The sequence below is a fragment of the Mucilaginibacter sp. genome (genome assembly GCF_035492695.1).
Classification (GTDB): Bacteria; Bacteroidota; Bacteroidia; order Sphingobacteriales; family Sphingobacteriaceae; genus Mucilaginibacter.
On the sequence record NZ_DATJJC010000015.1, the window covers coordinates 115344 to 173014 of the forward strand.

At 43.2% G+C, this 57671-nt stretch carries 46 protein-coding genes and 1 tRNA gene (2 of these 47 cut by a window edge); 28 read left to right on the forward strand and 19 right to left on the reverse strand.

The window, feature by feature from the left end:
• From VL525_RS10360 to lpdA, 4 genes are all read right to left on the reverse strand, one after another.
• A protein-coding gene (locus VL525_RS10360) for a gliding motility-associated C-terminal domain-containing protein (RefSeq protein WP_325386128.1) crosses the window boundary here: on the reverse strand, positions 1-1322 show its 5' portion. Its footprint begins 658 nt before the window's first position; only the first 1322 of its 1980 coding nucleotides appear in the window; it begins with the start codon at positions 1320-1322; its stop codon lies beyond the left edge, outside the window.
• Between the two features lie 118 nt (positions 1323-1440).
• Entirely contained in the window at positions 1441-2301 is an 861-nt protein-coding gene (locus VL525_RS10365; RefSeq protein WP_094570678.1) for a sigma-70 family RNA polymerase sigma factor, read from the reverse strand.
• Positions 2302-2445: 144 nt separating this feature from the next.
• Positions 2446-3285 carry an MBL fold metallo-hydrolase gene (locus VL525_RS10370; protein ID WP_325386323.1) on the reverse strand — a complete coding sequence of 280 codons (840 nt, stop codon included), beginning with the start codon at positions 3283-3285 and terminating at the stop codon, positions 2446-2448.
• A gap of 73 nt (positions 3286-3358) precedes the next feature.
• Entirely contained in the window at positions 3359-4747 is a 1389-nt protein-coding gene (lpdA, locus tag VL525_RS10375) for a dihydrolipoyl dehydrogenase (protein WP_325386134.1), read from the reverse strand.
• 322 nt (positions 4748-5069) lie between these two features.
• Between lpdA and VL525_RS10380 the strand changes: the two genes are divergently transcribed.
• A complete protein-coding gene (locus VL525_RS10380; protein ID WP_325386136.1) occupies positions 5070-8393 on the forward strand; it encodes a TonB-dependent receptor in 3324 nt (1107 codons plus the stop codon).
• Positions 8394-8447: 54 nt separating this feature from the next.
• Here the strand turns inward: VL525_RS10380 and VL525_RS10385 are convergent, their stop codons facing one another.
• From VL525_RS10385 to VL525_RS10400, 4 genes are all read right to left on the reverse strand, one after another.
• A complete protein-coding gene (locus tag VL525_RS10385) occupies positions 8448-8738 on the reverse strand; it encodes a hypothetical protein (protein WP_325386138.1) in 291 nt (96 codons plus the stop codon).
• Between the two features lie 50 nt (positions 8739-8788).
• Positions 8789-11221: a penicillin acylase family protein gene (locus tag VL525_RS10390; RefSeq protein WP_325386140.1), complete on the reverse strand. Its 2433-nt coding sequence runs from the start codon at positions 11219-11221 to the stop codon at positions 8789-8791.
• Between the two features lie 77 nt (positions 11222-11298).
• On the reverse strand, positions 11299-11907 hold the full coding sequence (locus tag VL525_RS10395; RefSeq protein ID WP_325386142.1) for a hypothetical protein: 609 nt from the start codon (positions 11905-11907) through the stop codon (positions 11299-11301).
• Positions 11908-12083: 176 nt separating this feature from the next.
• On the reverse strand, positions 12084-12947 hold the full coding sequence (locus VL525_RS10400) for an AraC family transcriptional regulator (RefSeq protein WP_325386144.1): 864 nt from the start codon (positions 12945-12947) through the stop codon (positions 12084-12086).
• A 125-nt stretch (positions 12948-13072) separates the two neighbouring features.
• Between VL525_RS10400 and VL525_RS10405 the strand changes: the two genes are divergently transcribed.
• Positions 13073-14050, forward strand: a complete 978-nt coding sequence (locus VL525_RS10405) for a phytanoyl-CoA dioxygenase family protein (protein WP_325386146.1) — start codon at positions 13073-13075, stop codon at positions 14048-14050.
• Positions 14051-14159: 109 nt separating this feature from the next.
• Here the strand turns inward: VL525_RS10405 and VL525_RS10410 are convergent, their stop codons facing one another.
• The gene (locus tag VL525_RS10410) at positions 14160-14516 is read right to left on the reverse strand and encodes a VOC family protein (RefSeq protein WP_325386148.1); all 357 of its coding nucleotides are present in this window, start codon (positions 14514-14516) and stop codon (positions 14160-14162) included.
• A gap of 210 nt (positions 14517-14726) precedes the next feature.
• Between VL525_RS10410 and VL525_RS10415 the strand changes: the two genes are divergently transcribed.
• The 11 genes from VL525_RS10415 (at position 14727) to VL525_RS10465 (ending at position 32539) form a co-directional block, all read left to right on the forward strand.
• Positions 14727-16589: a glycoside hydrolase family 13 protein gene (locus VL525_RS10415; RefSeq protein ID WP_325386150.1), complete on the forward strand. Its 1863-nt coding sequence runs from the start codon at positions 14727-14729 to the stop codon at positions 16587-16589.
• A 52-nt stretch (positions 16590-16641) separates the two neighbouring features.
• Complete coding sequence (gene pgmB / locus VL525_RS10420; protein ID WP_325386152.1) at positions 16642-17292, forward strand: beta-phosphoglucomutase; 651 nt, start codon at positions 16642-16644, stop codon at positions 17290-17292.
• Positions 17293-17369: 77 nt separating this feature from the next.
• Positions 17370-19679, forward strand: coding sequence for a glycoside hydrolase family 65 protein (locus tag VL525_RS10425; protein ID WP_325386154.1), 2310 nt, complete (start codon positions 17370-17372; stop codon positions 19677-19679).
• A gap of 14 nt (positions 19680-19693) precedes the next feature.
• Positions 19694-21406: an alpha-amylase family protein gene (locus VL525_RS10430; RefSeq protein WP_325386156.1), complete on the forward strand. Its 1713-nt coding sequence runs from the start codon at positions 19694-19696 to the stop codon at positions 21404-21406.
• A gap of 36 nt (positions 21407-21442) precedes the next feature.
• Positions 21443-22810: an MFS transporter gene (locus tag VL525_RS10435; protein ID WP_325386158.1), complete on the forward strand. Its 1368-nt coding sequence runs from the start codon at positions 21443-21445 to the stop codon at positions 22808-22810.
• Positions 22811-22965: 155 nt separating this feature from the next.
• Positions 22966-25425: a glycoside hydrolase family 31 protein gene (locus VL525_RS10440; RefSeq protein WP_325386160.1), complete on the forward strand. Its 2460-nt coding sequence runs from the start codon at positions 22966-22968 to the stop codon at positions 25423-25425.
• A 94-nt stretch (positions 25426-25519) separates the two neighbouring features.
• Complete coding sequence (locus VL525_RS10445; RefSeq protein WP_325386162.1) at positions 25520-27463, forward strand: alpha-1,4-glucan--maltose-1-phosphate maltosyltransferase; 1944 nt, start codon at positions 25520-25522, stop codon at positions 27461-27463.
• A 3-nt stretch (positions 27464-27466) separates the two neighbouring features.
• Complete coding sequence (locus VL525_RS10450; protein ID WP_325386164.1) at positions 27467-29068, forward strand: putative maltokinase; 1602 nt, start codon at positions 27467-27469, stop codon at positions 29066-29068.
• Between the two features lie 215 nt (positions 29069-29283).
• The gene (gene glgB, locus VL525_RS10455) at positions 29284-31212 is read left to right on the forward strand and encodes a 1,4-alpha-glucan branching protein GlgB (RefSeq protein ID WP_325386325.1); all 1929 of its coding nucleotides are present in this window, start codon (positions 29284-29286) and stop codon (positions 31210-31212) included.
• 49 nt (positions 31213-31261) lie between these two features.
• Positions 31262-31453 carry a hypothetical protein gene (locus VL525_RS10460; protein ID WP_325386166.1) on the forward strand — a complete coding sequence of 64 codons (192 nt, stop codon included), beginning with the start codon at positions 31262-31264 and terminating at the stop codon, positions 31451-31453.
• A 69-nt stretch (positions 31454-31522) separates the two neighbouring features.
• Entirely contained in the window at positions 31523-32539 is a 1017-nt protein-coding gene (locus tag VL525_RS10465) for a proline iminopeptidase-family hydrolase (RefSeq protein ID WP_325386168.1), read from the forward strand.
• Between the two features lie 27 nt (positions 32540-32566).
• On the opposite strand, the gene VL525_RS10470 is transcribed toward VL525_RS10465, so the two are convergent.
• The 4 genes from VL525_RS10470 to pfkA all read right to left on the reverse strand — a co-directional run bounded on the left by VL525_RS10470 (position 32567) and on the right by pfkA (position 35981).
• The gene (locus VL525_RS10470; RefSeq protein ID WP_325386170.1) at positions 32567-32914 is read right to left on the reverse strand and encodes a nuclear transport factor 2 family protein; all 348 of its coding nucleotides are present in this window, start codon (positions 32912-32914) and stop codon (positions 32567-32569) included.
• A 225-nt stretch (positions 32915-33139) separates the two neighbouring features.
• On the reverse strand, positions 33140-34135 hold the full coding sequence (gene gap, locus VL525_RS10475) for a type I glyceraldehyde-3-phosphate dehydrogenase (protein WP_325386172.1): 996 nt from the start codon (positions 34133-34135) through the stop codon (positions 33140-33142).
• A gap of 6 nt (positions 34136-34141) precedes the next feature.
• Positions 34142-34990 (reverse strand): BadF/BadG/BcrA/BcrD ATPase family protein, encoded by an 849-nt coding sequence (locus VL525_RS10480; protein ID WP_325386174.1) that lies wholly within the window; start codon positions 34988-34990, stop codon positions 34142-34144.
• Positions 34991-34994: 4 nt separating this feature from the next.
• Positions 34995-35981 carry a 6-phosphofructokinase gene (gene pfkA / locus VL525_RS10485; RefSeq protein WP_325386176.1) on the reverse strand — a complete coding sequence of 329 codons (987 nt, stop codon included), beginning with the start codon at positions 35979-35981 and terminating at the stop codon, positions 34995-34997.
• A gap of 127 nt (positions 35982-36108) precedes the next feature.
• On the opposite strand from pfkA, the gene VL525_RS10490 reads away from it, so the two are divergent.
• The gene (locus VL525_RS10490; RefSeq protein WP_325386178.1) at positions 36109-36819 is read left to right on the forward strand and encodes an NUDIX hydrolase; all 711 of its coding nucleotides are present in this window, start codon (positions 36109-36111) and stop codon (positions 36817-36819) included.
• Between the two features lie 85 nt (positions 36820-36904).
• Here VL525_RS10490 and VL525_RS10495 read toward each other — a convergent pair whose 3' ends face one another.
• A complete protein-coding gene (locus tag VL525_RS10495) occupies positions 36905-37765 on the reverse strand; it encodes an N-acetylglucosamine kinase (RefSeq protein WP_325386180.1) in 861 nt (286 codons plus the stop codon).
• Between the two features lie 255 nt (positions 37766-38020).
• Between VL525_RS10495 and VL525_RS10500 the strand changes: the two genes are divergently transcribed.
• Both VL525_RS10500 and VL525_RS10505 read left to right on the forward strand, forming a co-directional pair.
• Positions 38021-38094, forward strand: a tRNA-Arg gene (locus tag VL525_RS10500).
• Positions 38095-38963: 869 nt separating this feature from the next.
• Complete coding sequence (locus VL525_RS10505; protein WP_325386182.1) at positions 38964-40583, forward strand: glycosyl hydrolase family 28-related protein; 1620 nt, start codon at positions 38964-38966, stop codon at positions 40581-40583.
• A gap of 70 nt (positions 40584-40653) precedes the next feature.
• Here the strand turns inward: VL525_RS10505 and VL525_RS10510 are convergent, their stop codons facing one another.
• The gene (locus tag VL525_RS10510) at positions 40654-41490 is read right to left on the reverse strand and encodes a hypothetical protein (protein ID WP_325386184.1); all 837 of its coding nucleotides are present in this window, start codon (positions 41488-41490) and stop codon (positions 40654-40656) included.
• Positions 41491-42381: 891 nt separating this feature from the next.
• Between VL525_RS10510 and VL525_RS10515 the strand changes: the two genes are divergently transcribed.
• The 4 genes from VL525_RS10515 to VL525_RS10530 all read left to right on the forward strand — a co-directional run bounded on the left by VL525_RS10515 (position 42382) and on the right by VL525_RS10530 (position 47121).
• A complete protein-coding gene (locus VL525_RS10515; RefSeq protein ID WP_325386186.1) occupies positions 42382-43710 on the forward strand; it encodes a right-handed parallel beta-helix repeat-containing protein in 1329 nt (442 codons plus the stop codon).
• Between the two features lie 151 nt (positions 43711-43861).
• Positions 43862-44710, forward strand: coding sequence for a fumarylacetoacetate hydrolase family protein (locus VL525_RS10520; RefSeq protein ID WP_325386188.1), 849 nt, complete (start codon positions 43862-43864; stop codon positions 44708-44710).
• Positions 44711-44726: 16 nt separating this feature from the next.
• Entirely contained in the window at positions 44727-45890 is a 1164-nt protein-coding gene (locus VL525_RS10525; RefSeq protein WP_325386189.1) for a glycoside hydrolase family 172 protein, read from the forward strand.
• A gap of 7 nt (positions 45891-45897) precedes the next feature.
• On the forward strand, positions 45898-47121 hold the full coding sequence (locus VL525_RS10530; RefSeq protein WP_325386191.1) for an SH3-like domain-containing protein: 1224 nt from the start codon (positions 45898-45900) through the stop codon (positions 47119-47121).
• Positions 47122-47189: 68 nt separating this feature from the next.
• Here VL525_RS10530 and VL525_RS10535 read toward each other — a convergent pair whose 3' ends face one another.
• Complete coding sequence (locus VL525_RS10535) at positions 47190-47585, reverse strand: response regulator (RefSeq protein ID WP_325386193.1); 396 nt, start codon at positions 47583-47585, stop codon at positions 47190-47192.
• Between the two features lie 143 nt (positions 47586-47728).
• Between VL525_RS10535 and VL525_RS10540 the strand changes: the two genes are divergently transcribed.
• Positions 47729-48049, forward strand: coding sequence for a hypothetical protein (locus tag VL525_RS10540; protein WP_325386195.1), 321 nt, complete (start codon positions 47729-47731; stop codon positions 48047-48049).
• Here the strand turns inward: VL525_RS10540 and VL525_RS10545 are convergent, their stop codons facing one another.
• Positions 48050-48346 (reverse strand): hypothetical protein, encoded by a 297-nt coding sequence (locus tag VL525_RS10545; RefSeq protein WP_325386197.1) that lies wholly within the window; start codon positions 48344-48346, stop codon positions 48050-48052.
• A gap of 637 nt (positions 48347-48983) precedes the next feature.
• Between VL525_RS10545 and VL525_RS10550 the strand changes: the two genes are divergently transcribed.
• From VL525_RS10550 to VL525_RS10565, 4 genes are all read left to right on the forward strand, one after another.
• Positions 48984-49262: a hypothetical protein gene (locus VL525_RS10550; RefSeq protein WP_325386199.1), complete on the forward strand. Its 279-nt coding sequence runs from the start codon at positions 48984-48986 to the stop codon at positions 49260-49262.
• Between the two features lie 122 nt (positions 49263-49384).
• A complete protein-coding gene (locus tag VL525_RS10555) occupies positions 49385-50509 on the forward strand; it encodes an acyltransferase family protein (protein ID WP_325386201.1) in 1125 nt (374 codons plus the stop codon).
• Positions 50510-50696: 187 nt separating this feature from the next.
• Entirely contained in the window at positions 50697-51752 is a 1056-nt protein-coding gene (locus VL525_RS10560; RefSeq protein ID WP_325386203.1) for a type III polyketide synthase, read from the forward strand.
• 116 nt (positions 51753-51868) lie between these two features.
• Positions 51869-52363 (forward strand): isoprenylcysteine carboxyl methyltransferase family protein, encoded by a 495-nt coding sequence (locus VL525_RS10565; RefSeq protein WP_325386205.1) that lies wholly within the window; start codon positions 51869-51871, stop codon positions 52361-52363.
• Here VL525_RS10565 and VL525_RS10570 read toward each other — a convergent pair.
• Both VL525_RS10570 and VL525_RS10575 read right to left on the reverse strand, forming a co-directional pair.
• The gene (locus tag VL525_RS10570; RefSeq protein WP_325386207.1) at positions 52356-53099 is read right to left on the reverse strand and encodes a LytTR family DNA-binding domain-containing protein; all 744 of its coding nucleotides are present in this window, start codon (positions 53097-53099) and stop codon (positions 52356-52358) included. The genes VL525_RS10565 and VL525_RS10570 overlap by 8 nt on opposite strands.
• Before the next feature lie 2 nt (positions 53100-53101).
• A complete protein-coding gene (locus tag VL525_RS10575; protein ID WP_325386209.1) occupies positions 53102-54235 on the reverse strand; it encodes a sensor histidine kinase in 1134 nt (377 codons plus the stop codon).
• Positions 54236-54463: 228 nt separating this feature from the next.
• Between VL525_RS10575 and VL525_RS10580 the strand changes: the two genes are divergently transcribed.
• The 3 genes from VL525_RS10580 to VL525_RS10590 form a co-directional block, all read left to right on the forward strand.
• Positions 54464-56917: a TonB-dependent receptor domain-containing protein gene (locus tag VL525_RS10580; RefSeq protein ID WP_325386211.1), complete on the forward strand. Its 2454-nt coding sequence runs from the start codon at positions 54464-54466 to the stop codon at positions 56915-56917.
• Positions 56918-57206: 289 nt separating this feature from the next.
• Positions 57207-57455: a type B 50S ribosomal protein L31 gene (locus tag VL525_RS10585; RefSeq protein ID WP_325386213.1), complete on the forward strand. Its 249-nt coding sequence runs from the start codon at positions 57207-57209 to the stop codon at positions 57453-57455.
• A 68-nt stretch (positions 57456-57523) separates the two neighbouring features.
• Positions 57524-57671 carry the 5' end (the start) of a GlmU family protein gene (locus VL525_RS10590; RefSeq protein WP_325386215.1) on the forward strand. It continues 1037 nt past the right edge of the window, so only the first 148 of its 1185 coding nucleotides appear in the window; the start codon lies at positions 57524-57526; its stop codon lies beyond the right edge, outside the window.

The following is a 57671-nucleotide window of genomic DNA, read 5'->3' on the forward strand; positions in this document are numbered from 1 at the left end:
AATTTGGTTGCATTAGTGCTCACCACGTTGAATTGTACAGAACCGCCCTCACATATTGCAACGTCATTTAGCGGCTCAGCCGTTACGGCATCAAATACTCTTACCGTAGTGGTCGCGAAAAGCGGGCAGCCATTTTTGATTATTCTGAGTATATAGTCGCCTTCGTAACTATGGTCGGCATTGACGGTGACAGTTGGACTGTTTTCAATCGATGTGAAGTTATTGGGGCCTGTCCACAAATAACTGTCTCCACCTTCAGCCCTTAAAATGAGCGGGCTGCCTATGCAGGTGGTAGTAGTTGAAGAAAGTGGGTAAGTTGGCAACGGATATACGTTAATATTAAGCGGATCGGAATATATCCGGCACTTTTCCGACCCGGCATTTGCACTGCTCAACACACCGATACGGTATTGATAAAGCCCTACCCGGGCATTCGGAATAACAACATTATAAGTTGTAGTGGTGGCGCCAGAAACATCGGTCCACACGGTGTCACCCAGTATTTTTCTTTGCCACTGATAAGCCGGGTCGAGGTACCCTTGCTGTTGCGCTACCAGGGTGTAATTCAGGTCATCGTTAATGCAGTTGTTTTTATCGCCCGTGTTCCCAATAACGGCAAACCCGGTTTGTATGAGCGGGCCACATGGACTGAATGTTATATCGTCGAGAGCAAGGTCATTACCTAAGCCGCCCCTGCTATTGTTGGTCATTTTTACGATGACATCCGACCCGTCATTGGGAGAGGTGAAAAATGTCCCATATTGTTTCCACGATGGAATTGAAAGGTCATCTGCTTTGATATTACCGGTGTTAAAACTTTTCAACACTGTGCCGTCCGGTTTTTCTATGCTAAAAGTAATATTAGGTTCGGAATAGCCCTTTGTTTGCGGAAGATCGCGCAAAATATTCAATACCCAGGCTGCAAATTGGTAATTGGTGTTTGCGCATAACAGTTCTCCTTTTACACGATAAGTAAAAAACTCGCTGGGCTCATCGGTGGCATTAATGATCATCATATACCCGTTTTTATCCCCTGTGTTATCGTGGCCAATGTATTTCCAGGTACCCCCTTTGCAAGATGTACCCATAGATGATAGAAGGCTATATTCCCCATCCTCACCCCCGCACGAAGTGGCGTTATATTTCAAATTTGTTATTCCCGGCGCAAGCGGAGCGCCTATCTCGCCAAAAGTTTTGCCGGAACCGAAAGTTTCATTCACTACCGGCGCCCCCAAACTGCCATTGCACACCTGCGCGTTTGTCGATACAGGAATGGAAATAAAGGCCGCAAATAATAATGGAACAAAAAATAGCAGGCGCATCAGGTTATAAAAGCAATAGTTACAACCTATAAATTTAGTTTATTTATTGAAAAAAACCAGAGCGGATAATGTTAGCCGTAAATTAAAAAGCCTTCGCTTTTGACGAAGGCTTTGAACATTATCCTAAGTAGGACTTGAGTATCTTACTTCTCGACGTATGCCTTAAGCGTTGAAGGGCTTTGTCTTTTATCTGCCTTACGCGTTCGCGGGTAAGGTTGAATTTCTCACCTATTTCCTCCAATGAAAGAGGATGATTAGTGCCCAAACCAAAGAATAATACAATGATCTCGCGCTCGCGTTCCGTTAAGGTTGAAAGCGAACGCTTGATCTCTTCCGATAATGATTCATTGATCAGTATCGAGTCGGTATTGGGCTCCTGGTTTTCGAGTACGTCCAGCAACGTGTTTTCTTCGCCCTGTACAAAAGGTGCGTCCATCGATACATGACGGCCCGAATTGCTCAGTGTGTCAGAAATTTTATCTACAGTAGTTTCCAGCATGTCAGCAAGTTCTTCGGGTGAAGGCTCGCGCTCATATTCCTGTTCCAGTTTTGAAAATGCTTTGCTGATCTTGCTTAGTGAACCTACCTGGTTCAAAGGCAAACGTACAATACGCGACTGTTCGGCAATCGCCTGCAGAATAGACTGGCGGATCCACCATACGGCGTATGAAATGAATTTAAAACCTTTGGTTTCGTCAAATCGCTTTGCAGCTTTGATCAGGCCAAGGTTACCTTCATTTATCAGGTCGCCTAAGGTAAGTCCTTGATTTTGATATTGTTTTGCCACCGAAACGACAAAACGAAGATTTGTTTTTGTTAACCTCTCCAGTGCTGCCTGATCTCCCTCGCGTATTTTTTGGGCTAATATTACTTCTTCTTCGGCTGTTATCAGATCAACCTTACCGATTTCGTGAAGATATTTGTCAAGTGATTGGGACTCACGATTGGTAATGGATTGGGTTATTTTGAGTTGTCTCATCTATTTTTATTACCTCGATTCTATACTTTAGAATGGAACGTGCAAAGGTACAAAATTGTTATGAAAAAAACATAAGCAATTATATCTTTACATTTAGATTATTTATATTGCTTTTTAGTAAAATTAGAGACTTTTTAACTCTAATTACAATTCTTCAAGCTTAAAAGTTGCCTCAACACGGATGCCTTTTTCCGTTTGCTGCAATGTGCAGCATTCGTTTACAGGGTCGTGTTCAAAAAACAACACATAATTATTGGCGAGAGCTTCACCAAGCAATGCCTTTTTTTCATTCAGCGTAGTCAGGGGGAACATATCATAAGCCATCACATAGGGGATAGGCAAGTGCCCAACAGAAGGTGTCAGATCTGCCATGTACAATATTTCCCTGTTTTTGTAACGAATAAGTGGCAGCATCATGGATTCGGTATGACCGGAAACAAAACGCAGGCCGAAATCTTTTGTAAACCCGGTTCCAGCTTCTGCGTCAATAAACTTAAGCTGACCGCTTTCCTGAATTGGTAATATGTTTTCTTTCAGGAATGATGCCTTTTCGCGGTCGTTGGGATTTACCGCCCAATCCCAATGTTTCGGGTTACTCCAATAGGTCGCATTCTTGAAGGCAGGAGTCAATTTATCGCCTTTGCGTATTACCGCTCCGCCTACATGATCGAAATGCATGTGTGTGAGGAAAACATCGGTAATATCGTCTTTATTAAAACCATGCTTTGCCAGGGAAGAATCAAGGCTGGCATCGCCGTGCAGGTAATAATGGCTAAAGAATTTGGCGTCCTGTTTGTTGCCAATGCCTGTATCTATCAAAATAAGCCTGTTGCCATCCTCTACCAGCAAACAACGCATCGCCCAGGTACACAGGTTATTTTCATCGGCTGGATTAGTTTTGTTCCAGATAGATTTGGGGACCACGCCAAACATAGCGCCGCCGTCTAATTTAAAAAAACCCGTATCGATGGTGTAAAGGTTCATAGATGTTGGTTCATGGTAAAGATCCATAGTTCATGATCAAAGCCATCATGAACTATGAGCCGCAACTATAAGCTTATAAATGTATGCACTCTCCGTAAGCCTCGGCTGCTGCTTCCATAACAGCTTCGCTCATGGTTGGGTGAGGGTGAACGGATTTAATGATCTCGTGCCCTGTAGTTTCCAGTTTGCGGGCGGTAACTACTTCGGCTATCAGTTCGGTTACATTAAAACCGATCATGTGTGCGCCCAGGAACTCGCCATACTTGGCGTCGAATATCACTTTTACAAAGCCGTCTTTAGCACCTGCAGCAGATGCTTTACCCGAAGCAGAGTAGGGGAATTTGCCCACTTTGATCTCGTATCCTGCTTCTTTAGCAGCTTTTTCAGTGTAGCCAACAGACGCTATCTCGGGGCTGCAATAAGTACAGCCAGGTATGTTATTGTAATTTAATGGCTCAGGGTTTTGACCGGCAATTTTTTCAACGCAAATAATGCCTTCGGCAGATGCCACATGAGCCAATGCCTGCCCTTTTACAATATCGCCGATGGCATAAACGCCTTCGACATTGGTGCGATAAAAGTCATCAACAACTACTTTACCTTTGTCTGTTTTAACGCCGTTTTCTTCCAGGCCAATGCCTTCAAGGTTAGTGCTGATACCCACTGCTGACAGAACGATCTCAGCTTCAAGGTCGACTACACCAGTTGCTGTTTTCACTTTTACCTTGCAGATTTCGCCAGTGCTATCGACCGATTCGACATTTGAGCTGGTCATGATCTCTATGCCCTGTTTTTTAAGGATGCGGTTCAGTGCTTTTGATACCTCTTCATCCTCGAGAGGCACCACATTATCCATAAATTCGACCACAGTGACCTTAGTGCCAAGCGCGTTGTAGAAATAGGCGAATTCGATACCAATTGCGCCTGATCCGACAACGATCATCGATTTAGGTTGTTTTGGTAAATTCATCGCCTGGCGATAGCCTATCACTTTTACGCCGTCCTGCTTGATGTTGGGTAACTCGCGTGAACGGCCGCCGGTAGCCAGTATAATATGTTTAGCAGTATAATCTTTTGTTGCGCCATCGGCACCTGTAACCTGCACAGTACCTTTTGATTTAAGTTTACCAGCTCCCATCAACACTTCGATCTTGTTTTTCTTCATCAGGAACTGGACACCTTTGCTCATCCCGTCAGCCACGCCACGGCTCCTTTTGATCACCGATTCAAAATCCACTTCACCACCTGTCACCTTTAGTCCATAATCGGCAGCATGATTTATATATTCAAATACCTGCGCGCTTTTTAACAACGCTTTGGTAGGGATGCAACCCCAGTTAAGGCATATACCGCCCAATGATTCTTTCTCAACTATCGCGGTTTTTAAGCCAAGCTGCGAAGCGCGTATTGCTGCTACATATCCGCCCGGGCCAGACCCAATAACAATTAAATCGTAGTCCATATTTCTTATGTGATTTTTGAATTTGAGGCAAAGCTAAGTAAAAAGGGGGGAATTGAAAAAAACCCCATTTATAGTACCGGATTTTTACCAAACATATACAAATCCGGTGTGAGGGATATATTAACTAACGGTTTATAAATCAGATAATTATATGAATATGGCAATAATAAGAACATAGTGTTAAATAATTGTATTCTCAATGTGTTAACTGTTGAAAAATACACAATAAATATTAACACAAATTTAACTCAGGTAACGGGACTGTTACATATCTTTGCGCCACATCAGTTCATTCAAATTATTCATTTAAACAAAGACAAATATGAGGAAGTATTTACTTTTATTACTACTGGGGGGCATTTCATTTCTCGCAGGCGAGAATGCTTTTGCCCAGGGTGTAACAACTGCGTCAATTAACGGTATCGTTACCGATAGTAAAGGAACGATACCCGGCGCGACAATTACAATGACCCACACGCCAACCGGTACGGTATACTCTACCGCCAGCCGTGCAGATGGACGTTTTAACATTCCCAACCTAAGGGTAGGCGGGCCATACACATTCAAGGTGACTTTTGTAGGTTACAAAGAATTTGTGCAAGAAGGAATCACCTTATCAATTGGCCAGGACCAACGTATCGACGCAAGGGTAGAGGAGAACAGCACCACCTTAGCGGAAGTTAAAGTTACCGGCACACAGGGAAAAGTGTTTAACACATCGAGGACCGGCGCACGTGAAACGATCAGCCGCGCACAGATCGAGGCGTTGCCAACCATCAACAGGTCGCTCCAGGATTTTACTAAGCTGACCCCTTCGGCCAATGGTTTGAGCTTTGGCGGCCGTAGCAGTGGTTACAACAACATTACTGTTGATGGTGCATTATTCAACAACTCATTTGGTTTGTCAGGTACACTTGGCGGTCAGACAAACTCCCAACCGATCTCCCTGGACGCTATTGACCAGATACAAGTTGATATCGCCCCTTACGACGTTCGCCAGGGTAACTTTACCGGCGCCGGTGTTAATACTGTAGTGAAGTCGGGTACTAATGAGTTTAAGGGGACGGTCTACGATTATGTTCGCAGCACTACACTTACCGGCTATCATGCCGGCCCTACGGATATTACCAAAACACCATTTACTTATCGCCAAACAGGCTTAAGCGTTGGCGGTCCGATAATTAAGAATAAATTATTCTTCTTTTTGTCAGGTGAACAGGAGAGAATAAGCGCTCCTGCTACGTCTTACGTTGCTTCAAGCGGTGGTTCAACGGGCGCTAACGTATCCCAGGCCGACGCAGCTACTTTGAATTCGATATCACAATACCTGCAAACCAATTATGGCTATAATCCGGGCCCTTACCAGGGTTATAGCTACCAGACCCACAGCGATAAGATGACTGTGAAGCTGGACTGGAACATTGATAAAAACAATGTTTTAAGTGCTAAATATTTTTACCTGAAATCTTATAAAGATCAGCCGGCAAGTAACTCCGGTATCGTTGGTATCAGTAATACTACCCGTGCACCGGGCGTTACCACGTTGCCATTTTATGGTTCGGGTTATCGTATCAATAATAACTTCAACATTGGCATCATCGAGTTGGATACACGTATCAGCAGCAGTATGTCAAACAGGTTAACAGTAGGTTATTCAGCGTTGCGCGATTATCGTGCGTCGTTGGGCGGTACTGCTATTCCATTGGTTGACATTGGTAATGGCGTTGCAAGTGCTGATCCTGTTACGGGCATTGTTACAGAAACAACGGCATCTGCGGTCCAAACCAGTTTTGGTTACGAGTTGTATACTGCAAACAACTTATTGAGCACTAATATCGCCCAGTTCTCTGATGACTTTACCATTTTTGCCGGTAAGCACGAGATCGTGATTGGTACAAGCGACCAGATACAAAGCTATACCAATGGTTTCGCTCCTAATTACAACGGTTTGTACACTTATAACTCAGCCTATGATTTCCTGAACGGACTTCCGGCTCTTGCTTATTCGACACGTTTTTCGGCGTTGCCTGATGGATCTTTTCCTTATGCAAAGATCAAAGCCGGTATATACAGCTTATACGCTCAGGATAAGTTTCACGTGACAGACAATATCCGTTTAACTTACGGTATCCGAGCTGACTATGATGCATTCCCTACCACATTGCAACAAAATCCGAACGTACCAGGGTTAGCATTCCAGCAAGGTATTCACGTCGACCCTTCTGTATTGCCTAAAAACAGGGTGCAAATATCTCCCCGTATAGGCTTTAACTGGGATGTAAACGGCGATCAGTCGACACAGATACGTGGCGGGACCGGCTTCTTTACAGGTACAGTACCTTTTGTTTGGATATCAAACCAGGCATCAAACAATGGCGTATTGTTTGGATCATACACTATAAACAAAGGAGCTGCAACCAATACCCAGGCGCAAAATGACCAATTGATCTTCAACCCGAATGTCAATGCAAACAGGCCGACCAATGCAGCTGCAAATACTTCTTATGAGCTCGACGTAGCTGATCCGAACCTGAAATATCCAAAGATTTGGAGAAGTAACCTGGCTGTTGACCAAAAATTACCCGGCGGTATTATCGCTACCATCGAGGGTTCATACACTAAAGATATTAATGCGATCTACCATCAGAACCTGGTGCTTTCTGACGGATTTACAACTTTGCCGGGTGTTGAAGGCCAGATTCGTTACGATTCTAAAAACATCACCCCGGCTGCCGCTGCCGCAACAGCTGCCAATCCGTCTATAACAGGATTATACTATATGACCAATACCAATAAAGGTTATTCATGGTTCGTTACCGGTCAGTTGCAAAAAAGCTTCTCAAACGGTTTATACGCCAACGTCGCTTATACGCATACCGTAACTAAGGATGTAAACGACGGTGGCTCTACAGCTTCAACCATCTGGAGCACGCGATACGTTGCAGGTAACCCCAATGCGGATAACTTGTCGAATAGTTCATTTGTGCAGCCAAACAGGATCATTGCTTCTTTCGCTTACAAGAAAGACTACATAAAACACGCTACTACAACTATCGGTTTGGTATTTGAAAGAGCTAATAGCGGCGCTGTTTCTTACATTACATCCGGCGACCCTAATAATGACAACGCAACCAACGACCTGATGTATATTCCTAAAAACAAAGGAGATATTATCCTGGTAGCAAATGACGCGAAAGATTTGCGTACACCTGACCAACTGTGGGTTCAATTGAATAATTTTATTGGCCAGGATAAATACCTGAGTTCACACAGGGGCCAATTTGCTCAGCGTAATGGTGCCATATTGCCTTATTTCCAAAGGGCTGACTTGCATCTTGCACAGGATTTCTATATCCAGGCAGGCAAAGTAAAAAACACGTTAGAATTCACGTTTGACATCATCAACCTGGGTAACTTCCTTAACAGGGACTGGGGGTTGTATCAGACCGCATTTAACGGATTTAGCAGCGGCTCGGTGACAGTGTTGAAATACCAGGGTATTGATGCATCAACCGGCAAGGCTAAATATTCCTTCCCTTACCTGGACGCTAACAACCTGGTTCCTGTAACCAGCTCATATAAAACTGACATCAGCCAGCTTTCAAGGTGGCAGGCACAATTCGGTATCCGTTATATTTTTAATTGATCCGATTTTATTTGAAATGGAAAGCCCTCCGGTTAACTCAGGAGGGCTTTCTTATTACCGCTTTGTGAATGCTTTTTTCAGTAATGCTGCGGACAGAGCCGACATGCCGCCAACCAGCCCGCCTATAAAACCAGTAACAATAAGTAATAGCCACCAATTAGGCAACTGGAAAAGATGAGCAACCCGAGTTGCTAATATATTGTCATTAGGAATGCTTTTTAAAAGAGTAAGTACCGTCCATGCGATAAACACTCCGCAAAACCCAGCAAAGAACGACGTGCCGGGCTTTTTGCCCAAAAACCACGCGGCTGCAAAGGCAATAACTGCAGCAAACCACCACGGCAAAAAATAGCTGCAGATAACGGTTAGGATGAATATAGCTAAGAATAACATTTTTACTTACTGCTTAAGATAAGGGTTGATTTAATTCTTGCCGATTTTTCACCGGCATTTTTGAGGAATAACAATTCATTTAGTTTGCCCTCTTTCCAGGTATTGAACATGTCATCATAATAAAAACTACCCGGGTTGCCCGATTCGCCACCGGGGAAAACGCCGTAGCCTTTTACTTCGGGCCCCAGTTGTACTACCATTCGCCACGACGGGCCGTTGCCTCCTTTAAGTGCGTTTATCACGGAGCCATTCCCCCCAACCGGAAAATGCCCCGTTCCGAAACCCGGAAGATTAGCCAAATGATTGATATGAGTGTCTTTCACATCACCCCATTGCCAGTTTTTTCCAGGCTCGCCATGTTCCTTGATCAGTTGGTTAACCGATTCTATAAATGATCGGTTTATTATATCGGCTACTGTCTCCTTCGCGGGAGTACTAATTACATCAAACCATTTCGAGTGGGGTTCGGTTAGCAGTAGTTTTTCGGTGCGGTCAAACGAGGGGTAATTTAACAGCATATCTTTGCGGTCAAACTCATCCCAAACCATGTCGTAAAAGCTCAACCACCAGGCGTTGAAAATGCTTGCCCCTTCAGAATCTGCTGAGAAATGCCTATCCCAATCCCTTATAAGTTCAAGTGCCCATTTCTGGTCTTTGTTAAGCTTCGGGGCATCGATATATTTAAGCATCTGAGGCAATACGTCATGAGCCCGCATGCTGTAATCATCCATTTGCATCAGGCGGATGCTATCTGTATTGGCATTTTTTATAGCCGAAAGCAAATCGTTTATCCGTTTCGCCCTATCATATAATTCAAAGTCCCAATTGATATAATAAGGATAAGTTTGGTCAGTTAGCGATTGATTTGCTGAACTTACAAAACCACGGGCGGGATTCTTAACTGTTGGATTCTGATCATAAGGTATCCAACCTTGCCAGTTGTTTGCCGGGTCGCTCCCGTCCAAAATATATTTACCCTGTTCACGGAACTTTAACGGGAACTTTCCATTAGGTGTAATAGCAATATCTTTTTCCTTATCAGCAAAAATGAAATTTTGTGCAGGGGCAATATAATAGGTAAGCGCTTTTCGGTAGTCATCGTAATTTTTGCCGCGGTTTAGCAGGTAAAAGGTCATAAAATCGTCTGACTCATCATGTGCTATCCAGCGTAGCGCATCGCCAACCGGTACGTTTTCATGATCGTCTTTAGGTTTTTGCGACGTATTGTCGTAAACCACCGGGCCGTGGTGAGTATAAATCACAGTGTCGCAAAGCGGCTTCCCGCCACGAATATTAATAACCTCGACACGCTTGCTTGTTTTATTCCACTTGTTATTATACCAATATTCGTTTTTGGTTTTATCCCTGAATTTGACCTGGTACCAGTCGAGCACATCGGCACCGACGTTGGTTACACCCCAGCTGATGTTTTGATTATAACCAATAACAACACACGGTGCGCCCGGCAGCGAAACTCCATAAACATTTACCGTAGGGGACGATAATTGCACCTGGTACCATATTGAAGGGAAAGTGAGATTGAGATGAGGATCATTGGCCAAAATAGGGTAACCGTTTGCTGATTTGTTTCCGGCAATGGCCCAATTGTTACTGCCAATGCCGGGAATACGTTCTTTCGGCTTTATTCCCGCGGTCATTTGAGCTATAAAATCTGCCGAAGGTTTTGGGAGCGGCAGGGCCTTAAAATCCCATTTCGTCCCGGTTGGAATTATCGGGTCCTCATGAAAAGGATAGTCGGGGAACAGGTCGTTCACATCTTGAGCGCCAAACACTTTAAGATCATTCGTCATGGCAAAATCGTCTGAGCCGCCAGCCAGCGTTTCGGACATCAGTTTTAACAGGTATGCGCAATTGATGGGTTTCCATTCTTCCGGAGCATAATCCAGTAATTTAAATTCCAGCGGGTAATCTTTTTTGCTGAGATGGTGAATGTAACTATTGACGCCGGCGGAATAAGCTTCAATCATCATTTTAGAAACAGGGTTCTTCATCATGCCGCGCAGTGTATTTTCTGCGCCGTAGGTCATTCCTATACGGCGATGGTAGCGATCAACTTCGAGCGCTTTTGCCCCAATGATTTCCGAAAGCCGCCCCGACGCGTTGCGAGTTTGTATGTCCATTTCCCACAGGCGGTCATGCGCTGTTATATAACCCTGGGCGTAATACAGATCGTGGTCGTTCTCCGCAAAGATGTGCGGTACCCGGTGTTCGTCGTAATGGATGATAACTTTACCCTGCAGGCCATCAACCTTTAGCTGTTGGTCTGGAACAGCGTTTTTGCTTTCCGCATTTTGCCAAAAACCGGTGCATGGGTTAAGAATGTTACCAATAGGAGGTATATCGCCGATTTTGATCTGCAGTGCATACAGCAATGCCAGCGTAATAGCGAATACAGCAACGGCTAAGTATTTCATCGGTCAGGATTGGTACCGACCAATATAACTAAATGCATGTAACCTTGAGAGTAAAAAGGTGAAAATGGAATCCTGATTTAATTCACCTTATAACGGAATGTGAGTTTAAACCTGTTTCTCCCTGATGAAGCGGTATCCGCTTTGTAAATATTAAAGGAATAACTTGGGTTTTGGCGCATATCCACGGAGTCTTTCTTATACCCGTCCATCAGCCATACTTCGTAGCCAGAAGGGACGGAGGTGATCGATTCCATTGCCAGTTTATAAACGCCTTCCGTTGTGGAGGAGACACTAAGATTGATGGACCGCCCCTTGCCTGACAATGGCAATGAGTTTATAGCAAGGGGGATGTTATCACTTGATACACTTGATAATGTCACAACACCATAGCCCTGCAAGGCAGGTGCATCTTCGCCTATCACATATATCGGTTTAGCAGTGGGCTTAAAATTGATGAGAATCCCATCTGTATTGATAGAGTCTTTGCTCATTTTGAGTCTCACCAGGCCCGTCACACTTGGTCCGTCGGCATTGCTGCCTGTGGTTGTTTGCCCTGTTGTCGATGTAGAAGTTGCAGGGGTTGTTATGGTAATGCCATCGGTATCTGGTTGAACTGCCGTTTTTTTGCAGGAATAAAACATCAAGCCTGAAAGTAATAACAGTGCGGTAATTTCTCTTTTCATCATCCGGTCGTATAAAATTGCCCGTTCGGCAACAAAATGTTCTGTTAAACACCACTTTATACGGGGGTAAATAGAATAGGTTCAACAATAGTTATTAACAATTTTTGGTACCATAAAAGGTAAAAATTATATATAAACAATTGATATTTAACTTATTGTAAATTGCTACTTAAAGCTGATCAGTGTAGTTGAGCATTGCTATCAGGCCATGACCTTTTGAATTCGGACGGATTCTTTCCGACGATCTTATTGAATAATTTATTAAAATAGGATAGGCTTTCGAACCCAACTGCATAACAGGTTTCAGTGATATTTTTGTCCTGCATCAGCAAGTTTTTTGCCATATCGATACGATATTGATTAACAAAATCTGTAAATGTCATATTGGTTTGCCTTTTGAAATAACGGCAAAATGCGGGTGTAGTAAGGTGTACCTTGTCGGCCACAATGTTCACATCGGGCTTACGGTTGTAATTGGCATCGATGTATTCGTATATCGCACCCATGCGTATCTTATCTTTCAAAAAAAACCGAAGGCTCAGATCATCGCCGTTAAGCACCTGGTATTCCGTCGAATTTGCCAGGAATTGGAAGATGTCTATTAACTCCATTAATTGACCGAAGGACGACAAGTTTTGTAATTGCTTAAGCCTCTGTGCGGCGATAGCTTTTGTATTTCCATTAAAAGCTATGCCTGAGGCGGACCTTTTAAATAGCTGGTTAATGACAGAAAATTCAGGCGACATGCTTATGGCGCCGCCCATAAAATCTTCGCGCAGTTGGATGACTACCTGGTGATAATCGCTTCGCAAGCGATAATCGAAATTAAGATGTGGAAGATTGCCACCAATAAAAACAAGGTCACTTTGGGTGTAACCCGAAATGTGCGAGCCAACATGGCGTATCCCTGCGTCAGCCTCAACATAAACTAATTCATATTCCGGGTGGTAATGCCATAAAAAAGTATTACGCAGGCGGGGAGAAAATAGCTTAAACGACTTGCCGGGCTCAAAAACAACTTGTTCTAATTGTATTTCATTCATCTTGATTGCCTTAATAATTCATTTAAAATTATGTAATATGTTAATACAGAGCAAATATTGGTCATTGCAAAGTACAATTGCCGCATATATCAGTACTACTTTTGATATGTAAATCAACAGCAGATATGAAAACTGAAAATCAAACCATGGGCGCTATGACCATGACCCCAGAGAATGCACATAAGGAAATACCTGGCAATCCATCGACGGCGAAATCGAGCCAGCTAAGGTTAAATGACCGTAGTAACGGCGAACCATTGCGGGTTTTGAGCGAGGCCGACTGGAAATTTTGGATAGAGAATGGCTATGTGGTTGTTAAGAATGCGGTGCCGAAAGAGCAGGCAAAGAAACTTGCGGACTATCTGTGGGAATATGAAGATAAGGATCAGAATGATATTGAAAGCTGGTACAAAAGACCCAACGCACAAATGCAGATGACGGAGTTAAACAATACCGGCATGGTGGAAATATATAACCAGCAATACATGTGGGATAACAGGCAATATCCAAAAGTCCACCAGGCATTTGCGGATGTTTGGGGAACCGAAAAGCTGTGGGTAACTATTGACCGTGCAAATTTGAATTTTCCGTTAAGGCCCGGCTTTGAATACAAAGGATTTATCCACTGGGATTACGATCCGGAAACCAAGCCGCAAAACGTACAGGGCGTGTTAGCTCTGGCCGACCAGACGGATGAAAATATGGGCGGGTTCCAGTGTGTGCCTGAGCTTTATCGCACCTATGACGCCTGGAAGCTGATGCAACCCGCCGATCGGGATCATTATAAACCAGATACTACTGGTTTTGAAATAGTAAAGGTTAAGCTGGAAGCAGGAGACCTGCTGATATTCAATAGCCTGGAGCCACATGGCATACGCCCCAACAGGAGCGGCGATAAAGTACGTATTGCTCAATATATTGCGATGATGCCCGCCCAGGAAGATAATGAAGAGTTGCGTCAATGGCGTATTAACAGCTGGCAAAGCCGCGAAGCCATGCAGGGCTATGCCTTTCCGGGCGACCCGATGGAACGCGAGAAAAAGAACCCGGTTGCAGAACTAAGCCCATTGGGAAGAAAATTATTAGGGATCGACAAATGGTGAAGTATCTCAATACTTCTCTGCAAAAAAAATTATCTGTGTACTCTGCGGTTGGACTTTTACCGCAGAGTACACAGAAAGAATAAATATGGAGAAACCATAAAGGAAAGCGTTATGCTTGATGCAGGCTTAGCCGATTTCCATCCGGGTCTGTTACCGCCGCAAATCTGCCCCATGGTGTGTGATCGACCTTTCCAACTGTTATACCCTTTGCAGTTAGCTCATTAATATCGTTGTCCAGGTTGTCGGTGTTTATAACAAACCCGTTGATACATCCCGCCGGCATATTATCAAACCAGGTAACCAACGTAATGGATACAGCTTCCTGGCCGGGGAATGCTAGTTGAACCCACTTCTGGCCCTTATCAAACGGTGCTTCTACCAATAGATTAAAACCCAATTTTAAATAAAACTGCTTGGATGCTTCTTGGTCGGTCACCGGGATGGAAATGATGGAAATTGATTTCATTGTGTCGATATATTTAAATTGTCTCATTATAGAGTTGCATACAAAGTGTTAAGCAATCATGCAAAGCTAATCACTAAAACACGTCTGAAATTTCTATTCCTCAATCATTTTCACTTTTTCTCACAGGAAATCATTTTTATATTAAATTTGAAACGCCGTGACTGTTGAGATCGAAATCGACCTCCGGCTATTTTTCCTGATAAACCTGGTATGAGAAAATTACTTTTTTTGACATTCGGCTGCCTCGTGGTGGCATTGGGCGTTTCAGCTCAAATTCCCGCTTTGGAGCGCGTGGAGCCCATGTTTTGGTGGACCGGCATGAGCAATCCTAACCTTCAGCTGATAGTACACGGCAATGATATTGCCTCGCGAAAAGTGGAAATAAACTACCCCGGCGTGAGGCTTATTGCGGTCCATAAAGTTGAAAATCCGAATTATTTATTTGTCGATCTGCGCATTTTTTCAGGCGCAACTCCGGGAACGTTCCCGATAAAATTTACCAAAGCAGGCGAAAAAACGCTTACCTATCAATATGAATTGAAGAAACGCGACCATTCAGAAAACCGCGCTCAGGGTGTTACCAATAAAGATCTCATCTATCTCATTATGCCCGATCGTTTTGCCAATGGGAATACGAAAAATGATTCGGTTGCCGGGATGCGGGAGACTGGTATTAACAGGGCAAAAATGTTCAGCCGCCACGGGGGGGATCTTCAGGGAATAATGGATCACCTGGATTATCTGAAGGATTTAGGTGTGACCGCTATCTGGCTTACGCCGGCTGTTGAAAATAATGAGCCGAGCGCATCTTATCATGGTTATGCGGTTACGGATCATTACAAGATCGATCCGCGCTATGGCACCAACGAATTGTATAAAAAGTTTGTGGAAAAATGCCATGCTATGGGCATGAAAGTGGTGATGGACCTGGTGCACAACCATGCCGGTACCGAAGGATACACCATACAGGATATGCCGATGAAAAGCTGGGTACACCAATGGCCGAAATATACCAAATCAAACTTTCGTGATGCGGCGGTAATGGACCCCCACGCTGCGCCGTCCGACCGGAAACAAATGCTTGACGGCTGGTTCGACCGCCGGATGGCGGACATGAATGAAAATAATCCTTATTATCAAAACTTCCTGACGCAGAACCATATCTGGTGGGTAGAATATTCGGGCGTAGATGGTTTCAGGCTAGATACTTACCCTTATAACGATCCGGGATACATGGCTAAATGGGCGAAAGACGTACGGACCGAGTTTCCGCGTTTATCTATATTTGGTGAAACCCTTGTATGGTCGGCGGCCAACCAGGCATTTTTTACCGAAGGAAATGTGGTAAACCGCGGATTGGATACTCACTTGCCCGGGATAACCGATGGGGTTTGGAAAGAGGCTGTTTACGATGCGCTGAATGCACACGAAGGCTGGACCGAAGGGGTCAATCGTTTGTATTCAATAATGGCGCAGGACTTTCTTTATAAAGACCCCACTAAAAATGTTATATTCTTGGACAATCATGACATGAGCCGCTTCCTTTCGGTAGTGGGAGAGGATTTCACTAAATACAAGTCGGGAATGGCTATGCTGATGACCATGCGCGGCGTGCCGCAGATGTATTACGGTGATGAGATACTGATGAAAAATTTTTCGAACCCCGATGGGCTGGTGCGTGAGGACTTCCCGGGCGGCTGGCCGGGCGATAAGGATAATAAATTTTCACCCACAGGCAGAAGTGTCAAAGAGAACGAGGCCTTTAACTATGTTAAAGCTTTAGCTAATTACCGAAAAAACACCACCGCATTGCAAACAGGCAAGATGATGCAATACATACCCGAAGACGGAGTGTATGTATTTTTCAGATATGATGCGGCAAAAACGGTAATGATCGTTTACAATAGCCGTGAAAAAGAACAGGAAGTTAAGACAGAACGATATGCTGAGCGCATTAACGGCGCCGAAAAAGCAAAAGACGTAATAACGGGCGAGACAGTCAGCCTCCCAAAGCTTACGTTACCGGCAAAAGCTACATTAGTTTTAGAATTACTGCCAAAAAATACACATTAATAAATATATTTAGCTACTTTAAAATCAGCAGGTTGTTTGCTGTAAAAATTGAATGAATAAGATAAAAGCGTGCATTTTTGATCTGGATGGGGTGATTGTGGATACTGCGGTTTACCATTACAAAGCATGGAAAAGATTGGCGAATGAACTGGGGTTTGATTTTACCGAAGAGGATAATGAAAAGCTGAAAGGGGTGAGCAGAGTTGCATCGCTCAACCTGATTTTGCAATGGGGCGGACTAACCAAAACTGATGCTGAAAAAGAGGAGCTGGCGACGCGGAAGAACAACTGGTATGTGGAGATGATCAATAAGATGACACCGGATGAAGTATTGCCGGGAGCAAAGGAGTTTGTTGAATCGTGCAAACGGGCGGGCATCAAAACAGCTTTGGGATCGGCTAGTAAAAATTCGGGAACCATACTGGAAAAGGTTGGTATTGCGCATTTGTTTGATGTTGTTATCGATGGCAACAAGGTGAGCAAACCTAAACCCGATCCGGAAGTGTTTTTAAAAGGCGCGGAAGAGTTAGGTGTAGCCCCCGAAAAGTGTGTGGTTTTCGAAGACGCCATAGCAGGCGTCGAAGCGGCCATTAATGGCAGGATGAAAGTAGTTGGCATTGGCTCCCGTGAGGTGTTGGGTAAAGCTAATTTGGTAATTAGCGGGTTGGATAAAATGAGTATAGAAAAGTTAGATGATTTATAAAGCATTAAAAGTCAGGTCGTTTCTTCCTTTTGGGTGGAAATGATTACCCCTATTGAACAAAACATATCACATTTATAATGAAGGACTACATACAAGTTGACGAGTGGAGGATCATAGAAGAGGGCTTTAGGCCTGAATACAATACCATATCCGAAAGTATTTTCAGTTTGGGCAATGGCCGAATGGGGCAGCGCGCCAATTTTGAAGAAGTCTACAGCGGCGAAACCTTACAGGGAAATTACGTTGCCGGCGTTTATTATCCCGATAAAACCCGGGTAGGCTGGTGGAAGAATGGCTATCCCGAATATTTTGCAAAAGTGATAAACGCGGCCAATTGGATAGGAATAGACATCACGCTTGGTGCCGAACAGCTCGATCTTGCCAAATGCGAAGTAATCGCTTTCCGCCGTGAGCTAAATATGAAGGATGGCTATCTGAAAAGAAGCTTTCGTGCCAAAACGGCGAAAGGCATTGAGGTAGAAGTTGATACTACCCGTTTTTGCAGTATCGTGGATGATGAAACTGGGGCCATCAGGTATACTATTACCCCATTTAATTATAGCGGCCCAATAACTATTTCACCTTTTGTTGACGGAGATGTTGCCAATAAGGATTCAAACTACGATGAAAAATTTTGGGACGAGGTAACCAGGGAAAGCTGGAACAATGGAGGTTATATACAGCTCCGTACAAAAAAAACGGGCTTCGAGGTGGCTACGGGGCAAAGGTTTACTGTCAGTCAAAATAATTTGCCGGTAGAAGTTGACGCTAAAAAGATCGAAAAAGATAAATATGTGGCCTCCGCTATTACATTGGAGGTAGTTGCAGGGCAGCCTGTTTCTGTCATAAAATACGCCGCCAATATATCTTCCCAAAATTACCCGGCAGCTGCTTTGGCGGAGGTGTTGAAAACAACTTTAAAGGTTATCAGCGAAAAGGGTTTTGAAAAAATGCTTGCCGAACAAGCTGCAGCCTGGGGGAAAAAGTGGCAGCACAACGATATTATTATCGAAGGGGACGCTTCGGCGCAGCAGGGGATACGTTTCAATATCTTCCAGCTTAACCAAACTTATACCGGTGAGGACGATCGCCTGAATATCGGCCCCAAAGGGTTTACGGGCGAAAAATACGGCGGTTCCACTTATTGGGATACTGAGGCCTATTGTGTGCCTTTTTACCTTGCAACCGCTGATCAGAAGGTTACCCGCAACCTGTTGCTCTATCGTTATAAGCAATTGGGTAAAGCCATCGATAACGCAAAATTATTGGGTTTCAGGAATGGTGCGGCTTTATACCCGATGGTTACCATGGATGGTACGGAATGTCATAATGAATGGGAGATAACTTTTGAAGAGATACATCGTAACGGCGCCATTGCCCATGCCATATATGATTATGTACGTTACACAGGCGACGAAAAATATCTGGCCGACTACGGCCTGGAAGTGCTGATAGCGATCGCACGCTTTTGGTCGCAGCGGGTTAACTGGAGCGATGACCGTCGGCAATACGTAATGCTGGGGGTTACCGGCCCGAATGAGTACGAGAACAATGTTAATAACAACTGGTACACTAATACCATAGCTTGCTGGTGTATGCAATATGCCATGGATGTTGCTGCTAAAGTGCAGAACCAGGAGCCTGCGAAATATAAAGCCCTGGGTGATAAAATTGGTTTGAATGAGAGGGTGGAGTTTAACAGGTTCAGGGATATTATCGAAAAAATGTATTTCCCTTACGACGAGAAGCTTGGTGTATTTTTACAGCAGGACGGTTACCTTGATAAGGAACAAATTTTAGTAAAGGACCTTCCTGCAAGCGAGCGACCCATCAACCAAAAATGGAGTTGGGACCGGATATTACGTTCGTGCTATATCAAACAGGCTGATGTTTTGCAGGGTATTTACTTTTTCGAGGATAAATACGATATTGATACCATTCGGCGCAACTATGATTTTTATGAGCCAAGAACAGTGCACGAATCGTCATTGTCGCCATGTGTTCACGCCGTGATTGCAGCTAAATTGGGTGACGAGGCACGGGCTTACGAATTTTACCTGCGTACGTCACGTCTCGACCTGGACGATTATAACAATGATACTGAAGACGGCTGTCACATCACTTCGATGGCAGGTACCTGGATGGCCGTGGTGCAGGGATTTGGCGGCATGCGGGTCAGGGATGGAAAATTGTCGTTTAACCCTTTCCTGCCTGCAAAATGGAAATCATTCTCGTTTCATATTGGTTTCCGTGGTACACTGCTAAACATCAGGGTGGGTAAAGAAGGGGTGCAAATCAAAAACCTGTCTGGTAACGAACTGACGGTGACGATCTACGGTAAAGATCAGATAGTAAAAGCAAATAACGAATTGCTGGTTGAAGCATAATTAATATCATATCATTGGCGGCCGATCACAAACTTATTATTTACCAGCTATTGCCCCGTTTGTTTGGCAACACCAAACAGGCAAATAAATTTTATGGCTCGATAGAGGAAAACGGCTCAGGTAAGTTCAATGATATTTCGGATAAAGCTTTGCAGGAACTCAAAGCAATGGGCTTTACGCATGTTTGGTATACTGGCGTCATCGAACACGCAACCATGACTGATTATTCGCAATTCGGTATCGAACCTGATGATCCGGATGTGGTAAAAGGGCGCGCGGGATCGCCTTACGCCATCAAGGATTACTACGATGTCGATCCCGACCTGGCTGCCGACGTAAATAACCGCATAGCGGAGTACGAGGCGCTTATTAAACGGACACATGATAATGGGTTGAAGGTTATGATGGATTTTGTGCCCAATCATGTGGCGCGAACCTATACATCTGACCAAAAGCCAGGAGGTGTCCGTGATTTTGGCGAGGATGATGATAAAAGCAAAGCGTTTAGCCCGGCTAATGATTTTTACTATTTGCCGGGGCAATCTTTCGTTGTTCCGCCCGGATATAACCCCGGAGGGGACGAGTTTAATAGCCCGCTGAAAGACGGAAAGTTTGACGAAAATCCAGCTAAAGCGACAGGAAACGACCGCTTTACATCCACACCCTCTATAAACGACTGGTTTGAGACCCTCAAGCTGAATTACGGTGTGGATTACCTGGATAACCGTAAAACCTACTTCGACCCCATTCCGCCGCTGTGGAATAAAATGTATGATATACTTCACTTTTGGAGTGAAAAGGGTATCGACGGTTTCCGTTGCGATATGGTCGAAATGGTGCCTTTTGAATTTTGGGGTTGGATAATAGAGAAGCTTAAGGCTGAATTTTCACAATTGATCTTCATTGGCGAAGCCTACGAAATAGGCAAGTATCACGATTATATTTCTATCGGTAAATTTGATTACCTGTATGATAAGGTGGGTCTTTACGATGCTCTCCGAAAGTTGACCTGCAATTGGCCGGATGCTAATACATGGGAAATCAACCAGGTCTGGAATCGTGATTGTTTCGGTATCGACCAGCATATGCTGCGTTTTATGGAAAATCATGACGAACAGCGTATTGCATCCCGTTTTTTTGCAGGAGATCCATGGCTGGCCGTTCCGGGAATGATAGTAACAGCAACTATGAATACCGGGCCGGTTATGATTTACTCGGGGCAGGAATGCGGTGAACCCGGTAACGGTAACGAGGGTTTTAGCAACGACGACGGCCGTACCACTATATTTGACTACTGGGGTGTGCCTGAACATCAGAAATGGCTGAATGAAGGAAAATTTGATGGGGCACAATTGTCTGGAAGCCAAAGAGACCTGCGAAATTTTTACAGCAAATTATTAAACATCTCCGGGCAAAACGAAGCAATACGGGAAGGGAAATTCTGGGAACTGATGGTGGCTAATGAACGTCAACCGGGATTTGATACCCGGTTGTACCTGTTTTTACGATATACCGATAAACAACGTATATTAGTCATAACCAATTTTAATCGCGAACGGCGAAACATACATGTAATATTACCTCCCGACTTGCTCCAGTTATTGCAGCTAAGCGGTAGTCATGAGTTTACCGACCTGTTAAGCGGAGCAAAGTTTAATGCTGAAGATATTATGAACGGTGTGACAATAGACCTACCTGCAAGCAGCGGTTTTTTGCTTGGATTTTGAACCAATTATACTATCAAAATAAACCTGAGAACAATTATGGCAACATTAGCGATCAAGAAAAAGCCCGGCCTTAGCTTTTGGCAGATATTTAACATGAGCTTTGGTTTCCTGGGTATTCAATTCGGATTTGCACTTCAAACCGGTAACGCCAGCCGCATATTGCAAACTTTCGGAGCTGATGTAGAGCATTTGTCCTGGTTTTGGCTGGCAGCGCCTATTACAGGCATGATTATACAACCTATCATCGGTCATTACAGCGATCGTACATGGACACGGCTTGGGCGCAGGCGCCCTTTCTTTTTAACAGGCGCAATCTTGTCGGGACTTGCCCTTTTATTCATGCCCAACTCATCAGCGTTAGCAGTTATCATTCCGCCAATCGTGGTCGGCGCGGGAATGCTGATGATCATGGATGCTTCATTTAATGTGGCTATGGAGCCTTTTAGGGCTTTGGTGGCTGATAACTTGCCTGATAATCAGCATAACATCGGTTTTTCGATGCAAACCTGCCTGATTGGTGTTGGTGCGGTAATTGGATCGTGGTTGCCTTATGTTTTTGCGGAATGGTTCCATATTGGCAAAACCGCGGCGCCGGGGATCGTTCCTGATAATTTATTATATTCCTTTTATGTTGGTGCAGCTGTTTTGATCGGGTGTATCCTATGGACCGTGGTATCGACCAAAGAATACTCGCCGGCTGAGTTTGCATCGTTTCATGAGCCCGATGAAGCTGAAGAAAAGCATAAAAATGGTTTGGCAGAAATATTTTCAGATCTGGCAAATATGCCGAAAACCATGCGCCAGTTAGGTCTTGTCCAGTTCTTCTCCTGGTTCGCACTATTTTCGATGTGGGTATTTACAACACCGGCCGTTGCAGACCATGTTTATCATATCAAAGCAGGTGATACCTCATCTATACAGTATAACGACGCAGCAAATTGGGTAAATGTTTGCTTTGGCGTTTATAACCTGGTTTCCGCAATTTATGCTTTGTTGCTACCGCGCATAGTACGCAAAACCAGCCGCAAGAAAACACACTCATTCTCCCTTATTATGGGAGGCATTGGATTAATTTCCATTTATTTCATTCAAAATCACTATTTACTGCTGCTGTCCATGATCGGTATAGGCTTAGCCTGGGGCAGCATACTCGCTATGCCGTATGCCATCCTGTCAAGTTCTATCCCGGTTAAAAAAATTGGGGTTTACATGGGGATATTTAATTTTTTCATTACAGGCCCGCAAATTGTCAATGGTATCATCGGTGGCCCCATCGTTAAATATTTCTATCATAACCACGCTATTTATGCGCTTATTATGGCGGGAGTATTTATGTTTTTAGGTGCCATATCTGTGTTATATGTACAGGATGGAAAAAAAATATCCACTATTGACAAGATTTGACCTTAAGGTGATTAGAGATTAATTGTAAGCATGGGTTCAAAAAAGAGCTATCTTTTTGACCCCATCATATAAAAAATGATGCCCGATTTATGAACTCCAATCCCTATATTGCGTAAAAGATACACATTAACATACTGACGATACGACTATTTTGAATGGAAGATAATAATATACAAAACCCCGAAGGAATACCCGCTAAATTGGCCGAACTGGAAGAAGATGAGTTTCACCACGTCAATAACCCCGCAGCGGGAATTAAGCCGATAGTTAAAAAATACCTCAGCCGGCCGGTTTCAGCCGAACAGAAAAATAATAAATTCTACTTCTCTGATGGTGATGCCAAGGTGGAAATTACCGTTGTTACCGACGAGATAATCCGCGTAAGGCTGGCACCACATGGTGTTTTCCTGGACGAATTCTCCTATGCGGTACCAAAGCTCGAAAAAAAGGTTTCGGTATTCGGCTTGAATGAATTGGAAGAAGAATATGTGGTTTACACCAATATCATTAATTGTCATATCCGGAAAACGGATTTCTTTATTTCATTTTCTGATAATCAGAATTTTATAACAAGTTCAGATGCGGTACCCATGCATTGGGAAGAGAATGTGAAATTTGGCGGATATTATGTTTATTGCACCAAAACATGCCATTCAAACGAGAGTTTTTTTGGTATGGGAGATAAAGCTACAGAGCTTAACCTGCGCGGCAAGCGATTAAAAAACTGGAACACCGATGCGTATTCCTTCGCATGGAACCAGGACCCATTATACCGCAGCATACCTTTTTACATCAGCTTGAATGAAGGTATCGCCCACGGCATATTTTTCGACAATACTTTTAAAGCTGACTTTGATTTTGGTGCCGAAGACCCGACCAAGACCAGTTTTTGGGCCGAGGGCGGCGAGTTGCAATATTATTACATACACGGCCCCCACATGATGGACGTGGTAAAGCGCTACCATTTGCTTACGGGTACACACCCTATGCCGCCAATGTGGGCGCTGGGCTATCATCAGTGCCGGTGGAGTTATTATCCGGAATCGAAAGTGCGGATGGTGACAAAAACTTTCCGCGAAAAGAAAATACCATGCGATGGCATATACCTCGACATCGATTACATGGATGGCTATCGCTGCTTTACCTGGAACCGGAAATATTTCCCCGATCCTAAGAAGATGATCAAGGAACTCTCGGAGCAGGGATTCAAAACGGTGGTCATTATCGATCCGGGCATACGCGTCGACGATAACTATTCGGTATTTAAAGAGGGTAAGGAGAACAGGTATTTCTGTCGTCGTTGCGATGACTACTTTATGGAGGGCCATGTGTGGCCCGGCCGCTGCCAGTTCCCTGATTTTACAAACCCCGAAGTGCGTGAATGGTGGGGCAATCTTTTCGATGAGTTGGTGCAATTAGGTGTTGCAGGCGTTTGGAATGATATGAACGAACCTGCAGTGTTTGGTACAGGAACTTTTCCTGATGATGTCCGGCATCAATACGACGGTCAACGTGGGTCGCATCGTAAAGCCCATAACGTTTATGGTATGCAAATGGTCCGTGCCACCTATGAGGGTTTACGTAAGATCATGAAAAATAAGCGCCCGTTCACTATTACACGGGCCGGTTATTCAGGAGTTCAGCGTTTCTCGTCCGTTTGGACAGGTGATAATGTGGCATCGTGGGAGCATTTGATATTGGGCAACATCATGTGCCAGCGTTTGTCCATATCAGGTGTTTCGTTCTGCGGGACAGATATTGGCGGATTTAGCGGAGAGCCAGACGGCGAACTATTTACGCGCTGGATACAATTGGGAACCTTTTCGCCATTTATGCGAGCGCATTCAGCCGGCGATACCAAGGAACGTGAGCCCTGGAGTTTTGGCGAACCATATACATCCATCAACAGGAAATTTATAGAATTACGTTACCGTTTATTACCATATTTATATTCTGCATTTTGGGAGCATCATCGCTATGGTTTCCCCATCGTACGCCCGGTGGTTATGCACGAACAATTTGAGCCGACCAATCATTTCCGCCAGGATGAATTTACTTATGGCGATAAGATACTTGTTTGCCCGGTGCTGGCTGCAGGGCAAAAGGACCGCAAAGTTTACCTTCCAAAGGGTAAATGGTATAATTTCTGGACACACGAACTTGTTGACGGCGGCAAAGAATTAATGGTAGCGGCTCCGCTGGAAACAATGCCCATTTTTGTAAAGGCAGGCTCTGTAATACCGGAATACCCTGTGATGCAATATGTGGGCGAAAAGGAGATAGAAGAGGTGAAGATGAATGTTTATTACAGCGATTTTGAAGCTAATTCATTCATTTTTGAGGATTATGGGGAGACCTTTGCTTATGAGCAGGATATTTATCTCGAAAAGAAATTTGTGGTACGGGGCAAGGAAAATAAACTTACTATACAACAAAGTATGGAGGGCCTTTATACCCCCAGGTATGAGAATTACCACATGAACATAATAGGGTTGCCATTTAAGCCGACGCGGATCATTGTTGACGATCATGAGGTGAAAGATTTTATGATCGCATCAGATAAAACCGTGCAGTTAAAACTGAGAAAGAATTTCACGCAATTAGTAATCAATTAATTATCCGGGCCGTACGCACTTGCGGCCCGGTAATTATATGCTAAATTTATATAGAAGATCAATTTTAACCGACTGATACCATTTCTTCGAACCAATGACTAAACACGGCTTGCAGCGGGTTATTGTTGGGCATGTTACGCCCGAAATTGACGCCGGTAGGTTTTATATCAAGAGGATTCCCGGTGAAAGCATCAGGGTTGAAGCCGATATTTTTACCGACGGGCACGATCATGTACGAGGCCAGGTGCTGTATAAACACGAAAGCGATAAAAATTGGCTCCGTGTCCCTATGAACCTGATGAGCAATGACCGCTGGCAGGGATTGTTTGGCGTGGAGAAAACTGGCTTTTACAGCTACACCGTTATCGGTTGGGTAGATCATCCTTTAACCTGGCACGAAGGTTTCGTAAAGAAATACCAGGATACACAACACATGGGGGTAGAGTTGTTGATCGGTGCAGACTTTTTAGAAGCCATGCTGTCCCAGGCAAGTAAGGCCGATCAAAAAACCATCAATAAAATTGTTGCAACGCTGAGGGATGAAAACAAATACGATCTGGCGGTGAACCTGGTATTAGGGAAAGATGTTCATCATCTTATCGACCGGTATCCCAATTTGGAGAATGCAACTACCTACCTGCGTGAGTTGAAAGTATATGTTGACCGGGAGAAAGCCGCCTTCAGCAGCTGGTATTGTTTTTTCCCAAGGTCTGCCTCGACTGTCGAAGGAAGGCACGGCACATTTAAGGATTGTGAAGCCTTATTGCCGCGAGTTGCCGAAATGGGTTTCGATGTTTTGTATTTTCCTCCAATACATCCCATCGGTCAAACTTTCCGGAAAGGCAAAAATAATACAGTTAATGCCTTGCCCGGCGACGACGGCGTACCCTATGCCATCGGATCGAAAGATGGCGGGCATAAGGATATCTTAAAAGACCTTGGTACGCTCGACGATTTTAGACATTTAATAAAAGAAGCAGCTGCGCATGGTTTGGAAATAGCAATGGATTTTGCCATTCAGTGTTCGCCCGACCACCCTTATGTAAAAAAGCATCCCAAATGGTTTAAATGGCGACCGGACGGGACCGTGCAATACGCGGAGAACCCGCCAAAAAAATACCAGGATATATTACCCATCAATTTTGAGAATGACGATTGGGAAAATCTTTGGAAAGAACTTAAAAGTATACTGGATTATTGGTGTGAGCAGGGGATAAGGATATTCAGGGTGGATAATCCTCATACAAAGTCTTTCAATTTCTGGGAATGGTGTATTGCAGAAGTGCAAAAGAAATATCCCGGGACCATCTTCCTTTCCGAGGCTTTTACTAAACCGAAAGTGATGAAGGAATTGGCTAAATTGGGCTACACTCAATCATACACTTATTATACGTGGCGCAACAGCAAGCACGAATTGGTAGAATACATGAATGAGCTGACGCAATCGGAAATGAAGGATTATTATCGTCCCAATTTTTGGCCGAATACGCATGATATTAACCCGTATATCCTGCAGAATGGTAACGAGATCAGCTTTATTACGCGCTATTTTATGGCTGCGACATTATCATCAAACTACGGCATTTTTGGCCCGGTTTATGAATTGATGTACCATGAACCATATCCAGGGAAAGAGGAATACCTCAATTCAGAAAAATACGAAGTGCGGCATTGGGATTGGGCGGCAAAGAACCGGCTGATCGATGTGATTACCAAAGTAAACGCAGCGCGGAAAGCTAACCCGGCACTGCAAAACACTTATAACATAAGCTTTTGCGAGACTTATAACGATAACATAATTGCCTATTACAAAAGGACAGGGGATAACCATATCCTATGTATTGCAAAGCTCGACCCCTACGGCAAGCATTTTGCCCATGTACAAACTCCCTTATGGGAATTGGGGATTGAAGCCGGGCAAGACTTTTCTGTTTACGATATATTAACAGGCAATACTTACACCTGGAACCAGGAATGGAACTATGTGCAATTTGAACCTTGGGACCTGCCGGTGCATTTATTCAGGATAGAAGTGTAGGATATGAAAATGGGCAATATCGATATACAGGCAAACGCCAATTCCTTAAAGCTGACCAAGCCATGGAAGGATTTTGCCCGGGATAAGAAAGCCCTTAAATGGCTCGAGGAGAGTGTCTTTTATGACTATATGCGCAAATGCCGCTGGTTTGCAGGCAAGGCACGTATGATCAAATTTCTGAAGGTTCAGCAATTGCTTGACATGCCTATTGAAGGCGGCAAGGCCTACCTAATAATTGTACATGTAGGTTACACTTATGGCGACGAGGAAAAATACGCGTTGCCGGTTTCTTTTCTCCCCGATGACTACGACCTGATAGAGCAAATCAACCCAAAAGCATTTATAGCCAAAATAACTGCCGACGGCAAGCCCGGGTGGCTGATAGACGCTATTTACGACTTTCGGTTCCAAACGGAATTGTATAAAAATATATGGGAAAATGCCGTAGTTCCGCAGGAAAACGGGCAACTTACTTATCATCGCGGCAAAGGTCTTGCTGTGACGGATGAGGACATTGGCTACCTGTGTGTGATACCCGACCTGGAGCAAAGCAATTCGTCGTTTGTATTTGGCAACAAGTATTTCTTTAAACTATACAGGAAACTTTTTCGCGAGATCAATCCCGAAGTGGAAATGCTGCAATTTCTTACTGAAACTGGCGGATTTAAAAATATTCCGTCGTTTTGTGGCAGCCTTATCTACGAGCGGCCGGGCATACCGCCGGTTACGCTTGGGTTGATGATGCAAAAGGTATCCAGTAAATGCGATAGTTGGGTGGCCACCGGCGATGACCTGAACGATTTCCTTTTTATGTTTGTGGACAAACTTTTCAGCGTACGTGACGACGTATTTGAGAAAGTTGAGTTGTTGGGGCGGCGGACTGCTGAAATGCACCTTGCGCTTTTGTCGGACAAAAAGAATAAAGATTTTAAACCTGAGAAATTTAATGATGAATATATAACATGGCTTCAGGGTCACCTAAATAGGTTACTGGTTAAGCGCATCAGCCTATTAAAAGAAAACTATGCACGGTTAGACAAGAATGCCAAAGCGTTAGCTGATGACTTTATCAGCAGTGAAAAAGTAATTGAACGATTTTTTGAGAAGATCGGCAATAACGACCTGAAATCATCGCGTATACGTATACATGGCGATTATCACCTGGGCCAGGTGCTGTTTACCGGCAGCGATTACCTTATAATTGATTTTGAGGGAGAGCCCGAAAGCTCTATTACTGACCGTAAAATAAAACATTCGCCGCTGAAGGATGTTGCGGGTATGATACGGTCTTTCCACTATGCCGTTTGCTCTAAATTATATTTTAGTAATGAGACCAAAGGAGTTGATCCGCAGCGTTTGCAGAAAGCAGCCGACCGTTGGTATAAGTTGATAACGGATGCCTATATCGACGCATACATGCATACAATGGGAGATATTTCCGCTACCTTCGGTAGCCGGACAGAGCTAAATTTCCTGCTGCAGCTACACCTGCTGGAGAAGGCCGTATATGAACTTGGTTATGAGCTTAACGGCCGCCCCGATTGGATACGGATACCTTTAAAAGGTATTCAGCATGTATTATTCGAAATAGAAAAATTTAATTAAACGCCCGCGGGCATACAGATATGGCTAAAACAAAAACTGGTACAGGCAAAGAGGCACCTGCTGAAAAAAGCAGCACAAAAAAGGCTAAACCTGCAGAAAAGAAGGCAGTAGCAGAAAAAGCGACCAAAAAAACCGCATCTTCAACAAAAGTTGCTGACAAGCCAGCCAAAGCGGCGCCGGCAAATAAAGCAACCAAGCCGTCAATCAAAAACAATATGCCTGGAAACGTCATAAAAAACAGTGTAGAGCCGTACAGCCGTTTTACTGATTTCGATATTAGCCTGTTCAAATCAGGAAAGCATTACAAATTATACGAAAAATTTGGCTCGCACGTAATCGAATTTAACGGTGTTATCGGTACCTATTTTTCCGTGTGGGCGCCAAATGCGCAGTTTGTTTCCGTTATCGGTAATTTCAATTACTGGAACCGGGCTTCGCATGCATTATTTTCGAGGTGGGATTCATCGGGCATATGGGAAGGTTTTATCCCTGATGTGGGCGACGGAGAAACTTATAAATACTTTATCAAATCGTCTTCGGGCGAAGAACTTGAAAAAAGCGATCCGTTTGCTTTACGCTGGGAGGAACCTCCACGTACCGCGTCTATCGTGGCCGACACTTATTACGAGTGGAAGGATACCAAATGGATGAAAGACAGGTACCAGCACAACGGGATAGACAGGCCTTATTCGGTTTACGAGGTGCACATCGGCTCATGGGCGCGTAACCCTGAAAGCCCCGATTCATTTTACTCCTACGAGCAACTGGCGGATAAATTAGTACCCTATGTAAAGGAAATGGGTTTTACGCATGTCGAGTTTATGCCGATAGCGGAACATCCATACTACCCAAGCTGGGGTTACCAGGTTAGCGGTTACTACGCAGCATCGAGCAGGTATGGCACACCTAAGCAATTAATGGGCCTGATAGAAACTTTCCATAACCAGGGTATTGGGGTCATCATGGACTGGGTGCCTTCCCATTTTCCGGGTGATATTCATGCGCTGTACCGTTTTGATGGTACACATTTATATGAGCATGCCGACACCCGCAAAGGATTTCACCCTGACTGGAAATCCTTTATCTTCAATTATGGACGTAACGAAGTTCGCGCTTTCCTTATCAGCAACGCCCTGTTTTGGCTTGACCGTTACCACGTGGATGGCTTGCGTGTTGACGCGGTTGCTTCGATGCTTTATTTGGATTACTCGCGCAAACACGGCGAATGGGAACCTAATATGTATGGAGGTAATGAGAACCTGGAAGCAATATCATTCCTGAAAGAATTTAATGAAGCTTGCTATAGTCACTTTCCCGATACACAGACCATTGCCGAAGAGTCGACCTCGTTCACAGGTGTGAGCCGACCGGTTTACACCGGCGGCTTAGGTTTTGGGATGAAATGGATGATGGGATGGATGCATGATACGATCAAATATTTTTCGACCGATCCGCTGTTCCGGAAATATCATCACAACCAGATCACCTTTAGTTTGATATACGCCTTCACCGAAAATTTTATGCTGCCTTTCTCGCACGATGAGGTGGTTTACGGCAAAGGATCTATGTTGACTAAAATGCCCGGTGATGAATGGCAAAAGTTTGCTAACCTGCGCCTGGTTTATAGCTATATGTTTACCCACCCCGGTACAAAGCTGCTGTTTATGGGAGCCGAATTTGGGCAGGGTACCGAATGGGACTTCAGCAAATCGCTGGATTGGTATGTGCTCGAATATCCTAATCACAAAGGTATACAAGATACCGTCAAGGCCTTAAACAAACTGTATAAGGAAGAACCGGCACTATACGAAAAAGCCTTTGAAGGTACCGGATTTGAATGGATAGACGGCGGTAATTCAGCGGATTCCGTTTTGATCTATACCCGGAAGGGACATGATCCTAAAAACGACCTGGTGATCATTTTGAATATGACGCCAAATCCGCATCATAACTTCCGTGTGGGAGTGCCAGATGCAGGCAGCTGGAAAGAAATATTCAATTCGGACGACAAAGCTTTTTGGGGCAGCGGAATGGGGAATGCTAAAGCAATAAAAGCAGATAAAGAACATTGGCATGGAAGGGAAAATTCAATATTGGTAACCTTACCACCGTTGAGTGCCACTGTATTTAAGAAAAATAAATAAGAGCAAACATAACTGTATTTCAGGGGTTTAAAACGTAAATGGTATCATTATGCGTTTTAAACCCTTTTATTTGTACCTGGCCGGTGCAATAGTAGCAACGGTTATATTCGGGTATGAGATTGCCGTTTACCGTAAGTTATTAGATTCTTTAGAGATCATCCTCAGTGCAATGCCCGCTTTTATACTCGCTTATCTTGCTTTTAAAGTACATCGCGAAAGCGATGATGAAGAATTGATGTAACTGATTGGGCTATTTGGTTTTGAGTTGGGATTTACTATCTTGTATTAAATCCGAAACCAGATTGCAACCATGAAAAAGTTCCTCTTACTGGCGTCAGCAGCCATTATGTCTCTTTACTCCTGCAAGCAGCAAAGCAGTGGCCCTACTGTTGCCGAATATTTTGCTCCTGCCGATTCCGGCGTGCAGGCAGGAGGTATCAAAATGATCAGCATTAAAACTCCAGTCGGCAATTTTAAAGTGTGGACCAAGCGTTTTGGTAATAACCCACGCATCAAAGTTTTATTACTGCATGGTGGCCCGGCCTTTACACACGAATATTTGGAGTGTTTCGAAAGCTTCTTCCCGAAAGAAGGCTTCGAAATGATCGAATACGATCAACTGGGATCCTATTATAGCGATCAGCCGCGCGACAGCAGCTTATGGACAACGCCCAGGTTTGTAGAGGAAGTGGAGCAGGTTCGGCAGACGCTGAAATTGGACAGCAGCAATTTTTATCTTTTCGGTAATTCGTGGGGCGGAATCCTGGCTATGGAATACGCCTTGAAATACCAGAAAAACCTGAAAGGGATGATCGTTTCCAACATGATGGCGAGTATCCCGGCCTATGAAAAATATAACCTGGTGCTACGAAGCCAGATGCGAAAAACGCTGGTTGATTCACTTATGAATTACGAGGCAAAGGGGATGTATAAGGATACCACTTACCAAAGGTTGATCTTCTCAGAATTTTACAATAAACATTTGTGCCGACTGCCCGAATGGCCGGAACCGGTGAACCGGGCGTTCAAGCACCTTAACGAAGAAATTTATGTGATGATGCAGGGGCCGAGTGAATTTAAAACTGGAGGGAGGCTGCTGCATTGGGATATCAGCAACCGGCTAAAGGAAATTACGGTGCCCACACTGATGGTTGGCGCCAAATACGATTCTATGGATCCAAAATACATGGAATGGATGAGCACCCAGGTGAAGAATGGCAAAAGCCTTTATTGCCCCAACGGTAGCCACCTTTGTTTTTGGGACGACCAAAAGGTGTTTATGGATGGGGTGATAAAATTTATTAAGGATGTGGATGAGGGAAAATAGTTATTTCCTGCATCAAATAGCCATCGCCTAATGTGCAGGTTCTAATAACGGCCTTGGATCGAATAATACTTTAAACCAGGCTATTTTGTGATGCTCGATATGGTACCAGCCACTGCTGAATATTTTTCGACCGCCCATATCAATATCGTACCAAAGACAAACGTCGTTCCCTTCCGCGAACGCTTTTTGTACATCATATTTCAACTTCATTTTCGCCATGTCGTTGAAATAAGCGTCGGCGCCGTTGCGGGTTCCCATTACGCCGATAAATTGGAGGTCGTCGTCGGTGTATTTGCGGGCGCCATCAAAATCTTCCTCATTGAGTGCTTTGATAAACGACAACACCGTCTGCTTTGAACTTGCTGTAGTTGGCATGGCTTAAGAGTTTTGGTGTTTCAATAAAACCATTGCGGAGAGTTATGGTTTTCAATTAAAACGCTAATCACCATTGTTTGTTGTGTCCCCAATAAAGCTTAAAGCGAAAGGATCAATGCAGAAAGCTCAATATAAACAAAGTCGCGCTGGAATATATGCCAGCGCGACTTTTGTTTATTACGAACAGCAAACCTTTAGCCTTTCGGCTTTTTGCTCTCAGCTCATTTACAGTTTACCGATCTCCTGTACCAGGTCGATCAGTTTATTGGAGTAACCCCATTCGTTATCGTACCATGATACTACTTTTACAAAGTTATCATTCAGTGCTATACCAGCTTTTGCATCGAAAATGGAAGTACGTACATCGCCTTTGAAGTCTTCAGATACAACTTCGTCTTCAGTGTAGCCTAAAATGCCCTTCATGTCTCCTTCAGATGCAGCCTTCATTGCTTTTTTCACATCATCGTATGATGCCGGAGTTTTCAGGCGTACGGTTAAGTCAACCACGGATACATCCGGAACAGGAACGCGGAATGACATACCTGTTAATTTACCTTTCAATTCAGGAAGAACCAAACCAACAGCTTTGGCCGCGCCGGTTGATGAAGGAATAATGTTCTGGTAAGCACCGCGGCCACCTCTCCAGTCTTTATGCGAAGGTCCGTCAACGGTTTTTTGAGTAGCCGTTACCGCATGGATCGTGCTCATCAAACCTTCCTCGATACCGAACTTATCGTTCAGTACTTTAGCGATGGGAGCAAGGCAATTGGTAGTACACGATGCGTTTGAAACGATCTTCTGATCTGCTTTCAATTGTTTATGATTAACACCCATAACAAAGGTAGGGGTATCGTCTTTTGCCGGAGCGCTCATAACAACTTTTTTTGCGCCTGCATCAATATGTTTTTGTGCGGTTTCCTGTGTCAGGAACAAGCCGGTCGATTCAATTACAACTTCGGCGCCAACTTCGTTCCATTTAAGGTTAGCAGGATCTTTTTCAGCAGTAACACGGATGGTTTTGCCGTTAACAACCAAATGGCCGCCTTCAACAGCGATGGTGCCTTTAAATTGTCCATGGGTCGAGTCATACTTCAGCATGTAAGCCATATAATCAGGCTCTACAAGATCATTGATACCAACAACCTCGATGTCAGGCCTTTCAATTGCGGCTCTGAAAGCAAGGCGTCCGATACGGCCAAAACCGTTAATTCCTATTTTCATGATTTTTTAATTTTTACTAGAATAATATGTTAACAGATTGTTTATAGGTTCTTTTACAATATTCCCGATAGTAATATTTGTACCCGAGGCGGCTTCAACCAAATAGTCCTGGAAATTAGCGGCTACAGAGCCGGTGAAATTTACCGTGGCTCCCGGGTGTTGTTTATGTAAAGGTAGCAAATAAGTGTGAATTAGCTTGGTGAAACCCGCAATTATGACGCTCTTTAGATAATTATCGTCCTTATTGTCGAGGTAAAACTCTGCAAATGAACTCAAAAACACAGCAGGTTGTTTTTGCCGATAAATCTTCTCCAGCAGGCTTCTGCGGTCCGGGTCGTACCGGTGTTCAAACTTTTTTCGTATGTTGGGAGGGAGGGTCTCATTCATAAAAGCCTTCAGCAATTGCCTGCCAAGCCAGTTACCCGAGCCCTCGTCCGCTAATATAAAACCGAGGCCGTAATTATTGGGCTTTACCCGACGCCCATCGTACCATGCTGCGTTTGAACCGCTGCCGCAAATGCAGATAATGCCCGGCCTGTTTTTACAACACGCTATAGCTGCGGCATCTATATCATGCTCGACGGTTACTTTTCCGAATTTAAAAAATTCTGAAAAGGCATTGTGAACGATATTTTTCAGGTCGTTGGAAAACGAGCCCGCACCGTAAAAGTAAATACGTTTGATCTCCTCGGCGTGGTGAATGAGATTGATGTTTTTGTTTAGCAGTGCAATTATTTGCTTTTCGTCGTTGAAATACGGATTAATGCCTCCCGTTTTGAATGAGGCTATTGTGCGGCCCCTGTCTGCAAGCCGCCAATCGGCATAATTCGATCCACTATAAACAACTGCGATCATTCAATCAGATTGATAGTATGTCGGCCATCTCCATCAAATCTTGCTCCAGTTTAAACTCGTGTTGGGTAAGCGCCTCTTCGAGAGTGGTAATTTTTATATTGTTTGCCTGCAGGCCTACCATTTTTTGCGTATGTCCGTTAAGCAGCGCCTTTACAGCCGCATATCCCAGACGGCTGCCCAATACACGGTCGAAAGCCGAAGGGCTTCCTCCGCGTTGCAAGTGGCCCAATATGGTTACTTTTATATCGTATACTTTTATTTCGTTCTGAACACGGCGGGCTATGTCATATACGCCTCCATTTTTATCGCCTTCGGCAACAATTACGATGCTCGACGATTTTTTATTATGCTGGCCGGCACGCAGGTTTTCTATCAGGTCGTCGATAGCGGTAGCCTTTTCGGGCAGTAAAATTGCTTCGGCACCGCAACAAACGCCAGCCCTTAGCGCGATGGCGCCTGAGTCGCGACCCATTACTTCGATAAAGAACAGCCGGTCGTGAGCATCAGCAGTGTCGCGTATCTTATCGATGGCCTCAACTACCGTATTCGTTGCAGTATCAAAGCCAAGCGTATACGTTGAGCCATAAAGGTCGTTATCAATAGTACCCGGTACCCCCATAACTTTGATGTCCGGGTATTTTTTTGAGAAGCGCAATGCTCCTGTAAAAGTGCCGTCGCCTCCTATTACTACAAGGGCGTCAATACCTTGCTCCTTTAAATTCTGGTACGCTGTTTCCATACCCTCGTCCGTACGGAAAGGCAGGCAACGGGCAGTTTTTAATATAGTTCCGCCTAAATTAAGTATGTTACTTACCGAACGGGGGTTCATATCGTACATGTCGTTTTCGATAAGTCCCTGGTAACCTTTGCGTATCCCTACAACATTCAGCCCACTGTATATACCTGTGCGTACAACGGCCCTTATACAAGGGTTCATACCGGGGGCGTCGCCGCCGGATGTTAGTACGCCAAGTTTTGAAATCTTTTGCATTTTTATTGCTGTTTTTCAGGTGCGAATATAGTGTGTGTAGATTACACCATTGAATTTTATTTTATTTTTTTTATATTCGGATTTTTAGAGCATATCTTTAGCCCGTAAACCTAAAATACAACACATATTGGAAGTAAAGTTACCAACATTTAATTCAGTATTCTCGATCGACTGTGTAATTTTTGGCTTTGAAGCAGGTGAGCTTAAGATATTACTGATCGAGAGGAACGAGGAGCCTTACAAGGATTGGCTTGCTTTGCCCGGATATATTGTTGAGCAGGACGAGAGTATCGACGACGCCGCCGAGCGTATATTGTATGAACTTACCGGGCTTCGCGACCTGCATATGCAGCAGTTTCATACTTTCGGAGAAGTAAACCGCCACCCGCAGGGACGGGTTATTACTGTAGCATACTATGCGCTGATCCGTATTAACGGGCAAAAGGACCTCCGGCCGATAACACAGTATGCCAGGAAAGCTTTCTGGCACCCGGTTAACGAACTGCCAAAACTGGCGTTTGACCATAGCGAGATATTCAAAACAGGCTTTAATAAGTTGCGCCGCAGGCTCAATTACCAACCCATCGCATTTGAGCTGCTGCCCGAGAAATTTACCCTGACGCAATTGCAGTCGCTTTATGAAGCTGTATTGAACAAAAAGCTTGATAAACGTAATTTCCGAAAAAAGATGCTTAGTTATGGATTTTTGAAGGAATTGGACGAGAAGCAAAAAGGGGTGTCATACCGTGCAGCCAAGCTTTACAAATTCGACCGACGCAAATATTCCAAAATATTTCAGAACGAACTGAACCTGGAAAATAAGGGGAAAGTTATTTAGTCCGACGCCAAAAATTAAAGGTCCTGAGTCTTAAGTTGGCTTTACAACCGACTTAGGACTCGGGACTTTTTTGACTTAAGACCAATTATAATTGACTTGGAGCCAGTTCCAAATGATATTTTACCAGGTTATCTATAGGCGACCGGATGATATTACCGATCACCATGCCGTTTTCGGTAACAACTTCTTCCAACACATTCCGGAAATTGTAACCTACCGAACCAATGCAATTAAAAGTGTATTTCTGATAATTTGGATAATGTCTTACCAGGTTGCGGAAAAAATCCTCGAATGACGTGCGTACAATATTTCGCGAATATTCTATATTGACAGGGTTATCGTACACAAACTTGCTGAAACTTGCGCAAAAGCGGTTAGCGCGGGGTTGGGTATAAACCTGCTCATTTACATCGTCAGGCGTAAGCTTAAATGTTTCCCAGAAAAGTTTACGCACTGCCTCGGGCATATAACCGCGCAGATAATCAACCAGTAATTTTTTACCTATGTAACATCCGCTACCCTCGTCGCCTAATATATAAGCACCGGAGTCGATATTGTGTGTTACTTCCCGGCCATTGTAAATACAGGTATTCGTTCCGGTACCAAGTATTGCAGCAAACCCTTCAGTTGTACCCAAAAGAGCCCTTGCAGCAGCAAGCAGGTCGTGTCCTATATAAACACGGGCTTTGGTGAATACAGCCTTCATAGCTTCCGCCACGATGTTCCGCATTTCATCAGTAGAGCAACCTGCGCCGTAATAGTTAACTTCGGTAATTTCACTCTTCTCCAGGTCAGTCGGTAGATTTTCCATCAGCGACTGGACAATATAAGCCGTACTTGAAAAATAGGGGTTGTAACCTTCGGTATTAAAATACACTTTTTTACCTTCTTCGGTAACCAGACACCAATTGGTTTTGGTGGAGCCACCGTCAGCAATTATGATCATAAATTAAGTTTATCTAAAAAATTGGTTAAAAGTATGATTTTACTAATTGTAAAAGAAACACTTTGTAATTTTAAAAATGCAATTATAATACAAATCTATATAATAAGCCGATTTTGCAAATATGCAGACCTTGTTAAGAGACGATAAGTTACAAAAAACAATCCAGGAAACGAATCTTTAACGCCCAAAAGAGGATATTATACAATCATTTTAATTATTTGTGCGGATTTCGCATCTTTGTGCCTGTAAAAAAATGGTCCCATAGCTCAGCTGGATAGAGCAACAGATTTCTAATCTGTCGGTCTCAGGTTCGAATCCTGATGGGATCACCGGAAGCAAGTCAATAAATGACTTGCTTTTTTTATAGTACGCTATCACCATTGCCTGTGCGGCAAAGGGACAGTTCATGAGACCTAAAGTCAATGCAGTTTTCTTCTCGTAAAACAACTCTAAAAAAAATCAAAAAAAAAAATCAAAAAAATTAAAACAATTGTAATTAAAGATTGTTAGCGTTAAAAGTATTTTTATGAAATATTGCAAAGCGATATGATACTAAATATTTTATGAATATGTTTTTTCGAGCTTTTGATCAAATTGTAACAACTATTTTACAATAAAAAAAGGGAAAATCGGATTTATTAGAAATACTCATTTTTTAATAATACTAAAAAATGCTAAGTATTTAATAATTTATAATTAAATTTTAATCATTTATTTGAAATTTTTTTATTATTTCAGAAACTTTTTTATATTTTTGCCGTAAACAACCCTGAATTAATTAAAGACTAAATGAATTTGAAATCCCGAAACAAGGAAACTTCAGAGAAAAATACGGCCAGGCGTCTGTTTTTGATGAATTTACAAGGCAGTACTATCATGTACTTGTTTAAAAAATGCCTTTCGAATCTTGACTATTTAATTAATCTTGAAAATATTTTAACTGACGCGTTATGCACAATCTCGCAATTGTGGATATGCGCTAATAATCGCCCAATGCCACAATATCAACCGGCGAGAGCTTGGGTAAATAAATTTTTATAAATTGCAACACCGTCGGGTAACTGGTCTTACTCTCGCAAATTAATGACCGGCTGCCGATATATAATACAGTACTAACTAACTAACAGATTTTTTAACCCTTGTTGCCTCAAAGATTGTAAGGAATAGGCAACAAAACTACCTGATTTATTTAAATACTATGAAAAGAATTACAGCACTCTTGGGATGTTTCTGCCTGCTCATTTTGTTCTCGTGCAAAAAAGACGCCGTAACCCCGACCACCGATTTCTCTAAGTCGGCATCTAATTCACTGGCGGTAACTACTGTCAATGGTGTCCAGGTCAATTCAGACACTATTCCTCCTTCAAATGCAGTCGATGTAAAAACCTATGGCGCTAAAGGCGATGGTTATACCGACGACACCAAAGCTATTCAGGCCGCTATCAATGCCCAAACAACAATTGTGTTAAAGAAAGGCACGTACATCATTAATTCAACGCTCACTTTGCGCTCTGGTGTTAAGATATATGGCACGGGTGGCGCAGCAATTAAGGCAGGGAATTCGATGTCAGGTTACTTGCTTAGTCGTGCCTGGTATTTCTCCGCAATTGGAATTAACAGAGCATACGTTACAAACATTAATTTCATAACGTCAGACAAGGCATTTAGTCTTGGGTCATGGGCCAATGCTTGCATTTATATAAAGGATAGCCAGTATCTGTCAATACAATATAACAAGTTCAGTTTCAAATGCCCTTATCAGCCTATTGGCATTGAGGCAGTGTGGGTGACGGGCACCGGATCATTACAGAATTACATTTACCGAAACACTTGTAACACTGTTGGTATTACCTATGCGGAGGCGGGCGCAAATAAAACTATTTGCATGAGTAATGTACTTAATTCTCCGCACTCAAACGGATTTGCCTCATACGGCAATGTTTCTACCTATGGTAAAGATAACCAGGTCTTGTATAATATAATTAACAAATCGGGAAGCAATGGTATTGTGGATTACGGAAATATAGACGGCACTGTAATAACAGGAAATACGATAAACGGTTCAGGTAAGAGTCCAAGTGAGGCTATTTATGGCGAAGGTATTCAAGCGGTAGCTGTAAATACGACAGTTTCCTATAATACTATTTACGATGCGCAGGCCGAATATATAGAAGTTGCAGCCAACAATAAGGTAATTCAATACAATACCATAGTTGACTATGCATTGAAAGCCGAAGGCATTGTGGTTAACACAACACCTAATAATTTTCAGGGAGCAGCTACCCGGTATACTTCAGTAATCGATCATAATAATATTACGGGTTGTTTGAATGCGATAGTGGTGTTTGGCGCCTATACCCCAAGTGTTAGTATGACTAACAATACAATAAATAATCCTAAGGCAACTGGTATTGACATTATTGCAAATACCTCCACGTACTCGTTAACTGCATCGGGTAACGTGTTTAATATGACAACCCCAAGTTTGGGCGTACGAAAAGCTGTTGTAACTTATGTGCCAACTAAAACCAATACTCAAAAACTCACACTGGCCAATAATACTTTCAATTATGGCACTGGTGCTAATGGCGGGGCAGGCAAGGAGTTGGCAATATCCACTTGTACTAATTACGTAACATTGAGTGGTAATGTTGTTAATGGTAATTCAGTAAAAAGTAGCGCAGGCGCAGAAGTTGTTGCCATGGATAACGCCGGCATAACCTATACAGGTTATACATTTATAAACAATAAATTTAACAATTGCTTGTATTGGCTAACAGGATTTTTGACTATTCTTAAATCAGGAAATAATTTTTAAGCTAAGCAATTTATAAGTAAAAAGCCCTGTAGCAGTAAAGTGCTTCGGGGCTTTTTTTTAATAAGTGAAATTAACGAGCACTTATAATATGGTCAAGCGGTACGATGTATATGGAAACCGTCCTGTCCCTCTTTAATTTTTCATTACTGCTATAGGTTTTTCCGCCTGAAGTAACAAAAAAAGAATTAATACTGGCGTCAAATTTAGATTCGGTATATTTTCTGTTTTCGATAAGGGTTAAAGTTGCCGATTTTATATAATATAAATTTTTCTTTTCTTCTGCCGGAATATCTGCAATGGCCGATTTTATTGCATCTACATCTATCAGACTATCGGGCACAGTCGAAATGGCTACGTCCTGGATGTTCAGTTCCATTATCTCGTCGCGGTTAACGTTAAGGCCGCCTATAAGATAAGACCCGTTAAAACTTGTAGTAGAGTTGACCTTTGCGCTATAAAGTACCCCATCGTTTATTGATGTTACTACCGGGGGTTTGCTGTTTTTGGTTATAGCCCTTAGTGTTCTCATTTGATAAGTAGTATCGGTTGGATTAAAGGTGACGATGTTGCCAGGGATCATAAACAGATCATAGCTGATGCTTGAGACATCATTCATGAATTTTCGTTGCTTATATGATCTTGGCAACTCTTCCACAATTGTTTGCGGGATGTCTTTTTTTGACATAGCTTCATTACTATTCAGGTTAAAACCATTTAATGCAACAGCGCCGGCCCCGGCGGTGCCATTGCCGTCACCTGTTCCGGTCCCGCCGGCGCTAAAGTCGGCGTTATCTTTTTTACCCTTATTCACCGAGAACTTTGGCCCGTCAATAAGCTTTATTTCATTTTGATGGCACGAATAGAATACAAATAATGCCGGAATTATGACAAGATATGGTTTTTTCATGGTTGCAATTTTTGTTTATAAGATGCATCGTTCACAGGAAAGTTTAATCCCTTATAAAAATATTAAATTTTGACAGATATAATATTATAGCTGTTCGCAGTAAAATGTCGTTACCCTTTGACGACATCTGTTATGCTTTGGCCATTATTGATTTGATTTCAAGAATCATACCATCAGGATGGATCGGTTAGAATTTCTATTTGTTAACTAGTATGTATGCTGTTGAAAAAAGATGGGCGCGTTTTTTGCATATTATAGACTGTAAGTGCTTCTTTTACAATAGCTTAATTATTAATAATAAATATTAACCATTGTGAAAAAATGCCTTGCATTTATTGAATGGTGGGATAGATGGGGAATAAAACATGTGGATTTTTTTACCAACTGGCTGCATAAGATATTGAAATTAAGAGATATAGCGCAAATTATTGAAAAGGATAATTCAGATTGGTGTTTTTATTGAAGTATAATTAATTTATAGAACAAATAACCACAACAAAATAATAGGTTCTATTACGAAGCTAGCATTGTCACAAACCGTATAAGAAATAGTATTAATATAGATCATCTCAAGACAAAACACACAAAAGTATTGCTATGCACTACATTATGAAGAACTGCGATTAACCTATTGAAACCATAATGTTAGATACAATTAAAAAGGCAAGATGGACGAATGCAGACATACAAAAAAGCCGGAGAATTTGTTGCAAATCCCCCTTTTGTTTAGTATATTTATTATATAAAATGCTCAATTACAGATATTTAATTCTGGATATATAAACGTTAATCGTAGAGAAATTTATGCTCATTAATAATAAAATAGTCGAGCATTGACCGACATACCACTAATTAAATTAAACTATAAAAAGTACCCAAACGATAAACAAAATGGAAACAATTAAAAAACCATTCTTCGGCCGTGGCGTGAAAATAATATCGGCGCTTATTCTTACAGCCTTAGTGTCAGCGCTGAATAGCTATGCCGACGATACCGCAACCCTGCAGGCGAAATTGACTGCCGGGAACCTTACATTAACGGCTGGTGCTACCTATAACGTTACCGGGCTAACAGTTACCCATGCGCTGAATATGAATGGCGCAACCATTAACATGACCGCAACCTCGGGCGCAGGGATAAGGATTAGCGCTGCAGGTGCGAGCGTAACAAACGGTACCGTTAAAGGAACATGGGATTACACGACCGCGGGAAGCGCCAACGGTGTTATAGGTATGCGGATACTGGCAGATAACTGTACCATCACTAATGTGCATGTAACTCAATTCGCAGGTTATGGTATATTAGTTGGAGCTTTTAACAAACCGACTGTTACCGGATGTACCCTCGACAAAATAGGCTATATCGCTTTTTATTTTGATGCCGAAACAGCTGTTACAACCGGCGGTATATTCGACAAGAATGTTGTTGACAGGAGCATGCTTTCGCCCTCAACCGTTCAGCAAATAGCGGTAGGTATCAGAGGGAGTACAAATAATCCTGCTATTACTACCTCAGGATGGGACATTAGCAACAATACCATTAAAATGCCTGTTAATCCTGCAAACTGGGCGGCAGAATGCGTCGAGATAAGGTATTGTAATAATAGCACAATGCACAAAAATACTATTATTGGTGGCAGCATAGGTATTAGTATTGTGCGGTCATCGGGTACTTTAGCAACCGTCAATTCATTTAGCAATGCGCAATTGGAGGCACTTGAATTTGCTGACTGTACAGGGTGCCGTTCGAAAGGAAATATTATAACAAGCTCATCTGGGGTGGGCATACTGATCGATGGCGCCAATGGATGTAACGGAATAGAATGTTTAAACGATGTCATTTCTGGCTGCGCAGAGGAATGTATCCACTCTTATAACAGCAGTCAAAATATCAAGATCACCGGCTGTACACTCACTACCACAACCAAAGCGGTTAACCTGCAGGGAACAAATATCGTGACAATTTCAAATACAACATTTAAAGGGAACGGTGTTGCAACACTTGCCATTATGCTGGACAGCTGCCCCGGGAATTTGATTTTAAGCGGAGGCACAGTGGCAAACTTTACCAAATGTGCTATAGCAATATCCAATACAAAAGCAGGCTTGGTTACCAACAATGTGCAAATGTCGGGAGTCATCCTTACCAGTACTCCAAGCGGAGTAGCATCTTATACACAAAATGGCGCTTCAATAGGTAGTAATATAGTAGTTCAATAATTTTAACAGAGCCATAAAAAAATAATCCCGAAGAACGGCCGGTATAATTCACCGGCCATTTTTGTTTTGTGGTTTTTAAAGTTTATTAAAAGATACTATATTGTAAAGCCAATTTTAAACTGCGATCGGTTGCATTCGCTTTTGTTATCATATGAAAGTCTACAAACTTATTGAGGGTATTATTCTGCAACACGGGTCGGAAGGCTATATGCTGGATGATGACTGGGATGAACTTATCAACCGCGACGGCCTTTATCAGTATCTTATAGAAAGAATAGCCTTGTCGAAGAGTGCGATAGGTGAAAATGCTTTGCGGTTAATAGAGGAAAGCTTGCTTCCGCCGATAGGCAAACAGGAAGTTTGGGCAGCGGGTGTTACTTATTTGCGCAGCCGTGAGGCGCGGATGGAAGAGTCTGCAGATTCGGGCGCTGCCGACCTTTACGATAAAGTATATGAGGCCGACCGGCCTGAATTGTTTTTTAAATCGATGCCTCACCGTGTTGCAGGGCATAACCAGCAGTTATATATCCGCCGCGACTCATCGTGGAATGTGCCTGAGCCTGAATTGACACTGTTTATCAACTCGAAAGGAAGTATAGAGGGATATACAGTGGGCAACGATATGAGTTCACGAAGTATTGAAGGCGAAAATGCGCTATACCTGCCGCAAGCGAAAATATTTGAGCGAAGCGCCGCGCTGGGGCCATGTCTTTACGTACCGGAAGAGCAGATACAGCGCGATACAACAATAAGGATGAGTATTTATAGGAATAATCAGCAGGTTTATAGTGACGAGACCAGTATCAGCAGGATGAAGCGGTCATTACCCGAATTGGCGGACTATCTGTTCCGGGAATGCGATTTTACGCAGGGTTGTTACCTGATGACCGGTACCTGCCTGGTGCCGCCTAACGATTTCACGCTCCGGCCCGGCGACGTAATATCGATTGGGATAACTGGCATTGGGGAGTTGGTCAATACTGTTAGCTACAAACCATGAAATCAAATTTTGATATATGAAAAAACAGATCACCATCTTTTCGCTGCTCATAATGATAGTGGCAGTGGCAGGCGCCCAGCAAAAATTTAACGGCCTTGATATGAACATGGGGAACATCTATCGCATGTCGGATGCGAAGACCCGTTCTATAAGCCCCGAGAATTTTAACGGAGAAAAAGGCAAAGGCGGTATGGCCACTACGGGTACAGGCGCCAACGCTGCCCGCGACCTGGGGCAGAAATGGAAAGTAAGCCCAAGTGTGGTGATCAGGAAGAAAACAACTTATACAATAGCGGAAATAGACGGGCCTGGCGTTATACAACACATCTGGATGACGCCAACAGGTAACTGGCGATACTCTATTATCCGTTTTTACTGGGATGACGAGACAACACCATCGGTTGAAGTACCCGTTGGCGATTTTTTCTGCATGGGCTGGGGTAAATATGCACCGGTTACATCACTTGCCGTAGTGGTAAACCCAGGCAGCGGCCTTAATTGTTACTGGCCCATGCCTTTTCATAAAAAGTGCCGCATAACGATGGAAAATATTGATGATAGGGATATGGTACTGTATTACCAGGTCGATTATGCGCTTACAGATGTTCCTAAAGATGCAGGGTATTTGCACGCTCAGTTTCGCAGGGTGAACCCCTTGCCTTTTAAAAAGGATTATGTACTGGTGGATAGTATTAAGGGTAAAGGGCAATATGTGGGCACCTACATGGCTTATGGCTCGAACAAGAACGGTTGGTGGGGTGAAGGCGAGATCAAGTTTTTTATGGACGGCGACACCGAATTCCCTACTATAGCTGGCACAGGAACTGAGGACTATTTTAACGGCGCATACGATTTTGATAGCGAGAAAAAAAATACCGCAGGGGTTGAAGAAAGTAACTATACGGAGTTTAGCGGGCCATATACCGGTCTGCCGCAAGTATTAAGAGGTGACGGCCATTATAATATTGCCCAGCGTTTTGGTTTATATCGGTGGCATATCATGGATCCTATCCGCTTTGATAAAGACCTGAAAGTAACTATACAGGACCTTGGTTGGCACAACGACGGGCGATACATGCCTTTGCAGGATGATATCGCTTCTACCGTATTCTGGTACCAGGCGGAACCGCATGCACCGTTTCCTAAGCTGCCTGCAAAAGATCAATTGGAAGTAAACTAATATCGCCATGCAGCTTAAAGTAAAATATCTTTTCCTGGCCGGTGCAGTGATGGCGTTTTCTTGTAAACTGGGTAAGCAGAAACCATCTGTTGATGATCTTAAAAAAGGCTCATTTGGCTACGATCTAGCCTTCCTGCAACAGAAGGACAGCGTTATTGTGCTTGAAAGCGGTGATGGTGCTGCGAAAGTTATCATTTCGCCGAAATACCAGGGAAAAGTATTTACCTCTACAGCAGAGGGGGACACCGGGAAAAGTTTTGGCTGGATAAATTATAAAGCTTTTAACACCAAAACCGACCCTCACATGAACGCATATGGGGGAGAGGACCGCCTTTGGCTGGGGCCGGAAGGAAGCAAGTTTGCCTTGTTTTTTAAACCGGGAGCAAAAATGGAATTTGCTAACTGGCATACGCCTGCAGCGTTCGACCATGAAAGTTGGAACCTGGTAAGCAAAGGCGATAAACAAGTGTTGTTAAGCAAAGATATGCAAGTGCAGAACTATGCAGGTACTAACCTTAAATTACGTGTCGAGCGCAATATCACCCTCCTGGACGGTGCAGATATTCAAAAAGCGCTGGACGTGCAGCCCGGCAGTGCGGTAAAGGTTGTAGGAGTTAAAACCGACAATACGATCATTAATACAGGTAACATAGCCTGGACAAGCCAAACCGGTGCGCCATGCCTTTGGAACCTAGATATGTTTAACCCGTCGCCGGGCGTAGTTATCGTTATTCCTTATAGGGAGAATGAGTCGGGTAAAGTTGCCACAACAGACTACTTTGGCCAAATTCCGCCTGATAGGGTAACTTATAAGAATGGTCACTTGTTTTTTAAAGCCGACGGTAAATCGCGGGGTAAGCTTGGCATGCCAGCATCACGAACCAAAGCCATTGCCGGCAGCTATGATGCTATTAATAATGTGCTTACAATAGCAGTATTCGATGTGGACAGTAAGGCCACTTATCTAAACCAGGAATGGACACCGGATAAAGATCCGATGATTGGGGACGCTGTAAATTCCTACAATGACGGACCGCTGGCTGATGGCACGCAGATGGGGCCATTTTACGAGATTGAGAGCGTTTCTCCGGGAGCATTCCTGAAACCAGGTGGGAAGCTTAGTCACCAGCATAGCATATTTCATTTTACAGGCGACAGATCAGCGCTCGATAAAATAGCTCTAAAGACGCTGGGGGTATCGTTGGACGATATTCAATCGGCTTTTAAATAAAAAAAACGCCAGGGTCTGCCTGGCGTAAAAAAACTATAATATAATCACTCGCTTGGATTCTGTTAATGTCAGGCGTACCCATGCCCGCAGATGCTGTTCAGCATTTGCTTTGATAATGGCTTGCTGATAAAAGAGTTTACACAGGCATATTTAATAGATCGTTCCTTATCCGATTCGCGGACGGATGATGTCATTACATATAATTCGATATTTTTCTTCAGGTGATTTTTTAACCGCTCAAATTTTTCAAGAAAATCCCATCCGCTAAAATCCGGCATGGTCAGGTCAAGAAATATCACGTCGGGTAAACGATTGCTTTCCGACTGGTGTTCCTCCATATATTCAATGATCATGCTGCCATCAAAAGTGTAAGTGGCTTGCTGGCACAGGTCATTATTATACAACATTGTCCGCATAATATAATGATCAATGGGGTTATCGTCAATTAAAACAACTTTGCACATGATGATGATCTTTAATAGGTTAGTAGTTTTGGGTTGATAGCGTGACGTATTAATTTATACGCAAAGGCTATACCAATATGCAAGTGAACCTATTGATGATATTATCGTATACAACAGGTATTGATAATATATTTTTATAACCAATGCACCCGCAAATTACCGCCGTTATAAATAAGGCCAGTGTATACGCACAGGCGCCGAACGACATTGCCCAAAACAATGCAGAGAAGGTTCTAAACTACATAGATGACCTGAACCTGGAGAAAAATATACGTTTCAGGCCCACGTTATCGGGCAGCCTTTTTATGGCCTGGAACATAGGCGACTGGGAGTATGATATGGAATGTGTAAAAAACGGCTATATTATTTTTTCGTTTACAAAAGGCGGGTACGAAAAGGCAAGTGGCTGCGCCCTGTTTGATGAATTTATTCCACAATTTGAGAAATATTTGCTAATGCTGTAATTACACAGCTTTCAGCAAATGGCGTGGGTCCTGGCTGCTGATATGCATGTCGGGATAGCCGATATGCTCGGCATACCACTGTAATGCCGATGCCACCAAAGGCCTTAAATAGTCCTTAATATTCACCGTTTCGAAAACAATAAGGCCTTCATTGTATTTGCTGTAGAACTGGAGTTCGGTAGGATTCGGCTCAAAAGCCTCCTCAAGCCTGCGAATACTGATACGTAACATGGATTTGACATCACGGATCATATCACCGGCTTCGGTTTGGATAATATAAAAATTAGTGGGCAGCATTTATAATTGATTTCTTATTAACACTTGTCAAAAAATGTACCATATTAGGCTGGGTTTATTAACAGACAAGCAGTCGCGGACTTTTATATGTTGAAAACTATAAATACCTGTGCCAAAGGTTTTCATGTTGATTAACTAAAGGCGATGGCGACCTGATAGGTATCATCTTTTTGCCAGCAGCCGTTCACTGGTAGCAATAGACGTTTTTATTGTGGGGCGGGGAGAAAAATATTTAAGTCAGGTCAGCGGTTGATGGGGGAGCCGTTGCGCCGATCATTTCGGCTTGCTCGGAAATATGCGTTTAATATTTGGAAATCTGAGGTTTAAATATTATGTTTAATATATAATTACCATTGAAAAACGTCCCGTTAATTTAGGCTGCATAAAGCGGTACAATTAGCGCGACCGTTTACTACAATGTATCGGGCGATTCTTTTTAACCCGGCAAATAACCTGAATAAGTTTAAGCTAATTGGTCCTGATTGAACGAAGTACAATTTTGCGTGCTTTACAATTCAATGTTTATATTTTTAAGGGGAAATCTATCCTTATCAAAACCATGAATTTTAAGGAATAAAAGAATATCCTTGAAACAAAACAAAATACGTTGAGTCTTAAATGTGTAATAATTAATGTTATGGTTAACCCGGTTAAATATCAGTTAGATACGCAGGGCGATGAACGGCTGATCCATATCGAGCCGATATATGAGGAGATAGGCGGCGGCGACTTGTTCCCGACAGGTCGTTACATCCTTTATGAAGCAGGTGAAAGTGCCGGGGAGATAAGATTTGACGGTGAATTATTTGAATGGGACTGGAACGGCAGTAAGAACCTTGACTATGATACGATATTCAAGATAGTGCAGTTCATCCGCGAATACAATGAGCCCGAACTTGCCGACTATCTTGATTGATCTCATTCCGATTCATCGCCTGGCTATTTCTTATACTTTTTAAAAACAATTAAAAAGTATTATTATTTTCTTGTAAAATTAAAATAGTATTTGCACATTGTGGCTGTAAACTAACCTAATTTATGGCCAGCGCTTCACCGAGATTTTTATCACTCGATGTTTTTCGTGGAATGACTATTTGTTTCATGATCATTGTAAACACCCCTGGAAGTAATGGGGCATTCTGGCCATTGAACCACGCAGCGTGGAATGGCTTTACACCTACCGACCTGGTTTTTCCATCTTTCCTGTTCGCAGTTGGTAATGCAATGAGTTTTACCATGAAAAAATATCAGCAGATGGGCAATAGCGCAGTGCTTGGAAAGATATTTAAAAGAACGATCCTTATTTTTCTGATAGGTTACCTGATGTATTGGTTCCCGTTTTTCAATGTTCAAAACGGCCACTGGAGTTTGAGACCGGTCGGCGAAACACGTATTATGGGTGTATTGCAGCGCATAGCATTATGTTACTGTTTTGCATCGCTTATGGTACATTACCTTAAAAAGAATTCGGTCTATATCCTTTCGGGAGTTTTTTTAGTGGGGTACTGGGTCATCCTGCTTGTATGGGGCGACCCTGCAAACCCGCTTGGTATGCTGACGAACGCAGGTACCTATCTGGACAAATGGGTGTTGGGCGATGCCCACCTGTATCATGGTGAAGGTGTGGCTTTTGATCCTGAAGGTATACTAAGTACCATACCGTCCATCGTAAACGTTATCATAGGCTTTTACGCAGGGAAGTTTATACAGGAAAAGGGTAAAGGGTATGAAACTATTTCGAGATTAATACTTACTGGTTGTCTTTTTATCTTTATTGCAATATGCTGGGATGCTGTTTTTCCGATCAATAAGAAACTATGGACAAGTTCGTTCGTTTTTATTACAACGGGTATCGACCTGGTTATTATATCATTCCTTATTTTTATTGTTGAGATAAAGGAATGGAGAGCCGCAAACTGGCCCAACTTTTTTACTGTTGTGGGTAAGAATCCGCTTTTTGTCTATATCGTTTCTGAATTGATCCTTATCATTCTGTCCTGGGTGATACTGGGCGGAAAAAGCGTTCCTCAATGGGTGGATAATTTTTGGCAATCTGTGGCGCACGGAAAAATAGGGTCGTTATTATTTGCGATAACGGTAATGCTTACCTGCTGGCTGGTGGGTTATATATTAGATAAACGAAAAATCTACATCCGGGTCTAACTAACCATATATAAATCAACTAAATCTTTCAATCTCACGAAAAGGCCCCGTAAGGGGCCTTTTTAATTTCACAGGCAACCACCGTTTGCCCTATGGCGTAATTTAGATGTATCTGCTCTTGCTTTTTTTAAAACTATCGGCCGCTACTTTCCATTATACAGTATATTCATTATCCACTAAACTTATTATGCCTTATATAGCATCAGTATCTAAAGTAGACCTCCCATGCCGGACCGACCAGCAGGCGGTAAAAGAGCAGGCGCGTATTGCTTTTACCAGCCGGTCGCCACACATGGAACGGCTGATGGATGTTTTTGATAACACGCAGATTGTTACCCGTAATTTCTGTAAGCCCTTAGGGTATTACATGGCCCCGTCGACATTCGAGGACCGGAATAACCAATATTTGGAAACTACTTTGAAATATTCGGTTGAGGCGATAGAAGAATGTATAGAAAGAGCTAATATTAGCAAGGAAGATATTACTGATATCGTATTTATATCAACTACGGGCCTTGCCACCCCAAGTATGGACGCACTGATCATTAACCGGATGCGGCTCGATCCGCATATTAACCGTATGCCTATATTCGGCCTGGGTTGCGCGGGTGGAGTATCCGGCATGGCAAAGTCGAATGCCATCGCGATAGCAAATCCAAACGCTATTGTGCTTTTGGTGGCTGTAGAATTATGTTCGCTGACCGTTTTGCGCGATGATTACAGCACCAGTAACTTTGTAGGGTCGAGTTTATTTTCAGATGGGATTGCGGCTTGCCTGGTAATGGGCGATAATCATATTGGGGATAACCGGGTGCGATATAAATCAGCCAGCAGCAAATTGTATTATGATTCATTGGAAGTAATGGGCTGGGATTTCACCAACAATGGTTTCAAAGTGCTTTTTTCGAAGGACATCCCTACTTTTATCAATCAAAACGTGCGTAGCGACATCGATGGCTTTTTATCAAAACAGGGCTTGAAACTAGATGACATCAAAAACTTCATCTTTCATCCAGGGGGGAAAAAGGTACTGGAGGCGTATACGGATGCATTGGATGTGGAAGGTGATTTTCTTCAAAACTCACGTGTGGTGATGAACAACTACGGTAATATGTCAAGTGTAACGGTGTTATATGTGCTGGAGCGTTTTATGAACGAGGGCTTTGAGGGTGGTTATGGATTGATGATGGCGATGGGACCGGGCTTTTCGAGCGAAATGGTCTTGCTGGAGATGGGGAATTGAGTCGGAAAGTCCGGAAGTCCGCATAAGTCCGGAAGATGATTTGCTTATTTGATATTGATTAATCTTACTTTAAAACTTGCGAACTGTCCGACTTATGCGGACTTTCGGACTAAAACATGTATTTCATCCTGTTCATTTCTTTTCTCATCATACAACGTTTGACAGAACTGTACATTTCCAGACGGAACGAAAAGTGGCTGCTGTCAAAAGGCGCCGTTGAATATGGGCGCGGGCATTACCCGTTCATGGTAGGGATGCATACAGCGTTCATCTTTTCGCTGATAGGAGAGTATTATTTAGCAGGTGATCCCCATACTTTGAGCTATATTTTTCTTGCCCTGGTCATTTTACTATTGGCCTTCAAGTTTTGGGTTTTAAACTCGCTGGGCACCTACTGGAATACAAAAATATATCGTGTACCCGGTGCAGGGCCGATAAAAAAAGGCCCGTACAAACTGTTCAAGCATCCAAATTATGCCGATGTAGTATGCGAGATAGCCATTATTCCGCTCGTGTTTCATTTGTATTATACCGCAGCGATCTTCACTATCTTAAATGCGATTATGCTGACGGTGAGGATACGGGTTGAGAACAAGGTTTGGGCTAATTAGATATTCGCTTTTTGACATTGTCCCACAGTTTTTTGTTGACCACCTGGTCTATCACTTGCTGGCGATAATTGCGGCTGATGGGAATACACTGATCCCGGATAAATATTTCGTTGCCTTCGATACTGTCGATTTTGCTGATGGCCACGATATAAGATTTATGTACGCGGATAAAGGCCCGCTGATCCAGGTTTTCTTCCAGGTTTTTCAATGACAATATCGTCATGAACTTGCCCTTTGCGGTATAGATATTGATGTAGTTTTGCATACCCTCCACATACAGGATGTCTTCAAAAGGTATTTTCTCATATTTATTGCCGCATTTGATGAAAAAGTAATCGTCGTTAGGCGGAGATATACTCGTTTCTCCTGCCGGTTTCATAAGCAAACGATGATAGTCCCGTGCTTTGCTTGCCGCCTTGAAAAAACGTTCGAACGTTATTGGTTTGAGCAGGTAATCGAGTACATTGAGCTGGAAACCCTCGAGTGCATAGGAGGGGTAGGCCGTAGTAATTACCACCATGGGGGGCTTTTGCATGATCTTCAGGAATTCGATCCCGTTCATTTTAGGCATTTGTATATCGAGAAATACCAGGTCGATAGTATTTTTATCAAATAGCGGCAGCAGTTCGAGCGGATTTTCACAAACGCCGGTCAAATTCAGGAAATCAACCTCCCGCACATAGTTGGCTAAACCCTCACGGGCCAAAGGTTCGTCGTCTACAATTACACAATTCATTATCATTGTTTTTCCATAAATTCAAGCGAAGGATTAACAGCAACTTCGGACAGTTCCAACTCAAGGATTACCTTGAAGTCACCCTCAGTTTGTTGTATATCCAGTTGATATCGTTCGGGATACAGCAGGGCCAGCCGGCGCTGCACATTTTTCAAGCCAATGCCGCCGTAATGGATCGCCTGTTGCGAGTCATTATCGGCCCTGCTGTTGGCAATGTGCATTTTCAAAGCCAGTCTGTCGATCTTAAGGTCCATCTTTATCCAGTTTGGGCTGTTCTTATGCTTGGATACGTGTTTAAATGCGTTCTCTACAAAAGTCATCAGGATAAACGGCGCTATGCCAAGGCCAGGCGAATAATCATCGTTGATATTAAATTCAGTTGTCAGATCAGGGCTTTGACGTAATTTCTCCAATTCGATAAAGTTTTCGAGATAATCGATCTCTTTTTTCAGAGGGATCAGGCTGTCGTTCGATTCATAAAGCTGGTGCCTGAGCAGGTCGGAAAACTTGGCCAGCGATGCCGATGCCATATCCGGATTTTTATGGATCAGGAAAAAAATGGAATTGATGCTATTGAACAGGAAATGTGGGTTGAACTGATATTTCAGGAATTTTAGTTCGGTCTCCAGCTTCTCCTTTTCCAGCGCCCGCTGGCGTTTTTGCGTTTCAAGCCAGTTTTTGGTCAGCTTGATGCTCATGCCCAGCGTAATAGCAGCTATAGTGGATTTCACAGGTTCTGTCCTAACCGCCTGGTAGAATCCATTCCAGTCGCTGGTAATGCCAAACTTTTTTTGCGCATTAGTGCCATCCAGCCAGGATGTGATATAGTACCCCGGCACAATAAGCGACGAAGAGGCAATAATAATTAATACCAGGAAAAGGACATACCAACCATAACGCCCTGTTTGCAGGTAACGAGGGATAAGGAAATACAAGTTGAAATATACTGCTAACGCGGGAAAGATGGTATAGAAAAGACTTTTGGCCCAAAAGACAGAAAAAAATTGTTCATGGGCTGCCTCATAAAGGCTGCCGGTATACAGCGCCCAAAAAATGTAGTTGTACAGTAGCCAAAAAGGGATGTGATACAACTTGTACCGGACGAACCAGTTCTGTTTAGAGGGAACAAACGCCATGATGCTAATTTAGATCAATTGGCTGATATTTATTCGCATTTCAGATGAACGGCACCGAATAATTGACCAAATGCATTTGGCAAAGTATATCCTGTAGCTTGTTTGCTCCGATTACTTTTTCTCATCAAAATCTTTCCATTTCTGCATTTCATCAAGAGGGTACCGGCGCTCGTCAATCGGGTTTTTCTGTCCGGATTGAGAGTGGTTCTTTTGACTAAACACACACATATGAGATCTTTCATCATCTGCTTGTTATATCTTCTTATTGCAGCCGGCGCTTTCGGGCAGGTGTCGGGCCGCGTTACCGATACAGCAGGCAGACCGGTCCAGTTTGCAACTGCCGCGCTTTTGCGATCAGCTGATAGCGCTATAATAAATTCAGCTACGGTAAATGATACCGGCATATTTCGTATAGATGGAGCACAGCCGGGAAAATATTTTATGCGCATAACTGCGGTTGGATATCAAACCTACAGATCGGCAGTTTTTGATATAAGCCGGGGACAAAATGCAGACCTTGGTCGCCTGGTAATGAAACCGAACGGCAAGCAATTAAACGAAGTAGTGATCCGTGGAGACAAGCCCCAGATACAGCAGACGGCCGAAGGGGTTACTGTGAATGTGCAAAACAGCCTTATGACAAAAGGCAGTTCAATACTGGACGTATTGCAGCGGTCGCCTGGTGTCATTCTTGATCAGCACAACAACACCATCTCACTTAATGGAAAAACAGGCATACTGGTGATGATGGATGGACGGCTGATGCGTATGTCGATGGAACAATTGATCACGCTGCTGGGCAGCATGAGCGCGGATAATATCGACAAGATAGAATTGATGAATACGCCGCCGGCCAAATATGACGCCGAAGGTAATGCAGGTATCATTAATATCGTGACCAAAAAGAGCAAAAAGCGCGGGACGAATGGTTCAGTAACACTCACCGGAGGCTATGGTATGTATGAAAAGGCTTCGGCTGCGCTTAATATCAATCACAATACAGGTAAGGTTAACCTGTATGGGTACTATTCCTACTGGCACGATCATGACTATGGACACCTCAATGCAGCCGGCTCCGAGATTGCATCCATATTAGGCGGACAAACCGATTTCAGTTATACCGGTATCAGCAGGCCGGTTTCTAACTATTACGATGGTACATTGGGTGCAGATATAAAACTTGACACCGGAACCACCATTGGCGCCAGCGTTAACTATTGGGGCGGCGGCAATACAAATCATCCCCATAATTATGGCTATTACCTGTTCCGTGATTCAGTGCTTACTTATAATTCGCTTTTTAATAATTCCAGCCACGCCGGTATTGCAGTCGCTAATTTGTACTTTGATAAAGACCTGGCAGGTAAGCAAAAAATTCGCGCCGATATAGACTACCTGTATTATAATACAAGGTCACTCTCCAAGTCGCAAAGCTCCTTTACCGATGACCAGGGTAATCAGGCAGGGAATGGTGACAGTCTGTTTTCGCCCATACAGCGCGATTTTGGTAACACGCTGATAAATGTATTGATCGGCAAAATCGACTATTCGAAGCAACTGAATAAGAAAATTAAGCTTGAAGCCGGTGGCAAAGCAACCTATAGCCGTACTAACGCCCGTTCTGGCATCGAGAATCTGGAGAACGGTGTTTGGGTGCCCAACATTGTAGGGAGGGCCAATAACTTTATTACCTATGAGGCGATCAGCGCAGGTTACCTCACTTTTAACATGCAGCTTGATTCGGCTACAACCCTGGTCGCAGGCGCACGGTATGAGTATTCACATAATTATACAGATAAATCAGCCGATGCTAATTACAGGATAGACCGCAAATTATCCCGACTTTTCCCTTCGATATTTTTCACCAGGAAAATAAATGATAATTCATCCTTGCAGGCTTCATACACCGAACGCATTACGAGGCCTTCGTACGACGCCCTGACATCCTACGTTAGCTATAACGACCCGCTATCGGTTTTTACAGGGAACCCGCTGTTGAAGCCTACTGTCACCCGTAATTTGAAATTTGGCTATAATACTCATGACTACTTGTTTTCGTTGTTGTTCAGCCGGGATGATCACCCTATTTTGGGGACCCAAGTTACAACCGGTCCGGTAGATGGTGTGGTTTATTTAAGGTCCGAGAATGCTGACTGGCAAAACTCAATCACCCTACAGGCGACCATACCTGTAAAAATGACTGGTTGGTGGGATATGAATTATACTTTTACAGGGGGGGTAAGGCAATACAGGATATCATTCACTCCTCATCCATTTGAGAAAACCTTTTTAGCCGGTTCATTTAATTTCAGCGAGAACTTTAAATTGCAGCGTGGCTTTTCGGCCGAGTTATCCGGCTATTACAATTCGCCTTCCTATAGTTCAAATTGGAGATCGTACAGTAATACAATCGTTAACCTGGGCATAAAGAAAGAATTTGGCGATGGTAAAAGTAGTTTAAAGCTAACGATTTCAGATATCTTCCGGGGCAGCAGCTACAGCAGCGATTTAGGCCTGCTTACTACGGATGAATTTAACAGCAAAGTACATGTAATTTACTATGGCGAGTCGAGGGTGGCCACTATGATTAAGCTTAGTTATTACCATTCGTTTGGTTCAAACGGAGTTAAAAATCAACAGAAGAGGGATAGTGGAGCAGGGGAGGAACAGGGCAGATTATAAATGTTTGAAAATAAAAAATCCCCGGCCATTCACTACCGGGGATTTAACCATTCTTCAAACCAATTAAAAGTATTAATCTCTTATTTATTAACCACGTACTTGTACGCACCTAAAGTTGGCAAGGTTATAGTTTTTACCATGTTTTTTAGATAAATCCGCTTTGTGTCTCATAATCAGTCACTTAATTTTTATAAAGATGTTGATTAAGGGTGCTGATTTTTTTGAGTTTTACTTTTTAATTTTAATTTATAATGGTATATTTGCCCCTCTTTTAGGAGAATACATAACAATGAAAAAAGATCTGCATCCAAAAAATTATAGGTTAGTTGTTTTCAAAGACATGTCTAACGACTACTCTTTTTTAACCAAATCTTGCATCGATACCCGTGAATCAGTGAAATGGGAAGATGGCAATGAGTATCCGTTAGTGAAACTCGAAATCTCGCACACCTCGCACCCTTTCTACACTGGTAAGATGAAACTGGTAGATACTGCAGGACGTATCGACAAATTCCGCACCCGTTACAACAAAAAGTAATTTGTTGTTATTGATAAATTATTTGAAGGTCTCCCGATACATCGGGGGACTTTTTTTATTTTTGCACCATGTCTATCATCCTTTTTGACGATAAAGCGCACCAAACACTGCTGCCTTTAACTTATACCCGCCCGGTAGCTAACCTGCGGATCGGGATACTGACGATAGCAGAAAAATGGAGCAAACACATTGGTATCGACTTTTCCTACCATACCG

What these genes read in the sequence shown, in the direction of transcription:
- VL525_RS10365 (WP_094570678.1), bottom strand. Translation starts at nt 2,301, where the DNA reads ATGAGACAACTCAAAATAACCCAATCCATTACCAATCGTGAGTCCCAA.
- VL525_RS10370 (WP_325386323.1), bottom strand. Translation starts at nt 3,285, where the DNA reads ATGAACCTTTACACCATCGATACGGGTTTTTTTAAATTAGACGGCGGC.
- lpdA (WP_325386134.1), bottom strand. Translation starts at nt 4,747, where the DNA reads ATGGACTACGATTTAATTGTTATTGGGTCTGGCCCGGGCGGATATGTA.
- VL525_RS10380 (WP_325386136.1), top strand. Translation starts at nt 5,070, where the DNA reads ATGAGGAAGTATTTACTTTTATTACTACTGGGGGGCATTTCATTTCTC.
- VL525_RS10390 (WP_325386140.1), bottom strand. Translation starts at nt 11,221, where the DNA reads ATGAAATACTTAGCCGTTGCTGTATTCGCTATTACGCTGGCATTGCTG.
- VL525_RS10395 (WP_325386142.1), bottom strand. Translation starts at nt 11,907, where the DNA reads ATGATGAAAAGAGAAATTACCGCACTGTTATTACTTTCAGGCTTGATG.
- VL525_RS10400 (WP_325386144.1), bottom strand. Translation starts at nt 12,947, where the DNA reads ATGAATGAAATACAATTAGAACAAGTTGTTTTTGAGCCCGGCAAGTCG.
- VL525_RS10405 (WP_325386146.1), top strand. Translation starts at nt 13,073, where the DNA reads ATGAAAACTGAAAATCAAACCATGGGCGCTATGACCATGACCCCAGAG.
- VL525_RS10410 (WP_325386148.1), bottom strand. Translation starts at nt 14,516, where the DNA reads ATGAAATCAATTTCCATCATTTCCATCCCGGTGACCGACCAAGAAGCA.
- VL525_RS10415 (WP_325386150.1), top strand. Translation starts at nt 14,727, where the DNA reads ATGAGAAAATTACTTTTTTTGACATTCGGCTGCCTCGTGGTGGCATTG.
- pgmB (WP_325386152.1), top strand. Translation starts at nt 16,642, where the DNA reads ATGAATAAGATAAAAGCGTGCATTTTTGATCTGGATGGGGTGATTGTG.
- VL525_RS10425 (WP_325386154.1), top strand. Translation starts at nt 17,370, where the DNA reads ATGAAGGACTACATACAAGTTGACGAGTGGAGGATCATAGAAGAGGGC.
- VL525_RS10435 (WP_325386158.1), top strand. Translation starts at nt 21,443, where the DNA reads ATGGCAACATTAGCGATCAAGAAAAAGCCCGGCCTTAGCTTTTGGCAG.
- VL525_RS10440 (WP_325386160.1), top strand. Translation starts at nt 22,966, where the DNA reads ATGGAAGATAATAATATACAAAACCCCGAAGGAATACCCGCTAAATTG.
- VL525_RS10445 (WP_325386162.1), top strand. Translation starts at nt 25,520, where the DNA reads ATGACTAAACACGGCTTGCAGCGGGTTATTGTTGGGCATGTTACGCCC.
- VL525_RS10450 (WP_325386164.1), top strand. Translation starts at nt 27,467, where the DNA reads ATGAAAATGGGCAATATCGATATACAGGCAAACGCCAATTCCTTAAAG.
- glgB (WP_325386325.1), top strand. Translation starts at nt 29,284, where the DNA reads ATGCCTGGAAACGTCATAAAAAACAGTGTAGAGCCGTACAGCCGTTTT.
- VL525_RS10460 (WP_325386166.1), top strand. Translation starts at nt 31,262, where the DNA reads ATGCGTTTTAAACCCTTTTATTTGTACCTGGCCGGTGCAATAGTAGCA.
- VL525_RS10465 (WP_325386168.1), top strand. Translation starts at nt 31,523, where the DNA reads ATGAAAAAGTTCCTCTTACTGGCGTCAGCAGCCATTATGTCTCTTTAC.
- VL525_RS10470 (WP_325386170.1), bottom strand. Translation starts at nt 32,914, where the DNA reads ATGCCAACTACAGCAAGTTCAAAGCAGACGGTGTTGTCGTTTATCAAA.
- gap (WP_325386172.1), bottom strand. Translation starts at nt 34,135, where the DNA reads ATGAAAATAGGAATTAACGGTTTTGGCCGTATCGGACGCCTTGCTTTC.
- VL525_RS10480 (WP_325386174.1), bottom strand. Translation starts at nt 34,990, where the DNA reads ATGATCGCAGTTGTTTATAGTGGATCGAATTATGCCGATTGGCGGCTT.
- pfkA (WP_325386176.1), bottom strand. Translation starts at nt 35,981, where the DNA reads ATGCAAAAGATTTCAAAACTTGGCGTACTAACATCCGGCGGCGACGCC.
- VL525_RS10495 (WP_325386180.1), bottom strand. Translation starts at nt 37,765, where the DNA reads ATGATCATAATTGCTGACGGTGGCTCCACCAAAACCAATTGGTGTCTG.
- VL525_RS10505 (WP_325386182.1), top strand. Translation starts at nt 38,964, where the DNA reads ATGAAAAGAATTACAGCACTCTTGGGATGTTTCTGCCTGCTCATTTTG.
- VL525_RS10510 (WP_325386184.1), bottom strand. Translation starts at nt 41,490, where the DNA reads ATGAAAAAACCATATCTTGTCATAATTCCGGCATTATTTGTATTCTAT.
- VL525_RS10515 (WP_325386186.1), top strand. Translation starts at nt 42,382, where the DNA reads ATGGAAACAATTAAAAAACCATTCTTCGGCCGTGGCGTGAAAATAATA.
- VL525_RS10520 (WP_325386188.1), top strand. Translation starts at nt 43,862, where the DNA reads ATGAAAGTCTACAAACTTATTGAGGGTATTATTCTGCAACACGGGTCG.
- VL525_RS10525 (WP_325386189.1), top strand. Translation starts at nt 44,727, where the DNA reads ATGAAAAAACAGATCACCATCTTTTCGCTGCTCATAATGATAGTGGCA.
- VL525_RS10530 (WP_325386191.1), top strand. Translation starts at nt 45,898, where the DNA reads ATGCAGCTTAAAGTAAAATATCTTTTCCTGGCCGGTGCAGTGATGGCG.
- VL525_RS10535 (WP_325386193.1), bottom strand. Translation starts at nt 47,585, where the DNA reads ATGTGCAAAGTTGTTTTAATTGACGATAACCCCATTGATCATTATATT.
- VL525_RS10540 (WP_325386195.1), top strand. Translation starts at nt 47,729, where the DNA reads ATGCACCCGCAAATTACCGCCGTTATAAATAAGGCCAGTGTATACGCA.
- VL525_RS10545 (WP_325386197.1), bottom strand. Translation starts at nt 48,346, where the DNA reads ATGCTGCCCACTAATTTTTATATTATCCAAACCGAAGCCGGTGATATG.
- VL525_RS10550 (WP_325386199.1), top strand. Translation starts at nt 48,984, where the DNA reads ATGGTTAACCCGGTTAAATATCAGTTAGATACGCAGGGCGATGAACGG.
- VL525_RS10555 (WP_325386201.1), top strand. Translation starts at nt 49,385, where the DNA reads ATGGCCAGCGCTTCACCGAGATTTTTATCACTCGATGTTTTTCGTGGA.
- VL525_RS10560 (WP_325386203.1), top strand. Translation starts at nt 50,697, where the DNA reads ATGCCTTATATAGCATCAGTATCTAAAGTAGACCTCCCATGCCGGACC.
- VL525_RS10565 (WP_325386205.1), top strand. Translation starts at nt 51,869, where the DNA reads ATGTATTTCATCCTGTTCATTTCTTTTCTCATCATACAACGTTTGACA.
- VL525_RS10570 (WP_325386207.1), bottom strand. Translation starts at nt 53,099, where the DNA reads ATGAATTGTGTAATTGTAGACGACGAACCTTTGGCCCGTGAGGGTTTA.
- VL525_RS10575 (WP_325386209.1), bottom strand. Translation starts at nt 54,235, where the DNA reads ATGGCGTTTGTTCCCTCTAAACAGAACTGGTTCGTCCGGTACAAGTTG.
- VL525_RS10580 (WP_325386211.1), top strand. Translation starts at nt 54,464, where the DNA reads ATGAGATCTTTCATCATCTGCTTGTTATATCTTCTTATTGCAGCCGGC.
- VL525_RS10585 (WP_325386213.1), top strand. Translation starts at nt 57,207, where the DNA reads ATGAAAAAAGATCTGCATCCAAAAAATTATAGGTTAGTTGTTTTCAAA.